At 69.3% G+C, this 56,951-nt stretch carries 51 protein-coding genes and 1 riboswitch (2 of these 52 only partly in view); of the genes, 24 read left to right on the top strand and 27 right to left on the bottom strand.

The genetic code is table 11. From position 1 onward, the window contains the following. A protein-coding gene (locus C9I47_RS14275; RefSeq protein WP_223250156.1) for a sensor histidine kinase crosses the window boundary here: on the top strand, positions 1-873 show its 3' portion. It extends 462 nt beyond the left edge of the window; only the last 873 of its 1,335 coding nucleotides appear in the window; its start codon lies off the left edge, out of view; the stop codon is at positions 871-873. A gap of 264 nt (positions 874-1,137) precedes the next feature. Here C9I47_RS14275 and C9I47_RS14270 read toward each other — a convergent pair whose 3' ends face one another. From C9I47_RS14270 to metF, 4 genes are all read right to left on the bottom strand, one after another. Then, positions 1,138-2,058, bottom strand: a complete 921-nt coding sequence (locus tag C9I47_RS14270; RefSeq protein ID WP_111267345.1) for a branched-chain amino acid transaminase — start codon at positions 2,056-2,058, stop codon at positions 1,138-1,140. Positions 2,059-2,296: 238 nt separating this feature from the next. After that, entirely contained in the window at positions 2,297-3,505 is a 1,209-nt protein-coding gene (locus C9I47_RS14265) for a zinc-dependent metalloprotease (RefSeq protein WP_111268162.1), read from the bottom strand. 166 nt (positions 3,506-3,671) lie between these two features. Beyond that, the gene (locus C9I47_RS14260; protein WP_111267344.1) at positions 3,672-4,445 is read right to left on the bottom strand and encodes a hypothetical protein; all 774 of its coding nucleotides are present in this window, start codon (positions 4,443-4,445) and stop codon (positions 3,672-3,674) included. A 75-nt stretch (positions 4,446-4,520) separates the two neighbouring features. Next, complete coding sequence (gene metF / locus C9I47_RS14255) at positions 4,521-5,378, bottom strand: methylenetetrahydrofolate reductase [NAD(P)H] (protein WP_223250154.1); 858 nt, start codon at positions 5,376-5,378, stop codon at positions 4,521-4,523. 120 nt (positions 5,379-5,498) lie between these two features. Between metF and C9I47_RS14250 the strand changes: the two genes are divergently transcribed. Next, positions 5,499-6,056 carry a DUF3228 family protein gene (locus C9I47_RS14250; protein WP_111267343.1) on the top strand — a complete coding sequence of 186 codons (558 nt, stop codon included), beginning with the start codon at positions 5,499-5,501 and terminating at the stop codon, positions 6,054-6,056. Between the two features lie 29 nt (positions 6,057-6,085). Then, positions 6,086-6,742, top strand: a complete 657-nt coding sequence (locus C9I47_RS14245) for a hypothetical protein (protein ID WP_145985535.1) — start codon at positions 6,086-6,088, stop codon at positions 6,740-6,742. Positions 6,743-6,748: 6 nt separating this feature from the next. On the opposite strand, the gene C9I47_RS14240 is transcribed toward C9I47_RS14245, so the two are convergent. The 7 genes from C9I47_RS14240 to ahcY all read right to left on the bottom strand — a co-directional run bounded on the left by C9I47_RS14240 (position 6,749) and on the right by ahcY (position 13,305). Beyond that, entirely contained in the window at positions 6,749-7,183 is a 435-nt protein-coding gene (locus C9I47_RS14240) for a GNAT family N-acetyltransferase (protein WP_211371834.1), read from the bottom strand. Positions 7,184-7,345: 162 nt separating this feature from the next. After that, positions 7,346-9,424, bottom strand: coding sequence for a TonB-dependent copper receptor (locus tag C9I47_RS14235; protein WP_111267340.1), 2,079 nt, complete (start codon positions 9,422-9,424; stop codon positions 7,346-7,348). Positions 9,425-9,484: 60 nt separating this feature from the next. Next, positions 9,485-9,892, bottom strand: coding sequence for a DUF2946 family protein (locus C9I47_RS14230; protein ID WP_111267339.1), 408 nt, complete (start codon positions 9,890-9,892; stop codon positions 9,485-9,487). Between the two features lie 205 nt (positions 9,893-10,097). Next, the gene (locus C9I47_RS14225; protein ID WP_111267338.1) at positions 10,098-10,523 is read right to left on the bottom strand and encodes a hypothetical protein; all 426 of its coding nucleotides are present in this window, start codon (positions 10,521-10,523) and stop codon (positions 10,098-10,100) included. A 124-nt stretch (positions 10,524-10,647) separates the two neighbouring features. Then, complete coding sequence (locus tag C9I47_RS17650) at positions 10,648-11,067, bottom strand: hypothetical protein (RefSeq protein WP_145985534.1); 420 nt, start codon at positions 11,065-11,067, stop codon at positions 10,648-10,650. Between the two features lie 91 nt (positions 11,068-11,158). After that, positions 11,159-11,479 (bottom strand): hypothetical protein, encoded by a 321-nt coding sequence (locus C9I47_RS18010; RefSeq protein WP_111267337.1) that lies wholly within the window; start codon positions 11,477-11,479, stop codon positions 11,159-11,161. 380 nt (positions 11,480-11,859) lie between these two features. Further along, positions 11,860-13,305 carry an adenosylhomocysteinase gene (ahcY, locus tag C9I47_RS14215; RefSeq protein ID WP_111267336.1) on the bottom strand — a complete coding sequence of 482 codons (1,446 nt, stop codon included), beginning with the start codon at positions 13,303-13,305 and terminating at the stop codon, positions 11,860-11,862. A 60-nt stretch (positions 13,306-13,365) separates the two neighbouring features. Next, a riboswitch (S-adenosyl-L-homocysteine riboswitch) is annotated at positions 13,366-13,467 on the bottom strand. Positions 13,468-13,604: 137 nt separating this feature from the next. On the opposite strand from ahcY, the gene C9I47_RS14210 reads away from it, so the two are divergent. Continuing rightward, on the top strand, positions 13,605-15,596 hold the full coding sequence (locus C9I47_RS14210; RefSeq protein WP_190238519.1) for a LysM peptidoglycan-binding domain-containing protein: 1,992 nt from the start codon (positions 13,605-13,607) through the stop codon (positions 15,594-15,596). Between the two features lie 104 nt (positions 15,597-15,700). Beyond that, on the top strand, positions 15,701-16,267 hold the full coding sequence (locus C9I47_RS14205) for a hypothetical protein (protein ID WP_111267334.1): 567 nt from the start codon (positions 15,701-15,703) through the stop codon (positions 16,265-16,267). A gap of 193 nt (positions 16,268-16,460) precedes the next feature. On the opposite strand, the gene metK is transcribed toward C9I47_RS14205, so the two are convergent. Continuing rightward, positions 16,461-17,687, bottom strand: coding sequence for a methionine adenosyltransferase (gene metK, locus C9I47_RS14200; RefSeq protein WP_111267333.1), 1,227 nt, complete (start codon positions 17,685-17,687; stop codon positions 16,461-16,463). 261 nt (positions 17,688-17,948) lie between these two features. Between metK and C9I47_RS14195 the strand changes: the two genes are divergently transcribed. Together C9I47_RS14195 and C9I47_RS14190 are read left to right on the top strand one after the other, a co-directional pair. Further along, positions 17,949-19,712: a GNAT family N-acyltransferase gene (locus C9I47_RS14195; RefSeq protein ID WP_190238518.1), complete on the top strand. Its 1,764-nt coding sequence runs from the start codon at positions 17,949-17,951 to the stop codon at positions 19,710-19,712. Continuing rightward, positions 19,709-20,560: a UDP-2,3-diacylglucosamine diphosphatase gene (locus C9I47_RS14190; RefSeq protein ID WP_111267332.1), complete on the top strand. Its 852-nt coding sequence runs from the start codon at positions 19,709-19,711 to the stop codon at positions 20,558-20,560. Before C9I47_RS14195 ends, C9I47_RS14190 begins: the two co-directional genes overlap by 4 nt. A gap of 12 nt (positions 20,561-20,572) precedes the next feature. Here C9I47_RS14190 and C9I47_RS14185 read toward each other — a convergent pair whose 3' ends face one another. Then, positions 20,573-21,244, bottom strand: coding sequence for a hypothetical protein (locus C9I47_RS14185; protein ID WP_145985533.1), 672 nt, complete (start codon positions 21,242-21,244; stop codon positions 20,573-20,575). Between the two features lie 198 nt (positions 21,245-21,442). Here C9I47_RS14185 and C9I47_RS14180 point away from each other — a divergent pair, with 198 nt between their 5' ends. Continuing rightward, positions 21,443-22,504: a metal-dependent hydrolase gene (locus tag C9I47_RS14180; RefSeq protein ID WP_111267330.1), complete on the top strand. Its 1,062-nt coding sequence runs from the start codon at positions 21,443-21,445 to the stop codon at positions 22,502-22,504. Positions 22,505-22,598: 94 nt separating this feature from the next. Here C9I47_RS14180 and C9I47_RS14175 read toward each other — a convergent pair whose 3' ends face one another. The 9 genes from C9I47_RS14175 to C9I47_RS14135 all read right to left on the bottom strand — a co-directional run bounded on the left by C9I47_RS14175 (position 22,599) and on the right by C9I47_RS14135 (position 33,009). Further along, entirely contained in the window at positions 22,599-22,913 is a 315-nt protein-coding gene (locus C9I47_RS14175; protein ID WP_145985532.1) for a hypothetical protein, read from the bottom strand. Between the two features lie 213 nt (positions 22,914-23,126). Beyond that, positions 23,127-24,155, bottom strand: a complete 1,029-nt coding sequence (dusB, locus tag C9I47_RS14170; protein WP_111267328.1) for a tRNA dihydrouridine synthase DusB — start codon at positions 24,153-24,155, stop codon at positions 23,127-23,129. 570 nt (positions 24,156-24,725) lie between these two features. Further along, complete coding sequence (locus C9I47_RS14165) at positions 24,726-25,790, bottom strand: PepSY-associated TM helix domain-containing protein (protein WP_190238517.1); 1,065 nt, start codon at positions 25,788-25,790, stop codon at positions 24,726-24,728. A gap of 46 nt (positions 25,791-25,836) precedes the next feature. Continuing rightward, on the bottom strand, positions 25,837-27,975 hold the full coding sequence (locus tag C9I47_RS14160; RefSeq protein WP_145985531.1) for a TonB-dependent receptor: 2,139 nt from the start codon (positions 27,973-27,975) through the stop codon (positions 25,837-25,839). Between the two features lie 363 nt (positions 27,976-28,338). Beyond that, entirely contained in the window at positions 28,339-28,677 is a 339-nt protein-coding gene (locus tag C9I47_RS14155) for a YegP family protein (RefSeq protein WP_111267325.1), read from the bottom strand. A 114-nt stretch (positions 28,678-28,791) separates the two neighbouring features. Then, positions 28,792-29,772, bottom strand: coding sequence for a ribokinase (locus C9I47_RS14150; protein WP_111268159.1), 981 nt, complete (start codon positions 29,770-29,772; stop codon positions 28,792-28,794). 10 nt (positions 29,773-29,782) lie between these two features. Next, positions 29,783-31,078 carry a NupC/NupG family nucleoside CNT transporter gene (locus C9I47_RS14145; protein ID WP_223250153.1) on the bottom strand — a complete coding sequence of 432 codons (1,296 nt, stop codon included), beginning with the start codon at positions 31,076-31,078 and terminating at the stop codon, positions 29,783-29,785. Between the two features lie 133 nt (positions 31,079-31,211). Continuing rightward, positions 31,212-32,348 carry a GGDEF domain-containing protein gene (locus C9I47_RS14140; RefSeq protein ID WP_145985530.1) on the bottom strand — a complete coding sequence of 379 codons (1,137 nt, stop codon included), beginning with the start codon at positions 32,346-32,348 and terminating at the stop codon, positions 31,212-31,214. A gap of 58 nt (positions 32,349-32,406) precedes the next feature. Beyond that, the gene (locus C9I47_RS14135) at positions 32,407-33,009 is read right to left on the bottom strand and encodes a TMEM165/GDT1 family protein (RefSeq protein WP_223250152.1); all 603 of its coding nucleotides are present in this window, start codon (positions 33,007-33,009) and stop codon (positions 32,407-32,409) included. 340 nt (positions 33,010-33,349) lie between these two features. Between C9I47_RS14135 and C9I47_RS14130 the strand changes: the two genes are divergently transcribed. From C9I47_RS14130 to C9I47_RS14115, 4 genes are all read left to right on the top strand, one after another. Continuing rightward, entirely contained in the window at positions 33,350-34,321 is a 972-nt protein-coding gene (locus C9I47_RS14130) for an aldo/keto reductase (RefSeq protein ID WP_111267321.1), read from the top strand. A 792-nt stretch (positions 34,322-35,113) separates the two neighbouring features. After that, positions 35,114-35,341, top strand: coding sequence for a hemin uptake protein HemP (locus C9I47_RS18300; RefSeq protein WP_111267320.1), 228 nt, complete (start codon positions 35,114-35,116; stop codon positions 35,339-35,341). A 222-nt stretch (positions 35,342-35,563) separates the two neighbouring features. Continuing rightward, positions 35,564-37,849: a TonB-dependent hemoglobin/transferrin/lactoferrin family receptor gene (locus C9I47_RS14120; RefSeq protein ID WP_111267319.1), complete on the top strand. Its 2,286-nt coding sequence runs from the start codon at positions 35,564-35,566 to the stop codon at positions 37,847-37,849. 67 nt (positions 37,850-37,916) lie between these two features. Further along, positions 37,917-38,921, top strand: coding sequence for a DUF6607 family protein (locus C9I47_RS14115; RefSeq protein ID WP_223250151.1), 1,005 nt, complete (start codon positions 37,917-37,919; stop codon positions 38,919-38,921). A gap of 109 nt (positions 38,922-39,030) precedes the next feature. On the opposite strand, the gene C9I47_RS14110 is transcribed toward C9I47_RS14115, so the two are convergent. The 3 genes from C9I47_RS14110 to C9I47_RS14100 are packed head-to-tail and all read right to left on the bottom strand — an operon-like array spanning position 39,031 to position 41,929. Continuing rightward, positions 39,031-40,284, bottom strand: coding sequence for a PDZ domain-containing protein (locus C9I47_RS14110; protein WP_111267318.1), 1,254 nt, complete (start codon positions 40,282-40,284; stop codon positions 39,031-39,033). Between the two features lie 48 nt (positions 40,285-40,332). Then, positions 40,333-41,331 carry a hypothetical protein gene (locus C9I47_RS14105; RefSeq protein ID WP_145985529.1) on the bottom strand — a complete coding sequence of 333 codons (999 nt, stop codon included), beginning with the start codon at positions 41,329-41,331 and terminating at the stop codon, positions 40,333-40,335. Beyond that, positions 41,324-41,929: an RNA polymerase sigma factor gene (locus C9I47_RS14100; protein ID WP_111267316.1), complete on the bottom strand. Its 606-nt coding sequence runs from the start codon at positions 41,927-41,929 to the stop codon at positions 41,324-41,326. Before C9I47_RS14100 ends, C9I47_RS14105 begins: the two co-directional genes overlap by 8 nt. A 173-nt stretch (positions 41,930-42,102) precedes the next feature. On the opposite strand from C9I47_RS14100, the gene C9I47_RS14095 reads away from it, so the two are divergent. The 8 genes from C9I47_RS14095 to C9I47_RS14065 all read left to right on the top strand — a co-directional run bounded on the left by C9I47_RS14095 (position 42,103) and on the right by C9I47_RS14065 (position 48,169). Then, complete coding sequence (locus C9I47_RS14095; RefSeq protein WP_111267315.1) at positions 42,103-43,056, top strand: SPFH domain-containing protein; 954 nt, start codon at positions 42,103-42,105, stop codon at positions 43,054-43,056. A 22-nt stretch (positions 43,057-43,078) separates the two neighbouring features. After that, positions 43,079-43,507, top strand: a complete 429-nt coding sequence (locus tag C9I47_RS14090) for an NfeD family protein (protein ID WP_111267314.1) — start codon at positions 43,079-43,081, stop codon at positions 43,505-43,507. Positions 43,508-43,591: 84 nt separating this feature from the next. Beyond that, the gene (locus C9I47_RS14085) at positions 43,592-44,143 is read left to right on the top strand and encodes a hypothetical protein (RefSeq protein ID WP_141481874.1); all 552 of its coding nucleotides are present in this window, start codon (positions 43,592-43,594) and stop codon (positions 44,141-44,143) included. A gap of 51 nt (positions 44,144-44,194) precedes the next feature. Then, the gene (gene gcvT, locus C9I47_RS14080; protein WP_111267312.1) at positions 44,195-45,316 is read left to right on the top strand and encodes a glycine cleavage system aminomethyltransferase GcvT; all 1,122 of its coding nucleotides are present in this window, start codon (positions 44,195-44,197) and stop codon (positions 45,314-45,316) included. Positions 45,317-45,461: 145 nt separating this feature from the next. Then, positions 45,462-46,079, top strand: a complete 618-nt coding sequence (locus tag C9I47_RS14075; RefSeq protein WP_111268157.1) for a 2-hydroxychromene-2-carboxylate isomerase — start codon at positions 45,462-45,464, stop codon at positions 46,077-46,079. Positions 46,080-46,199: 120 nt separating this feature from the next. Next, positions 46,200-46,595, top strand: coding sequence for a glycine cleavage system protein GcvH (gcvH, locus tag C9I47_RS14070; protein ID WP_111267311.1), 396 nt, complete (start codon positions 46,200-46,202; stop codon positions 46,593-46,595). Positions 46,596-46,713: 118 nt separating this feature from the next. Next, positions 46,714-47,226 (top strand): hypothetical protein, encoded by a 513-nt coding sequence (locus tag C9I47_RS17645; RefSeq protein WP_145985528.1) that lies wholly within the window; start codon positions 46,714-46,716, stop codon positions 47,224-47,226. A 343-nt stretch (positions 47,227-47,569) separates the two neighbouring features. Then, positions 47,570-48,169 (top strand): histone, encoded by a 600-nt coding sequence (locus C9I47_RS14065; RefSeq protein WP_111267310.1) that lies wholly within the window; start codon positions 47,570-47,572, stop codon positions 48,167-48,169. Between the two features lie 171 nt (positions 48,170-48,340). Here C9I47_RS14065 and C9I47_RS14060 read toward each other — a convergent pair whose 3' ends face one another. Then, complete coding sequence (locus C9I47_RS14060; RefSeq protein ID WP_111267309.1) at positions 48,341-49,642, bottom strand: serine hydrolase domain-containing protein; 1,302 nt, start codon at positions 49,640-49,642, stop codon at positions 48,341-48,343. Between the two features lie 90 nt (positions 49,643-49,732). Between C9I47_RS14060 and C9I47_RS14055 the strand changes: the two genes are divergently transcribed. After that, positions 49,733-50,323, top strand: a complete 591-nt coding sequence (locus tag C9I47_RS14055; RefSeq protein WP_190238665.1) for a LemA family protein — start codon at positions 49,733-49,735, stop codon at positions 50,321-50,323. A gap of 142 nt (positions 50,324-50,465) precedes the next feature. Further along, positions 50,466-52,352, top strand: a complete 1,887-nt coding sequence (locus C9I47_RS14050; protein ID WP_111267307.1) for a M48 family metallopeptidase — start codon at positions 50,466-50,468, stop codon at positions 52,350-52,352. A 119-nt stretch (positions 52,353-52,471) separates the two neighbouring features. Here the strand turns inward: C9I47_RS14050 and C9I47_RS14045 are convergent, their stop codons facing one another. Beyond that, the gene (locus tag C9I47_RS14045) at positions 52,472-54,115 is read right to left on the bottom strand and encodes a GMC family oxidoreductase (protein WP_111267306.1); all 1,644 of its coding nucleotides are present in this window, start codon (positions 54,113-54,115) and stop codon (positions 52,472-52,474) included. Positions 54,116-54,408: 293 nt separating this feature from the next. Between C9I47_RS14045 and C9I47_RS14040 the strand changes: the two genes are divergently transcribed. Both C9I47_RS14040 and C9I47_RS14035 read left to right on the top strand, forming a co-directional pair. Continuing rightward, positions 54,409-55,698: an NTP/NDP exchange transporter gene (locus C9I47_RS14040; protein ID WP_407067527.1), complete on the top strand. Its 1,290-nt coding sequence runs from the start codon at positions 54,409-54,411 to the stop codon at positions 55,696-55,698. Between the two features lie 75 nt (positions 55,699-55,773). After that, on the top strand, positions 55,774-56,951 hold the 5' portion of the coding sequence (locus C9I47_RS14035; RefSeq protein WP_111267304.1) for an NAD-dependent epimerase/dehydratase family protein. It continues 37 nt past the right edge of the window; the window shows 1,178 of its 1,215 coding nt (coding positions 1-1,178); the start codon lies at positions 55,774-55,776; the stop codon falls past the right edge of the window.

Genomic DNA, 56,951 nt, shown 5'->3' with positions numbered 1-56,951 from the left:
CAGTTCAACCGGGCGATCTACGGCTCGGTGCTGGTGTTCACCCTGTTGTCGCTGCTGGTCGGCTGGTGGTCGGCGTCGCGGGTGATGAGCCCGGTGTCGGAGCTGGCGACGCGGCTGAAGGAGTCCGGCAGCAGCTCGCAGCCCGACCAGCTCGCCAGCCACTTCCCGGACGATGAGGTCGGCCAGCTCGCCGAGGCGCTGGACGACTATTCCGCGCGCCTGACCGAAGTGGTCCAGCGCGACCGCGAGTTCAACGCCGACGTCAGCCACGAGTTGCGCACGCCGCTGGCAGTGATCAAGGGCGCGGTCGAACTGCTGCTGTCGGCGCCGGACGTCGACGACAAGACCCGCAACCGGCTGTTGCGGATCCAGCGCGCCGAGGCGCAGTGCACCGACCTGATCAGCGCCCTGCTGCTGCTGTCGCGCAACGAGCGCGGCCATGGCGCCACCGACGTCGGGAAGCTTGCCGAGCAGATGCTCGACGCCCATCGCGCGCAGATCGCCGGCAAGCCGCTGGAGCTGCGGATCGAGGGCCATTCGGAACTGGTGATCGATGCGCCGGAGGCGGCGGTCTCGGTCGCGCTGGGCAACCTGATCGGCAATGCGGTCAAGTACACCAAGCGCGGCGCAGTGATCGTGCGCCTGCTGCCGGACTCGGTCGAGGTGATCGATTCCGGCCCCGGCCTCAGCGCCGAGGACGCGGCCAAGCTGTTCGAGCGCGGCTATCGCGGCACCCACGCCGGCCATTCGCAGGGCGGCGGCATCGGCCTGTCGATCGTGCGGCGGTTGTGCGACCTGTACGAGTGGAGCGTGCGGGTCAGCCCGGGCGAGACCGAGGGCGTGGTCGCGACGCTGAGCTTCCGCGCCAGCTAGCTCCCATGGGAGCGGCGGCAGGAACGGCACAAGCCGCGCTCGGCTGTCATGGGACGGGCCGGTCGCGGCTCACGCCGTTCCTGGCGGAGGCGAGGTCCCGACGAGTACGGCCCCGACAGTTTCACGGTCTGCTCCGCCAGCACAGACCAAGGGCCGCGAGGCCGACAGCCGCGTTCCTGTAGGAGCGGCGTAAGCCGCGATGAGGCTTTCATGGGAAGCCCCGGTCGCGGCTCGTGCCAGTCCTGCCAAGAGGGTGTCCGGGGCCTACAGCGCCTCCAGCCAGCCGTGGCGGTCCGGGGTGCGGCCGTCGAACAGTCCGAAGAACAGCTCCTGCAGGCGGCGGGTCACCGGACCGGGCTTGCCGGCACCCACCTGGCGGCCGTCGACCGAGCGGATCGGGGTGATCTCGGCGGCGGTGCCGCACATGAACAGCTCGTCGCACAGGTACAGGTATTCGCGCGGCAGGTCGCGCTCGATCACCTCGATGCCGTTGTCGCGGGCCAGGGTGATCAGGCTGTTGCGGGTGATGCCGTTGAGCAGGGCGGCGCTGACCGGGGTGGTGTGCAGGGCGCCGTCGAAGACCAGGAACAGGTTCTCGCCGGCGCCTTCGCTGAGCAGGCCGGTCGAGGCCAGGGCGATGCCCTCGCCGAAGCCCAGGCGGCGCGCCTCGCGGGCGATCAACTGGCCGGACAGGTAGTTGCCGCCGGCCTTGGCGCCGGCCGGGATGGTATTGGGCGCGAACCGTTGCCAGCTCGACACGCAGGCGTCGATGCCGGTGTCCAGCGCCTCCTCGCCCAGGTACGGGCCCATGAACCAGGTCGCCACCGCCATGTCGATCGGGGTGTCGGCCGACAGGCCGAAGCCGCCCAGGCCGCGCCAGGCGAACGGACGCAGGTAGGCGCGGGTCAGCTCGTTGCGCCGGATCACCTCGCGGCAGGCCGCATTGAGGGTGTCCAGGTCGTACGGCAACGCCATGTCGTAGATCCGGGCCGATGCGTACAGGCGCTTGTTGTGGTCGGTCAGGCGGAAGATCGCCGGGCCGTTGGGGGTCTCGTAGCAGCGGATGCCCTCGAACACCGAGGAGCCGTAATGCAGGCCGTGGGCCATGATGTGGGTGGTCGCGTCCTGCCAGCGCTTGATGTCGCCGTTGTGCCAGATCCAGTCGGGGTACTGCATTGCGGGCATCCGAGAAGGGGAAAAGTCCCCCATTCTGCCGTGCCGCGCGCGTGCCCCCAAGTCCGTGGCGGGATCGGTGAAGGCGGATGGCCGGGTGACCCGATCGAGGTGGCCGCGATCGCCGGCCCGGAGCCGGATGCCGATGCCGACACCGGCCGCACGGGGCTGCCCGCACGGCCGGTGTCGGGGAGCGGAACCTCCGGCCAGGCCGAAGCTTCCTTTTGCCAGTACTCGGGCGAACGCGTGCTTAGCGGAAGCCGCCGACGCTGACCCTGGTTTCCTCCAGCACCCGCTGGTTGTGGCTGGTGCTGGTGGTGCCCATCGGCGCGCCGTTGTAGTTCACCGCCGGGTTCGACCAGTAGTTCAGGCGCGGGCAGCCCTTGCCGCGGCAGTTGTAGGCCATGATCGTGCGCCACTTGCGGTTCGGATCCTGGTAGCCGTGGCCATAGGCGTACGGGGTGCTGCTGCGGTCGTTGGCCGGGTCGTGGCGGGCCGACTGCAGATGGCCGATCTCGTGCCCGAAGCTGTAGTAGCCGGTCGCGCAGTCCCAGTACACCGAGGCGAACGCGGTGCTGGCGTTCGAGCCGATGCCCGAGGCGAGGCCGCAGGAGCCGCTGTTGTCCAGCACGATCATGCCGACGTCGGCATTGCTGGCATCGCGCAGGGCATGGATATCGTCCATGTAACCGTCGCCGGTGCCGCGGAAGCGGGCCAGATCGGTGCTGAAGCTGCCGCTCTCGCTGTAGCTGGTGGTCGAGTAGCTGGCCAGCTCCAGGCTGATGTCGACGTTGCTGTTGGCATAGCCCTGGTTGGTCTCGGCCACCGCCAGTTCGATCAGCGCTTCCATGTCGCCGCCGTAGCTGCTGACCGCCTCGTCGGTCGCCACGACCATGACCCGGATCGTCTGGCTGCCGGCCAGCGCGCTGGCGGTCTCGGTGGTGCCGGCGGTGGTGGTGCGCTGGCGGTCGGCGCGCGACAACAGCTGCTCATAGGGCTCGACCTCGTGATCGGCCGGCATCCGCGATTCGTCGACCTCGATCACCGCGGTGGAACCGTCCGGCAGCGGACGGATCCGGTACAGCTGGCCGTCGATGCGGATGTTGCCGGTGATGCGGTCGTCGCGGTTGACCAGGACCGCCTCGTTGAGCGGGCCGCCGCGGGCGCCGGCGACGTGGCCGACCCAGACCTGGCTGCCGCGGTCGGTGAAGCGGGTGTGGTCGCGCTGGAGTTCGAACGGACGGTTGCCCAGCATCACCTCGATGGCGTCGCCATCGCTGGCACTGGCGTCGACGTCGACGATCCTGACGCCGCGGGTGCTCGGGTTGGAAAGCAGGGTTTCCAGTGCGCGTTCGTTGCGCGGATCGGCCTTGCCGGCATGGTCGGCGAACAGCGGTTTTCCGGCCACCGCGCCACCGGCGGCGAGCAGGCCGGCGACACCGACGGCGAAGGGAAGCATCAACTTCTGCATGTGAGTAAGCCCCTATAAAAAACACCCAAAAAGGAAATGGCCGGCAAAGACGGCCGGTAACGACCGCTCCCCCTCGCGGCCGGGGCTCACTATTCGATGTTTTGCTCAATCTGGCACGTTGCTTTGCAGCATCGGTCATCAACAGAAGTGACGATCAGTCGCGGATCCACCAGCAGCCGAAGTGGCGGGTCAGGCCGAACACCGTGCTCGAAGGCGTGCTGCCGTTGGACAGGGTCTGCTCGACCCGCAGCGCCACCGGGCGTCGCGGCGGCGCGGCGGCGACGGCGCTGGCGGGCGGTGGCTCGGCGGCGGCGCTGGGGGATGGCGTCGGCGATCGGGCATCCGTCCGGGCGGGTGGGGTCGGCTCGGGGGTGGGTGGCAGCGGCCGTCCCCAGTCGCTCCAGTCGCCGGAAGCCGGCAGTGCCGCGGGTGCGGCGGCGTCGCCCGTCTCCGTGGCGGGCAGCGATGTGGGCGTCGGTTCGGGGGTGATCGGTTCCGGCATCACCGGCACGATCCCGACCAGCGGCCGGTGGACCAGACGGTCGAGCCGCTCGGCCACCGCGTAGCCGCTGCTGGAGGACATGCCGGTCCAGTGGTAGAGCCCGGCCAGGCGGTTGGCGTCCTGGTTGTCGAAGGCCAGGCCCATCTCGAACACCAGCTCGTCGACGCTGCGCATGCAGCGGGGCCGGTAGGAGGCCGGTCGTCCGAGACCGGCAGCGGCGGTGTGCGGACGCCTGGAGACGCTGCCCAGGTCCTCGCAGCGGCGGTCGGTGAACACGCTGGTGCCGTCGGCCGCGGTGCAGCGTCGGATCTGCGCGTGGGCGGGCTCCGGAGTCAGCAGTGGCGCGCCGCCAAGCAGCAGCGCGGCCAGTATCCGCAACACCGCCGAGGGCGGATGGCGCAGGACGGGCGGGCGGAGCGAGGGCATCCGCGCAGCCTAACCCCGGCGGGAAGGCGCGGACAGTGCACCGGTCGGATCGCTGCCGGCCCGCTGGGCCGCGGTTCAGGCCAGTCGATCGATCACGCTCTGGGTCGGCTTGGCGAGGTTGAGGGTGTAGAAGTGCAGCGACGGCGCGCCGCCGTCGATCAGGCGCTGGCACAGCTGCGCGACCACGTCCGCGCCGAATGCGCGCACGCTGGCGGCGTCGTCGCCGTAGGCCAGCATCCGCTGCGCGATCCAGCGCGGAATCTCGGCGCCGCACATGTCGGAGAAGCGGCGGATCTGGCTGAAGTTGGAGATCGGCATGATGCCCGGCACGATCGGGATGTCGATGCCCGCCGCGCGGGCGTCGTCGACGAAGCGGAAGTAGGCGTCGGCGTTGTAGAAGTACTGGGTGATCGCGCCGTCGGCGCCGGCCTCGACCTTGCGCTTGAAGTGGCCCAGGTCGGCATGGGCGTCGCGTGCCTGCGGGTGCATCTCGGGATAGGCGGCGACCTCGATATGGAAATGGTCGCCGGTCTCGGCGCGGATGAACTCGACCAGCTCGTTGGCGTAGCGCAGGTCGCCGGGACTGACCATGCCCGAGGGCAGGTCGCCGCGCAGGGTGACCAGGCGGCGCGCGCCCATCGCCTTGTACAGCTTCAGCAGGCCGCGGATCTCCTGGCGCGAGCCGCCCATGCAGGTGATGTGCGGCGCGGCGCTGTAGCCATGCTCACCGGCCAGGCGCTGGATCGCTTCCGGGGTATGGCTGAGGGTGGAGCCGCCGGCGCCGAAGGTCACGCTGACGTATTCGGGCGCATGCGCCTTGAGCCTGGCCGCGGTGCGGTCGAGCTGGCTGCGCTGCTCGTCGGTCTTGGGCGGATAGAACTCGAAGCTGATCGGCGTCATCGCGGTGTCTTGGGCCTGGTCGGCGGGCATCATATCGCTTTATCGCGATGAAAGGAATTATGACGCGTGCAAGGGGCCGGGCCGGTCCGGGCGGAGGGTGTCGCCGCGATCGCGGACAATGGGGCCCGCTTCCAACACCGACCGGCCCGCCGCATGTCCATCGTTCTCACCCCCTTCGCCACCGCCCGGCTGTTTCCGAAGGAGCGCCGGCGCAACACCATCCGCGACTGCACGCCGGAGCAGTTCGAACGGCATCTCAACGCCCACGCGCCGCTGAAGGTGCTCGACGGCTATGCGCCGTTCTGCAAGCTGCACGTGCACCGCAACTGGACTTCGACCCGTTGCCTGACCGTGCCGATCAGCGACGACAACCGCCACCTGCTGCGCAGCGCCTACGAGGCGCGCACCCGGGACGAGCTGCCGGTGCTGGTGCGCTGGTTCGAAGGCATCGAGGCGCCGGTCGCGGACTACCTGGTGGTGATCCTCTACAGCGCAGCGCAACTGCAGAAGGAGGGCGCGCCGATCGACGGCGAGTGGGGCGTGGTCGGCTGCCTGTACACCGCCGAGCCGGAAGAGATCCCGATGGCGCCGATCACGATGATGCGCAACGCGCTGGGGGTGGAGGAAGGCGGCTCGGGGGTGCCGCTGGACCGCGACGCCTACCGCCGCGCGGTCGAGTTCTGGGACAACAATGCGAACTGGCGGCCGTAGCCGCGGCCGGTCAGGCGGAGGAGAACGGCATGTTTTCACGACTCATCGGCTGGTTGTTCAGTCGCGAGCGCGGGCACTACGACGGCGATGACGGCGGGGCGGGTGTCGAAGTCGGAGACGCCGATCCCGCGCTGTCGGCCGACCCCGCGTTCCGGCCGGCCAGGGGCTGGATACGGGTCGGAAACGGCGGCATCGGCGATATCGAAGCCGCGATCGTCGACTACGGCGGCCTCACCCGGGCTGCCCGCCCCGGCATCTTCAGCGTCGAACTGCATCCCCAGGGCGATGGCGCCGTGGCGGTGCTGTTTCCGGACGGCTTCCCGGCCTACGACCTGGCCAACATGACCGGCTGGCTCGGCGCGCCTCCGCAGCAGCCGGAGGTCCACGATGCGGTCTGCTGGCTGGAGTCTCCCGGCGATGGCGTCCGCTATCGCCTGGAGCCGGAACTGGACAACGATCGCGGCGACACTCTGGTCGGCGCCAGCGCCGACGGGCGCTCGGTCCGGGTCTATCTTCCCGAGACCGGCGTCGGCGAGATATCGCAGCGCCGCGAATACGTGCAGGAGCCCGAACTGGAGCTCTCGCCGCGGCCGGTGACGATCGGACTCGTGCTCGACACCGATACCGGCTTCGGCAATCCGGACTTCCTGGTCGACAGTCCGCTGGACCAGGACTGGGGCGAGTGACCGCGCTCAGCCCTCGCCCGTGCCGGCCCCCTTCACTAGCGCCATCCCAAGGCTGTCCGGCGCGGTCAGTGCGAAGCCGAACTGCCGGTAGAGCCGGAACGCCTGGCCGTCGGCGAGCAGGCTGACGTAGGCCGATTCGGGCACCTCGCGCTCGATGTATCCGGCGATCTCGCGCATCACCGCCTTGCCCAGGCCGCGGCCCTGGTGCTCGGGCAGCACCGCGATATCGACGACCTGGTAGAAGCAGCCGCCGTCGCCGATCACCCGGCCCATCGCCACGGTCCGGCCATCGCACAGCACCTGCACCGCGAACAGCGAGTTGGGGAGGCCGGCCTCGGCGGCGGCATGGGTCTTCGGGCCGATCCCGGTCGCCTGTCGCAGGTGCCGGTAGGTGTCGATCGCGGGGGTCTCGTGGACGACGGTGTACGGTGTTGCGGTCACGGGTTTCGGGCTCCGGAGCGCCCGCATCGGCAGATGCGGGCAAGGACGAGGGATGTCCGGATGGTTGTCGCCATCGCCGCCGGCGTCAATGCCGTGCCGCCCATGTCGCCCACCTGCCGGTGCGATCGGGTACGGCGACACGGGGCGGCGGGCACGCCGCGGTCAATACTCGAAGTCGAGCTTGAGCCAGGCGGTGCGCCCGGGCTCGTTGATGCGGACCGGGTCGGCCGGAAAGCCGAAGTCGGCACTGCCGGCGAGGTTGAGGTGCTCGCTGTAGGCACGGTCGAACAGGTTGTCGACACCGGCGGTGAGGCGCAGGCGCTCGCCGAAGCGGTAGCCACCGTTGACCGCCAGGGTGGCGAAGCCGGCGCTGGGGCCGAGGTCGCGTCCGACCACGTTGCCCTGGTTCCCGGCGACGCGATCCTGTCCGGCCACCGCGCGCAGCAGCAGTCCGAGGTTCCAGCGCCGGTTGTCGTAGCCGGCGCTCAGGCGCGCGTCCAGCGGCGGCATCTGCGGCAGCGCCTGTCCGCTGCTGCGGTTCTCGCCCCAGGCATGGGCGAGGGTGGCGCCGAGCTTCCAGTGCGGGTCCGCCCGGAACTCGATGCCGGCCTCGGCGCCGCGTATCCGCGCATCGACGTTGGACACCGAGGACGTCGTGCCCATCATGCCGCCGCTGCGATAGGTGAACAGGATGTAGTCGTCGATGCGGCCGGCGTAGGCGGATACCCAGGCGTCGATGCGTTGGCTGTGGAACCTGGCGCCGATATCGACCTGGGTGGTGCGCTCGGGCTCGATCCCGGCGAAGGCGTTGGCCGCGCCCGTCGGGCCCATGTCGGCGGAGAACAGCTCCCAGTAGTCGGGCATGCGCCGGGTATGGCCGATGCCGGCGTACCAGCTCAACGGCGTCGTCGTCGCCGCCTGCTCGAAGCGCAGGAAGCCCGACGGCAAGGTTTCCCTGCGGATGCGATCGGCGGTGGGGTTGGGCATCCCCATCATCCCGGTGGTGGCGCGCTTGTCGGTCGTCCCGGCGCGGTCGACGCGCGCGCCGGCGATCCACTTGCCGCCCCCGCGGCCCTCGCGGGACAGCTCGCCGAACACGCCGAGATTGGAGGTCGTGGCGTCGGTCGTCCACGGCAATGCGCGATAGGCGCCGCGGCCCATCGCGCTGCGTTCGCGGTGGCGGCTGTCCTGCGCGTCCATGCCGGCGTCCAGCGACCACTGCGACCATCGCCAGTCGAACGCGACCCGGCCGCCGTAGGTGCGGCGGTCGACGTTCGACGCCATGGGCATCGGCATCGGTCCGGCCGGGTTGGGGTCGCGCAGGCTGTAGTTGTCCATCACGTGATCGGCCCGGTTGTGGAATACCGTCGCCTCCATCGACTTCAACACGCCTTCCAGTCCGCCCCGCTCAAAGCGCAGCGCATGGCTCTCGCGCCTGAACCGCGATCCGTCCATGCCGCGGCCGGCATAGCGGGCCTCGCCGTCGCCGCGGCCGGCGGACAGCTCCAGCCGGGTGTGCGCGTCGGGCGTCCATCCCAGCGCGACATCCAGGTTCCACTTCTTCCACGAGGACGGCACCGTGTTGCCGTCGCCATCCTCGTAGTCGTCGGATTCGGAGCGGTTGCCGTTGATCCGCGCATAGCCCGTCGGGTTGCCTGCCTCCAGATCGACGACCTGGTCGTTGCGCCCGAACGCGCCGCCAAGCAGGCGGCCGCTGGCGCGCACGCCGGGCGCGCCGAAGCGCTCGACGCTGCGCTCGAAACGCACCGTGCCGGCCGAGGCGCCGGGCCCCCACAGCACCGTTTGCGGCCCCTTGACCACGATCAGGCGGTCGTAGGTTTCCGGCGAGACGTAGGACAGCGGGTTGTCCATGCGGGCCGGGCAGGCGCCGGGCATGCTGCCGTCGTTGGTCAGCAGGTTCAGGCGCGATCCGAACATGCCGCGCAGGACCGGGTCTCCATTGCTGCCGCCGTTGCGCAGCGCGGTGAAGCCGGGAATGGTCTTGAGGTAATCGGCACCGTCGCTGGCGGGCACAGGTTGGCGCGGAATCTTCGGATCGGTGCTCCAGGTCAACGGCGAGTCGGGCGCCTCGGCGGTGACGACGATCGCGTCCAGCGTCGACGGGGAATCGGCGTCGCCGTCAGGCGTGGCGGCGACAGCGGAAGGGGACAGGCACAGCGCGGCCGAAACGGCCACGGACAGGCGCGACGAACGCATCGCCGCGCGGAGGGAGATCGACATGTGGGCTCCAAGGCACAAGCGCGCGGCACCGAGACCGCGCAGGAAAAGATGGCTTGTGGATCAGAGCGTCAGTGGCGGTGCCTGGGCGCCGAGGCCGCGCATGTTGCGCAGCGCTCGCGGCAACGACCGGTAGTGTCGTCGCAACAGAGGCGGCGGCGGGCAGTACGCCAGCAGGCAGAACAGCAACAGGAGCAGGGGCAGCGGCGTGCCCAGCGTGCAGTAGCCGCAGGCGTCGCCGATCCCGCCGTCGTGGTTACCGCTGTCGTGATCCCCGGCGTTGCGGTCGTCCTGTCCGGTGCGCGCGTCAGCGACCATGGACGAGATGTCGACCCACCGAAGACCGCCGCTGGTGCACATCTCGACCAGTGTCGGCATCCCGGATGCTGCGTTGCCGGCGACCGCCAGGACCCGGCTGACCGTCGGCATCAGCGACATCAGCAGCACCGCCGCCAGGGCGAGCCAGCTCACGCGTCTGAAGAGGGCCGGAGATCGGATCACCGCGCAATTCTAGCCATGTCGCGCCATGCGTCCGGCGGCCCAGAAGGGGCTTGAGCGCACAAGCGACCGATTGTCGCAGTCAGGGTACCGATGCCGAACTCGGTGCAGGCATTGGATGGACGGCGAGTCCGTGCCCGATCGCGGGCGTGGCGTCTGATGCGCGGAGCGGGTCGCCTCAGGTGTCGGGCAGGGAAGGCGTCCGGGTGGTGCGGTTGGCGATGAGAACGACCCGGCAACCGTCAGGCCATTCGACGTGATAGCGGACTTCTGTCGTTGGATCGCGGTGGTCATATCGGTGGCAGGTTGCGCCATCGCTGAAGTCCCGGAACCAGCACAGATAGTCCACCAGATAGAAGCCGAGTCTGGAGCGGGCGTCGATGCCGAGAAAGCCTTCCACGAAGGCGCAGAACTCGCGGCTCCAGTTCTCTACGGGAACGCGCTGGTGCTTGTCCGTCATCCGGTCGCCGTCGCAGGCGACCGCGTCCGCAAAGGTGACGCTCAGGCCGACCAGTTCGGTGTCGGTGGTCAGTGTGCGTGCGACCGCGTCGAGATATCCGCCAAGGAAGTCGCTGTGGCGTGGGATGGAGAACGCTTCGGTCATGTTCGATGGTGCTGATGCGGCCGGGCTGTGGCTAGAGGTTGATGGCTGGCGGGTGTTCGCTGGGTTCCAGAGGACGGTAAAAGAAGCGTCGGCTTGAACGAATTGTTGGAACTGCAGTCGATGACTACTTCTTACGTCTGATTTCTTCAATGATGACACCTGCTAAAGCTCCGCCAGCGCCAAACACGACGAACAACGGAACTCCAATGGCGCCGCCAAGTGCAGCGATGCCAGCGCCTTGACCAGATAGCGTTAGTGCAGCGGCAGCGGCGCTCATAGCCATCTTGGCAGGAAGGCTTCTCTCTTCCCAGCCGACGCGCTTCATCTCTCGCCACACAACGTTGAGGATTGGCGCAAGTACCTTCTTGTCGATGGATGCGGCGATTGCGCGCTTGGATTTCTCAAACGCAGAAAAATTGCTTGCTCTTATATCCAGCATCTTCTGTGCCCAGAATCGAAGGGCATCAAGATCCTCAGGCTTCGTTGCTGTGACGATAGCCCTTCCGATGTCTTTGACATGGCTACGCTTTTCGGTCATGAGCATGCCCCTGATGCCTAATGCAGTTCTAACGCCTCAGTTGAGCCGCGCCGCGAAGCGGCTTCGGCTTAAATGAATTGTTTGCGCGCATCAGTAGTCATCTCCAGAACAAAGCGCCGCTCGAAGTACTACGCGCGGAGGCGCTTGGGGTCACCACAATCTCTACCTCCTTGTCGGCACTGAACAATGGTAGGCCTGCCATGGCTGGCAAGTTGTATATCAGGATTTCGCCCTTTTGGCCGGAGAGGGGAAGGACGTGCTTGGGCTGCCCCATGACGGCAATGGTCTGCTCATATGACTGACCTAGATGGAGAGTCTCACAGAGTTCTCTATCCAGGTTGCCTGCCGAATACCGACTGCAGCCGGTGAGCATGGCGGCGATGGCTGTAATTGCGGCAACTAACTGAAAGTTGGTCATACGCCTTAATGCCAAGCAAACCCCAGAAATGGGGTGATATCGAATATTCAGTCAGGTGGTTGACCGTCGTCAACTGCTCTCGTTACGTTGCAGCGCCATGTCTTGCGCTGGATATAGATGACGCATTTGCTGATGAAGCGGGCGGAAATTGCCGCGAATGTGGGGCGATATCTGGATGGGCCCCGGAGATGATTTGATATCGCTTGTCAGGGAAAGCCAATGGCTTTCCCGGCCCCGATACGACCTCAGGCGCCCGGCCGGCACGGTTTCATTTGGAATCGCGGCGATGGGTTGCGGGGACGGCAGGTTCATCGGTCCCCAAAAACAAAACGGGCGCCCCGAGGCGCCCGTTTCGCGTACAGCCCTGTCGGCGAGGCCGATCAGTAGCGGTAGTGCTCCGGCTTGAACGGGCCGTCGACCGGCACGCCGAGGTACTCGGCCTGGTCCTTGCTGAGCCGGGTCAGCTTGACGCCGATCTTCTCCAGGTGCAGACGGGCGACCTCTTCGTCGAGCTTCTTCGGCAGCAGGTAGACCTTGTTGTCGTAGAAGTCCTTGTTCGCCCACAGGTCGATCTGGGCCAGGGTCTGGTTGGCGAAGGAGTTGCTCATCACGAAGCTGGGGTGGCCGGTGGCGCAACCCAGGTTCACCAGCCGGCCCTCGGCCAGCAGGAAGATGCTGTTGCCACCGTCGAAGGTGAACTTGTCGACCTGCGGCTTGATGTTGGTCTTGACCGCGCCGGAAGCGTACAGCGCATCGACCTGGATCTCGTTGTCGAAGTGGCCGATGTTGCAGACGATCGCCTGGTCCTTCATCGCCCGCATGTGCTCCAGGCGGATGATGTCCTTGTTGCCGGTGGTGGTGACATAGATGTCGCCGGTGCCGAGGGTGTCCTCGACGGTCTTGACCTCGAAGCCCTCCATCGCCGCCTGCAGCGCGCAGATCGGGTCGATCTCGGTGACGACCACGCGGGCGCCGTAGGCGCGCAGCGAGTGCGCGCAGCCCTTGCCGACGTCGCCGTAGCCGCAGACCACCGCGACCTTGCCGGCCAGCATCACGTCCATCGCGCGCTTGAGGCCGTCGGCCAGCGACTCGCGGCAGCCGTACAGGTTGTCGAACTTGCTCTTGGTGACCGAGTCGTTGACGTTGATCGCCGGCACCAGCAGCTTGCCGTCCTGGGCCAGCTGGTAGAGGCGGTGGACGCCGGTGGTGGTCTCCTCGGAGACGCCCTTCCAGCCCTCGACCACGGTGGTCCAGAAGCCCGGGCGCTCCTTGGCGACGCGCTTGAGCAGGTCCTTGATCACCTTCTCTTCGTGGCTGCCGGCGGGCGCGTTCACCCAGCTCTCGTCGCCCTGTTCCAGCTCGTAGCCCTTGTGGATCAGCAGGGTCACGTCGCCGCCGTCGTCGACGACCAACTGCGGGCCGAGGAAGCCACCCTTGCCGTCGGGGAAGCTCAGCGCCGACAGGGTGCAGTCCCAGTACTCCTCCAGGGTCTCGCCCTTCCACGCGAACACCGGGGTGCCGCTGGCGGCGATCGCGGCGGCGGCGTGATCCTGGGTGCTGAAGATGTTGCACGAGGCCCAGCGCACGTCGCCGCCGATGTCCTTCAGCGTTTCGATCAGCACCGCGGTCTGGATTGTCATGTGCAGCGAGCCGGTCACGCGCACGCCCTTGAGCGGCGCCTCGGCGGCGTACTTGCGGCGGATCGACATCAGGCCCGGCATCTCGTGCTCGGCGATGTCGATTTCCTTGCGGCCCCAGTCGGCCAGCGAGATGTCGGCGATCTTGTAGTCGCCATCCTGGGAGAAGGTCTTGGGTACAGCGTTCATGATGGACTCCGGTTCTGTGCGCCCCCGGCGGTCGCGTGGACCTTCGCGGGACGCGGGTTCTCAGACCGGGCGCCGTTGTTGCATGGGCTGCCTCGCCGAGCCTGGCCGTGCCCGCATCGCGCGGCAATGCGCTTGGGGACGGTCGCAGCGCCCCTCGGCGGGAGCGGAGGCAGATTCTAACGCCTTTCCCGCCGCATCATGGCAACCGGAGGTTGCTACAATTCAGCAATTGTGGACGCGGCCGCACCCGTTCAGGCGCGGCGGTGTCGACCGGACGAAATGGAATGAAGGGGAACCTCATGGAACGAAACAGCGATACCGGCAGCCTCGCAAACCAGGCCCAGACCCATGTCATCGGCGAGGGCGATGCGCTGGCCGACCTCGCCGAACGCTACGGCGTGACCATCCAGATGCTCGATGCCGCCAACCCGGAGCAGCAGCTTTCGGTGCGCCGGCTGGTGGAAGGGCAGGAGCTGCAGATCCCGGCGTCGCCGATGAGCGTGACCGCTGCAATCGGCGAGCAGGAACTGAAGCAGGGCTCGGGCAGCAGTGTGTCGGTCGAGGCCAAGAACGGCGGCACCGCGGCATCGCTGGAGTGGAAGCCGGGCGATGGCAGCGTCAAGGGCGCGGTGCAGAATTCGGTGTCCGACCCGTTGTTGGGCACGCTGGGCGCCGGCGGCAGCCTGGAGACCAACGTCAAGCGCGTCGAGGGCGAGCCGCCCGCCGCCGGTCCGGTCAGAGGGGTCAGCAGCGACAACGGCACGACCACCGTGAGCGTCGAACACGAACTCACCGCGCTGTCGGTCAAGCGCGAAGTGGAGAGCGGTGCGGTTGCGGTGGAAGTGGCGGGCAGCGTCGGACAGACGCTCAAGTACGAGGTGACCCTGCCCGGTGCGGACGCCGACCCCGCCGCCGCCGCCCGGATCAATCCGTTCGATCCGACGACGCTTCCGAACGGGGCCTCGGTCACGCTTAACCAGGCGGACTTCGCCCAGCACTCCATGGAGGCGTCGTTCCGGCATATCGCCGCAATCAGCCAGGTGAAGGAGAGCGAGGGCGCCAGCTATTCGATCACCCGCGAAGGCGATACGGTGAACGTGGTGATGGGCCCGAGCGAGGCGGTGGAGGCGTTCAACGCGATCGGCCTGAAGACCGACATCGCGACCGCGATGCTGGGGCGCAAGGACGCGCTGGAGTCGGCCACCCTGCAGACCGCGCGCTTCGACCTGGCCTCGCCCGACGGCCAGGCGGCGTTCGCGCACTTCGTCGGCACCGGCGAGGTCGCCTCGCAGACACCGGGCGTCAGCGAGGTCGCCACGATCGAGCGTACCGATTTCAACTCGCAGACCCGCCTGCAGCTGGGACTGGGACCGGAGCAGGCGCGCGTGCAGGCCGATCTGGCCGGACCGGAAAACAGCGGTCAGTTCGTCACCACTACCTATGCCGATGGCTCCTTCGCCCGCACCAGCGCACTGCAGTACAGCGACAACGTACCGCTGCAGGTGGTGCAGCGCTTCGATGCCGACGGCAACGAGCTCGGCGGGATGCGCGCCTACCGCTTCACGATCGATACCGACCGCCCCGAGTACGGCATGTTCGACCGGTTCATGGGGCACAACGAGCAGGCCGAAGAGCGCAACATGGCCGGCAACCTGAACGTCGCGATCACCGGCGAGCAGAGTGGCGAAGGGCCGGTCAAGCCCGGCGACAAGGTCGTCATCGAGTTCAACGAGGCGCAGATGCAGGCCTTCATGGGCCAGGTGCGCGCGGCCTCGCCGGACGACCGCCGCTGGATGGAACAGCGCGAGGCGGACGGGCAGGCGGTCGGCAGCATGGAGTTCGCGATATCGATGGCCCGGCATGTCGGCAGCGGCTCGTACGCGTTCACGGAGAACCTCCACCGCTACGCTCAGGGCGCCGATGGCGATATCGCCAACGATCGCGTCGACCGGATCGATGCGACGGTGAGTAAGGCCTCGGGCGAGGTGCTGTCGGGCACGCAGTGGCAGCGCGCCGGACAGCAGCCGCCGGAACTGGGCACGTTGCCGCGCGACGCCGGCAGCGACCGGATGTTCGATCACCTGTACCAGGGATTGCAGCGTGGCGATGCGGCGGCCGACATGGCGATCCGCGACGTCGGCGCTTCCGATCATGCGCGGGCGATGTTCACCCAGGCCGGCATGCAGGTGGAGGCGCAACTGCGGGCGGCGACCGAGCAGCAGCACAACGAACAGCAGGAACGGCAACGCAACGAACAGCAAGGCCAGCAACAGGAGGCCCTGCAGCGCTAGGGTCGGCGGGAGCCGTGCGTCGATGGTCGTGGCGACGGGTACAGCGTCGCCGCGGCTCGCGCGTCGTGCTCCGGCCCGGCCCGCCGCGGGACGGAGAATGATGTGTGAATGATGCGAATCTGAAGGAAACCGTGGTCCGCGCCGCCGAGCTGCTGGACCTGTTCAAGCGCCAGAGCGAAGAAGCCGGTCGCGCCAACCGCGACAATGCCGCGCGCCTGCAACGCACGGTCGAGGAGGCGCCGCAGCAGATCCGCAAGGCCGCCGACGAGGCACTCGCCCGTGTCCCGGGCGAGGTCGCGCAGGCGGTGCGTGGCGGGGTCGGCGGCTCCCTGGCCGAACTCGAGCGGGCGGCCGCGGCGAGCGGCAAGCGCATCGATGCGGCGGGGCAGGGGATCGCCCGGCTGGCGAATCAGGCGGCGACGGTGGAGAAGCGTCTGCTGACGATCACGGTCGCGGTGGGGCTGGTGCTGTTGCTGGCGGCCGCGGTCGCCGCCGGCGGGCTGTGGTATCTGCAGCGCGAGATCTCGCGCAACCAGGTCGAGCTGGAGCTGCTGCGCGCCTACAACCGAGCCGATGTCGTCCTCTGCCAGGACGGCCGCCTGTGCGCGCGACTGGAGCAGGATGGCACGGGCGGAGACGGCGAGTACCGCGTCGTCGCGCCCCGCCGCTGACGGGAGGTTGCGAAGCCGCTGGCGCGGCACGCTCCGCCTGCCGGTTTCGTATGCGTGTCGCCGCCGTGCGTCGTTGCCGGAGACGGGGACGACCCGGCCCGATGCCGGGTTCGCGGGTTTGCGGATCCGCGGCCCGGAATGACGACGGGCCGCGCGAGGGCGGCCCGTCGGTATGCCTGGAACAGGCGCCGGATTACAGCTTGGCGGCCTTGCGCAGCTCCTCGGCCTTGTCGGTCTTCTCCCAGGAGAAGGCGGTCGCGGTGTGCTTGTTGCCGTCGATGTCGAGGTAGCTGACTTCCTTGGGCTTGCGGCCGAAGTGGCCGTAGGCGGCGGTCTGCTGGTAGATCGGGTGGATCAGGTCGAGCATCTTGACGATGCCGTACGGGCGCAGGTCGAAGTGCTTGCGGATCAGCTTCTCGATCTTGTCGTCGCTGATGCGGCCGGTACCGAAGGTGGTGACCGAGATCGAGGTCGGCTCGGCCACGCCGATCGCGTAGCTGACCTGCACTTCGCACTTGTCGGCCAGGCCGGCGGCGACCACGTTCTTGGCGACGTAGCGCGCGGCATAGGCGGCCGAGCGGTCGACCTTGGACGGGTCCTTGCCGGAGAACGCGCCGCCGCCGTGGCGGGCCATGCCGCCGTAGGTGTCGACGATGATCTTGCGGCCGGTCAGGCCGCAGTCGCCGACCGGGCCGCCGATCACGAAGATGCCGGTCGGGTTGATGTGGATCTTGTTCTTGGGCAGCGACTCGAACCACTTCTTCGGCAGCACCGGCTTGAGGATGTGCTCGCGCACCGCCTCGACCAGGTCCTTCTGCTTGATGCCCGGGTCGTGCTGGGTCGACAGCACCACCGCGTCGAGGCCGACGATCTCGTTGTTGTTGTCGTAGCGCAGGGTGACCTGGCTCTTGGCGTCCGGGCGCAGCCACGGCAGCTTGCCGTTCTTGCGCACCTTGGACTGCTGCTCGACCAGGCGATGGCTGTAGTAGATCGGCGCGGGCATGAATTCCGGCGCCTCGTTGCAGGCGTAGCCGAACATCAGACCCTGGTCGCCGGCGCCCTGTTCCTCGGGCTTCTTGGCCTTCCTGCGGGTGCCGTCGACGCCGGCGGCGATGTCGGGCGACTGCTTGCCGAGCATGTTGATGATCGCGCAGGTGTGGCCATCGAAGCCGACGTTGGAGTTGTCGTAGCCGATCTTGTTGATGACCTTGCGGGTCAGCTCCTCGATGTCCACCCACGCGGTGGTGGTGACCTCGCCGGCGACGATCGCCGCACCGGTCTTCACCAGCGTCTCGCAGGCGACGCGGGCGCGCTTGTCCTGCGCCAGGATCGCGTCGAGGACGGCGTCGGAGATCTGGTCGGCGATCTTGTCCGGATGGCCCTCGGACACGGATTCGGAGGTGAACAGGTAGCTGGACATCGAGGCAATATCCTTTGATTCGAATGAAAGGATGGCCGCGCATCATACAGAACTGCGGGCCATGCTGCATTGTGCACTTTCGAGGTGTTGCCCGGGGTTAAGCGGCGTGACCGCGGTCGATCCGGCGCCATGCCGGGGAGCGGGGCCGGCCCGGGCGGGAGCGTGTCACCGCTCTGTCTTGCCGCCGACATGCGACTGTCGCCGCCGGGCGTCAATCTTCGCGCCGACAGTCATCGGCTGCCGCCGCCAACGCGCCAACGCATGGGCAAGATCGAACAGCGCCTGCAACAACGCTTCCCGCACTGGTTCAACGGGCGTCGCGCCCGTCTCTCCCGCCCGCTGCTGCGCACCCTCGGTCGCTGGTCGCGGTTGCACGAGGTCGACCGGTTCCTGGAGGCCAACGCCCACCTGCGCGGGTTCGGCTTCGTGTCGGCGGCGCTGGACTACCTGGGGACCCGCTACGGCGTCGATCCGGCCGAGCGTGCGCGGATCCCGGCCCGCGGCCGGCTGCTGGTGGTCGCCAATCATCCCTCCGGCGCGCTCGACGCGCTGGCGTTGCTGGACCTGGTCGGCAGCGTGCGCAAGGACGTGCGGATCGTCGCCAACGACCTGCTGTCGGTGATCGACGGCCTCGGCGAACTGCTGCTGCCGGTGCGCATCCTCGGCGGCCGCCCGAGCGTGGAGAGCCTGCACGCGATCGAGGCCGCGCTGGAGGCCGAACAGTGCGTGATCGTGTTCCCGGCCGGCGAGGTCGCCCGGCTGGGCCTGCGCGGGGTCACCGACGGACGCTGGCGCCGCGGCTTCCTGCGCTTCGCCCGCGCCACCGAGGCGCCGGTGCTGCCGATCCGGGTCGAGGCGCGCAACTCGGCGTTCTTCTACGGCGCCTCGGCGCTGTTCAAGCCGGTCGGGACGGCCCTGCTCGCGCGCGAGATGTTCGCCCGCCGCGCGCGCCGGGTGGTGCTGCGGGTGGGGCGCCTGCTGGACCTGCCGGACGACGCCGAACCCAGCGTGCTGCTGCGCCAGGTGCGCCGCGAGCTGCATGCGATCGGTACCCGTCGCGAATCCTACGACCCGCTGCCGGCGGATGCCGCGATACCCTTGATCCGGCCGATCGCGGCGGCCCAGGTCGCCGCCGGCATCGCCGGGATGCGGCTGCTGGGAATGACCACCGACGACAAGGAAATCCGGGTCGGCCGGTTGCCGACCGGAGCGCCGCTGCTGCGCGAGATCGGCCGCCTGCGCGAGATGACCTTCCGCGCGGTCGGCGAGGGCACCGGGCGCCGGCTCGATGTCGACGAGTACGACGGCTGGTACGAGCACATCGTGCTGTGGGACGCGGCGGCGGAGAAGATCGCCGGCGCCTACCGGATCGCCCGCGGCTCGGCGGTCCTGCCCGAGCGCGGCACCGCCGGCCTGTATACCGCGTCGCTGTTCCAGTACGCCGGGGAGACCCTGCCGCGCCTGCACGAGGGGATGGAGCTGGGGCGCAGCTTCGTGGTGCCCGAATACTGGGGCAGTCGCAGCATCGACTACCTGTGGCAGGGCATCGGTGCATACCTCGCCTGCCACCCGCGGGTGCGCTACCTGTTCGGGCCGGTCTCGATCAGCGCCGCGCTGCCGGTCGAGGCGCGCGAGCAGATCGTCGCCTACTACGCCCGCTACTACGGCGGCGAGGCCGGGCAGGCGGTGTCCAACCGTCCGTTCGCCTACCGCGCCGCACCGCCGGACTTCGATCCGACCCTGGACGCGGCGACCGCGTTCCGGGTGCTGCGCGACAACCTCGACGCGCTCGGGGCCGCGCTGCCGATGCTCTACAAGCAGTACACCGACCTGTGCGAGCCGGGCGGGGCCCGCTTTCTCGCTTTCGGCGTCGACCCGGACTTCAGCGACTCGGTCGACGGCCTGATCGAGGTCGACCTGCAGATGCTGCGCCCGAAGAAGCGGGCGCGATACCTGGGCTGCGCCATCGGCGAGGCGCGAGCCGGGGCAAGCGATCATCCGCGAGAGAGGGGGGGCTGCGCATGAGCACTCCGGCAACTGCTTCGACGACCACCACCGTGACGCAGTTGCCGCAGAGGCGACGCGCCGTCTTCATCTCCGACGTCCACCTGGGCTCCAAGCACTGCCACGCGAACCAGCTGGCGGACTTCCTGCAGGCGCTGCGCTGCGATCGCCTGTACCTGGTCGGCGACATCGTCGACCTGTGGTGGATGGCGCAGCGGCGCGCGCGCTGGGGCAATGCGCACAATCGGGTGATCGAGGCGCTGCACGCGCTGCGTCGCGACGGCACCGAGCTGATCTACGTGCCCGGCAACCACGACCGCCCGATCCGGCGTTTCTGCGGACTGGCGCTGCCGCGCATGCAGGTGCGCCGGCGCACCATCCACACCACCGCCGACGGCCGCCGCCTGCTGGTCACCCACGGCGACGACTACGACGCGCAGACCCACTTCGGCAGCCTGCAGGAGAAGCTCGGCGACTGGCTGTACTACCGCATCCTCAGCGGCAACCAGTTGTTCAACCACCTGCGCCGCGCGTTGGGGATGCGCTACTGGTCGTTGTCGGAGTTCCTCAAGCGCCAGAGCGGTGCGGCCGAACGCTACATCGCCCGCTTCGTCCAGGCCGGCCTCGACGACGCCTCGCGCCGCGGCCTGGACGGCATCGTCTGCGGCCATATCCACCGTGCCGCACTGTTCGAACGCGACGGCCGCGTCTACGCCAACGACGGCGACTGGGTCGAGAGCCTGAGCGCGCTGGCCGAGGACCCGGACGGCAGCCTGCGCCTGCTGTCGCACAACGGCGAAACCCTGGCGTTGTTGCCGGCACGCACGCCGCATTCCTCGTTGCCGCAGACGCTGCCCGACGCCGCCTGAGCGGCGCGGGCTTCAGGCGTCGTCGCGGTACAGCGCTCCGAGCTCGCGCAGCAGCAGCGCGTACTCCGCCTCCAGTCCGGCGCTGTCGCATACGGTCTGCGACAGTTCGGCGAGGATCAGCTCGCGCAGGCGCCGGTGCATCCGCGCCAGCTGCGTTGCGACGCCGTCCACGTCGGTGCCGAGCCGGGCCGCGGCGACCAGACGGTGGGCGAGTGCGTCCGCGACCGGCTCGCCGCCGTTGCCGTAGACCGGGACCAGCAGGCCGATCAGGGTTTCATGGAGCCTCTCGCGCCCCTCGGCGCGGTACTCGCGCTCCAGCGCACGCCCGGCATTGCGCAGCACGGCCAGCGCCCACGCGTGGTCGAACGCAGCGGTCGGGGAGGCGCGGGTGCTCGGGGCGGCGCCGCGATCGTCCAGGAACCGCGCCAGCGCGTCCCGCAGGAACGGGCGGAAGCGATCGGGTGCGCAGGCCGCGACGCCGGCCGCGCCCGGAGCGAGCAGCCAGGCGAAGAAGTCCCGGGCCAGATCCCCGGCCTCGTCGTCGCCGCAACCCAGCCCGCGCAGATGGCCCAGCACCGTGCAGCGGTAGTCCTGGCAGATCGCGACCAGGGCGGTGCGCGCCTGGCGGGGATGGCCGCCGCCGTTGACGACCAGGCTCCAGCGGCTGCTTGCGAATCCGGACACACGGGTCTCCACGGTCGGGCGCCGCCGGCCGCCGCGTGCGCGGTGATCGGAGAGCATGCGGTGAAGGCCCCCTGTACCTGATGCAGAACGCATCGAGGGGCCGGTTGGCGGCCATCGACGCGGCCGCAACGGCACACGGGTATCGGCAGGCATCGCGGCGAGGCCGCGCGGACGGCCGACAACCGGTAGCATCCCCGCATGGATTCACTCACCCAGATCGTTCTCGGCGGCGCGCTGGCGGCCGCGATCGCGCCGGCGGGCCACCGCCGCGCGGCACTGCTGGCCGGGGCCGCGCTCGGCACCCTGCCCGACCTTGACGTGTTGCCGATCAACCTGCTGACCGACGACCCGGTGCAGCGGATGACCTGGCACCGGGGCATCAGCCATTCCCTGCTGGTGCTGCCGTTCGTCGCCTGGATGATCTGGGAAGGGTGCCGGCGCCGCGGTGGCCGGGTCGCCGCCGCGCCGCGGCGCTGGTTCTGGGCGATCCAGCTGGCCTTGTGCACGCATCCGCTGCTGGACGCGTTCACCGTTTACGGCACCCAACTGCTGTGGCCGCTGCCGGTGCGGCCGGCGATGTGGTCGAGCGTGTTCATCATCGACCCGCTCTATACGGTGTGGCTGCTGCTGGCCTGCGCGATCGCCTGGTTCGCGCGCGAACGCCGCCTCGGCGGACGGGCGCTGGTGCTCGGTCTGGCGCTGAGCACGTCGTACCTGGCCGCCTCGCTGGGGGCGAAGGCGATGGTCGAGCGCGAGGCCGGACGGGCGCTGGCCGATGCCGGCCTGGCCGGGGCGCCGCGCTTCTCGGTGCCGATGCCGTTCAACATCCTGCTGTGGCGGGTGGTCGCGATCACGCCCGATGGCTTCGTCGAAGGCGAGCGCTCGCTGGTCGCCGATCGCGGTCCGATGCAGTTCCGCCGCTATCGGTCGGACATGCGTGCGTGGATGCAGGTGGCCGACTACCCGAGCGTGCGCCGGCTGGACTGGTTCAACCGCGGCTTCATGAAGGCCGAGCAGCGCGACGGGGAACTGGTGCTGTCGGACCTGCGCATGGGCGCCGAGCCCGATTACAGCTTCCGCTTCGCGGTGGCCGAGCGCGACGGTGCGCAGTGGCGGGAAATTCCGCCGCGGCAGTTGGAGTGGCCGTGGCAGGCCAGCCGCCGCCTGGCGGGACTCTGGCAACGGATATGGCATTCGCCGGAGCCTACGGCCGAGCCGGTGGCGGCCGGCGTGTCGGCGACCGCGACGCCGGGCGGCTGAGCGCGCGACGGGTGGCGAATGCGAGCCGGGCACGGCGTGCCGTGCCCGGGGGCTGTTGACGGACGCCGGCTCCCCCCTCCCGGCGTGGTGGCGGTTACAGCGCGGCGGAGGGGACGTCGCGGTGGATCTGGATGACCACCTCGCGCCCTTGCGCGTCGCGCAGGGCGACTTCCTCGCCGTTGAGCAGACGATGGAAGTTCTCCTCGCCGACGGCGCGGGTGAACGCCTTGACGCTGCGGTCGTAGGTGTAGCGATACTCGGCATAGGCGGTGCGGTTGCCGAGCACCATCTGCACCTTGCGTTCGCTCAGGCCGGTGATGCCTGACAGTTCGGTGATGGGGTCGTTGCCTGCCCAGGCGGGTAGTGCGGCTGCCGTGGCGAGCACGAGTGTTGCGATCTGCACTTTCATGGGGGGCCTCCTGACCGGACCAGGTCCGACCGGGACGCGGCAACGGGATGTTGCCGGTAGGGGCGTCCCGGCGACTTCATTGAACACCCCGCCGCGTCCGCGCACATCGGCCATACGCCCCCCTGACTTCAGTCACGCGGATCGCGAAGCAGTTTTCGAATCGTGTCGGCTTTGGCCGACGGGCGGTTGCAACCCGACCGCCGCGGCGGCGATTCAGGCCGCGACGGGCAGGCGCGGCGGCACCCCGGCGACCAGCGCGTCGAAGTAGTCGCGGGTCAGGCTCAGCTGCGCCTCGGCGCTCTCGGCGCGGTTGACCACCGCGCGGAATCCGGCCCGCTGCTCGTCGGTGTGTTCGGGCCGGTCCTTCGCGTACCAGCCCAGGTGCTTGCGGGCGATGCGCACGCCGGAGGTCTCGCCGTAGAACGCGTGCAGGGCGCGCAGGTGGTCGAGCAGGATGTCGCGCACCTCGGCCAGCGACGGCGGCGCGAGCCGTTCGCCGGTCGCGAGGTAGTGGGCGATCTCGCGGAAGATCCACGGCCGGCCCTGGGCCGCACGGCCGACCAGCACCGCGTCGCAACCGGTGTGGCGCAGCACCTGCGCGGCCTTGTGCGGCGAATCGATGTCGCCGTTGGCGAACACCGGAATCGACAGCGCCGCCTTGACCTCGGCGATGGTGTCGTACTCGGCGACGCCGGTGTACTGCTGGTCGCGGGTGCGCCCGTGCACCGCCAGCGCGGCGATGCCGCAGTCCTGCGCGATGCGCGCGATCGCCAGCGCGTTCTTCTGGTCGGCGGCCCAGCCGGTGCGGATCTTCAGCGTGACCGGCACCTCGACCGCGGCGACCACCGCGGCGAGGATGCGCGCGACCAGCGTCTCGTCGCGCATCAGCGCCGAGCCGGCCCAGGCATTGCAGACCTTCTTCGCCGGGCAGCCCATGTTGATGTCGATGATCTGGGCGCCATGATCGACGTTGTGGCGCGCGGCCTCGGCCATCACCTCCGGCACGGTGCCGGCGATCTGCACGCTGATCGGGTCCGGCTCGCCGTCGTGGTCCATCCGGTGGCGCGATTTGGCGGTGTTCCAGAAGCGCGGATCGGAGGTGGTCATCTCCGACACGCACAGCCCGGCGCCCAGGCGCTTGCACAGCACCCGGAACGGCTTGTCGGTGACGCCGGCCATCGGCGCGAGGATGACCCGCGGGGCGATGACGTGGCGGCCGATCTGGAAGCTTCCGGTCGACATGGCGGGCATTCTACCCGCGATGCCGGCCCGCCCTGGTGCGGCATCGCGGCTCACGCCGCTCCTGCGGCAGGGTGCTGGATCACCGTAGGCGCGGCGTAAGCCGCGATCCCCGGGCTGCGCCCGGGAATCGCCAAAGTTTGCTTCGCAAACCTTGGGCCCCGCCGTTGCGCTTCCACACCCCCATTCGCGCCTGCGGCGCGAATCGCCCCCTCACTCAGGGGGGACGATATCCGGCTGCGCTCGGATATCTCCCAAAGTTTGCTTCGCAAACCTTGGGCCCCACCGTTGCGTCTCCACACCCCCATTCGCGCCTGCGGCGCGAATCGCCCCCTGACTCAGGGGGGGACGATATCCGGCTGCGCTCGGATATCTCCCAAAGTTTGCTTCGCAAACCTTGGGCCCCACCGTTGCGTCTCCACACCCCCATTCGTGCCTACGGCACGAATCGCCCCCTGACTCAGGGGGCTGGGCGATGCCTCCATACCATAGGCGCGGCGTAAGCCGCGATGGGGGCGTCCCGTGAAAGCCCTCGCGGCTTGCGCCGCTCCTACGAGCGCCGGGCGCGCGCCCTCAGCCGCGCTTGCGCGCGCGCCAGAGCAGGAAGCCGGTGACCAGCAGGAAGGCCGGCATCAGACCGGCCAGCGCGGTCAGCCAGCGCATCGCGGTGCCGCCGACCGCGCCGATGTGCAGCGGGTAGATGGCCTGGTGGATACGGGTGCCGGCGGGGTCGGCACTGGCGTCGACGACCTGCAGGACCGCGCCGTCGCCGGCGAGGTGAATGGTGCTGCGTCCGACCGGGTGCCACTCGCCGGCGGCACGGGCACGGAATGCGACCGGGCCGCCTTCCCTGGGCACCGATACCCGGTTGACCCGCGCGCCCGGCAGCGCGGTGAGCGCCTGCGACAGCACCGCTTGCCACTGCGGAGGCGAGGTGGCCGGGTCGGTCGTGGGCGCGGTGTGGGTGGCGCCGCCGAACAGCGCGGTCAGCGCCGTCCGGAAGCCGTTGGAGTAGATCATCCCGACTCCGGTCAGGGTGACCAGCAGCACCAGCGGCAGGATGATCGCGCCGCTGCTGCGGTGCCAGCTCAGCCAGCGCCGGGTCGGTGGGCCGGCGTGGAAGCGCAGGTGCGCGCGCCACTGGCTGCGCCTGGGCCACCACAGGTACAGGCCGCTGAGCAGCAGCCCGAGCGCGACCCAGCCGACGATGCCGAGCACCTCCTTGCCGACCTTGCCGGCGAGCAGTTCGACGTGCAGCTCGTGCAGCCACAGCAACCAGTCGTCTCGATGGCTGCGGGTCAGCAGCAGGCTGCCGTCGGTCGGCGAGAAGTAGCCGCGACGACCGTCGGCGAAGTAGCCCTGCCAGACCGGCAACGCCTCGCGCGGCAGGTCCAGCGAACGCAGGCCCCGCGGCCCCCATTGGTCGACGATCCGTTCCAGCACCGGTGCCCGCGCGACCGCTTCGTGGCGGGTCAGGTGCGGGTACTGCAGGCGCAGCAGTTCGACATGGAACACCAGTACCGTCCCGGCCAGCGCGACCACGGCGAACACACCGCCCAGCACCAGCCCGAACCACAGGTGCAGCCAGGCCAGCGCCGCCCGCAGGCGGCGTGGACGGGAGGTGCGGGGGCGGTTCATCCGCCGATCATCGCAGTGCCGGGACGCCAGCGCCGAGCGTGCGCGCTCAGAACCGGTGCGACCAGCCCACCGTGAGCACCCGGCCGCGACCGGCGACGTAGCCGTCATCGCGCGGCGGGCGGACCTGCGAGTAGTAGGTCATGTACTGCTCGCCGAGCAGGTTCTCGATGCCGATGTTGAGCGTGCCGGTCGGCAGGCCGACGCGGCCGATCAGATCGACCGTGGTGTAGCCCTCGAAGTCCTCGCCGGAACCGTCGAAGTCGCGATCGAAGGCATGGCTGGCCTGCAGACGGGTATCGAAGCGCGGCAGCCAGCGCTGGGTCCAGAAGGCGGTGACCCGGTCCGGGCTGATGTTGACGCCCGGGATGTCGCTGTCGACACGGTCGTCGCCGTCGCTGTCGTAGCGGCCCTCGGTGCGGGCATAGGCGAGGCCGATGCGGCCGGCCTCGGAGAAGCGGAACGCGACATTGCCCTCGATGCCACGGATCTCGGTGCGCTCGCGGGCGACGTTGTAGGCGCCGGTCGCAGGGTCGAAGTCCAGCCGCGAGCCGAGGTCGGAATCGGACCAGTACCCGGCCAGGTGCGCGACCCAGCGGCCGTCGTCGTAGTCCAGGCCGATCTCGCGATTGTCGGAAACCACCGGCTGCAGGTCGACCAGATTGTCGACGCGCTGGCCGGGCAGGTCGATCGCGCGCAGCACCCGGCCGATGTCGGCGACGGTGTAGCCTTCGGAGTAGGACGCGTACAGCTTCAACGCACCGGTGGCCTCCCACACCACACCGAAGTTGGGCAGGGTCTCGCTGGTCTTCGGCGAGCCGCCCACGACGCGCTGGCTGCCATAGCGCGGCAGGGTGGTGAAGTCGTCGACCTCGAGCCGACCGCGCTCATGGCGCAGGCCGCCGCTCAGCAGGACGGAGCCGATCCGGTACTCGGCCTGCAGCAGAGGCGAGATCGCGGAGTATTCGGTTTCAGGCACCCAGTACCAGCGGCTGCCGTCCTCGCCATGGAGTCGCTGCGAGGTCGTGTCGCGCGAAGCGTCCAGGCCCAGGGTCAGGCGCAGCGGCAGGTCGCCGATGTTGTCGCGCGACCAGGTGAGCTTGCTGCCGATCTTCTTCGACACGTTCTCCGACTGGGTGGTCAGGTCGTCGCTGCCCGGTCCCAGGAAGTTGCGCCACAGCGACGAGCCGTAGCGTCCGGCGAAGTCGGCCCAGTAGAACTGGGCCTGGAAATGGCCGCCGGCGAGGTAGCGGTCGGTGTAGTCCAGGGAGGCCTGGGTCATCAGGTTGCGCGGCGCCCGCATCGGCGGGTGGCCCCGGGTCGAGGTCGCCGGAATGCCGGCGGCGACGTCGCCGGGCACGGTCAGGTAGTCGCCATCGCCCTCGATCTCGAAACGGTTGATGCTCAGTTGCAGGCGTCGCTCCGGGTCGATGCTCCAGCCGCCCTTGGCGAACAGGTTCAGGCTCTGGGAGTCCATCAGGTCGCCCTGCACCGCGTCGACCGCCAGCGCGTCGCCGTCGCCGTCGTAGTACAGGCCCTCGCGGGCATGGGAAGCGCCGCCGACGAAGTCGAACGCACCCTTGCGGGTGCCGAACAGGTAGGACGCGCGGTAGCCGGTGCTGTCGCTCTCGTGCGGCAGCGCGCTGCTGGCGGCGACGGCGACATCGTGGAAGCTCGCGCCGTCCTCGCGCGGCGCGCGCTTGGTGATGATGTTGATGATGCCGCCGGAGGCGCCCAGGCCCTGCAGTGCGTTGGCGCCGTGGATGACCTCGATGCGCTCGATCATCGCCGCGTCGATGGTGTGGCCGTCGCGGCCGCCGGCACGCAGCGGCGTGGACTGCGGCACGCCGTCGACCAGGTACAGCGGCTTGCGCCCGCGCAGCGACTCGCCGGCATTGGTCATCTTCTGCCGTGCCGGGGTGAACGACGGCACCAGGCTGGCCAGCACCTGGGTGATGTCCTGGGTGATCGCCAACTGCTGCTGCAGTTGTTCGCGATCGATGATGGTGATGGTGTTCGGCAGCGCCGCTTCAGAGTCCGGGATGCGGCTGGTGCTGGCGGACACGGTAATCCGGTCCAACTCGGTCGCGCTTCCGGCGCTTTCGTAATCGCCGCCGTCCTGGGCGAACGCATGGGAAACCGGGAGGGCGGCCAACAGGGCGCAGGCCAGGACGGAGGGGCGGTGCATCGGCACATCCAATACGCGAATGGGGTGCGTATGGTAGTGCGAACGATTCTCAATTTAAACGGCGACCGGGGCCTGCCTGCATGGGATCGGGCCGTCGCAATGAAGGCGCCCGGGGTTCGCCTGGCATGCTTCGGGGACTCCCGGGCGCGGCCCGGGGATCGCGGCTCACGCCGCTCCTACGGCATGAACGCATGGACCCAACCCCCTGAGTCAGGGGGCGATTCGCGCCATCGGCGCGAATGGGGGTGTGGCAACGCAACGGCGGGGCCCAGGGTTTGCGCAGCAAACTTTGGGGACTCCCGGGTGCAGCCCGGGAATCGCAGGCTTACGACGCTCCTACGAAAACCGGACAGCCCTCGGTGCTCAAGAGAGCGTCTTGTCGACCACCCGCGCGCTGGGCGCGTTGACCATCACCGCATCGATGCCGTTGTTGCGCGCGGTCGGGCTGCTGTAGGGCTGGCTGTGCCCGATCACCTCGCCGTTGCCGGCCCTGAGGTTGAAGTAGGGTCGGCCGTCGCTGGTGGTCAGGCGCTCGAAGAACTCGTCGTGCTCGCTGTAGCGCTTGACCAAGTCGATGCCGTTCCGGCACGCCGCCTTGGCGGTGTAACCCTCGCTGCTGAGGATCACCTGTCCATTGCCCGCGAGCAGGTTGAACTGGAACTCGCCAGTGCTGCGGGTCGTGATCTCGAATCGACCGGCCATGCCTGCGCTCCAAATTTGTGATGCAAGTCTCAAATTTGAGATTTGCACCCGGAGGCTAGGGCAGGACTTGTTATCGCGGCGTCATGGCCGCGATAAGCCGGTGTCGACGGCTGTTCAGGATGCGCCGGTATCGAAGCGTGCGGCGACATCCGCGGCCCGCGGCATCGCCAGCGCCGCGCCGCGGCGTTCGGTCGACAGCGCTGCGTAGCGGACCGCATGCGCGATGTGTTCGGCGAACGGCTTCTCGCCGGCCCGGGCCAGCGACGCGGCCAGGGCGCCGTTGAAGGCGTCGCCGGCGCCGATGGTGTCGATCGCCTCGACCCGGGGTGCCGGCTGGCGATAGCAGGCCGCGCCGTCTCCGCGCAGGTGTCCGGAGGCGTGCGAGACGAAGCAGCCGGCCGCGCCGAGGGTGATCACGACGGTGCCGTGCGGCAGCAGGCGCCGGCACAGCGCGTGCAGGTCGTCGTCGGCGAGGCCGGCGAGGGTGTCGGGATCGGCATCGTGGCCAAGCCGTTGCAACTGGGTGCAGAACTCGGTCTCGTTGGGCGTGGTCAGGTCGGTCAACGCCCACAGCCCGGGCGTCACCTCGGCGTCGGCCGGGGCCGGGTTGAGCAGGGTGGCGACACCGTGCTCGCGGGCCAGCGCGAACGCGGTGGCGATGGCCTCGGCCGGCGTTTCCAGCTGCGCCAGCACCACGCCGGTCCCCGCATCGGCCAGGTCCGCCCCGAGCTCGCGCACATGGTCGGCCGACAGCGCCGCATTGGCGCCGGGACCGATCACGATCGAGTTGCGGCCGTCGCGGTCGACGTAGATGCCGGCGGTACCGGTAGGCGCATCGCTGGCCAGGACGTGCAGGGCGATGCCGTCGTCCGCGGCCAGGGCGCGCGCCAGCTGCCCGCCGGCGTCGTCGCCCAGCGCACAGGCAAAGCGCACCGCGGCACCGGAGCGGGCCGCGGCGACGGCCTGGTTGAAGCCCTTGCCGCCCGGTCCGCTGCCGTATTCGCCGGCGAGGGTCTCGCCCGGCCGCGGCAGGCGGGCCACCGACCACACGTGGTCGACATTGAAGGAACCGACCACGATCACGCGCTTCGCCATCATGCTCACCTCAGGCGAAATGGGTCAGCACGCCGGCGATGGTCGCGGTCATCAGGGTGGCGATCGAGCCACCCAGCACCGCGCGCAGACCGAACCGGGCCAGGTCGTGGCGACGTTCCGGGGCGATCCCGCCGATGCCGCCGATCTGGATCGCGATCGAGCTGAAGTTGGCGAAGCCGCACAGCGCGTAGGTCGCGATCAGCCGGCCCTGATCGGTCAGGGTCACGCCCTCGACGTTGCCGCGCACGATCTCGCCCAGTTGCACGTAGGCGACGAATTCATTGAGCACGACCTTGGTGCCGATCAGGCCGCCGATGGTCGGGGCGTCCTGCCACGGCACGCCGATCGCCCAGGCCAGCGGCGACAGCACATAGCCGAGCAGGGTCGCCAGGTCGGTCGGGCGGCCCAGCCAGTCCTGCAGACCGGTGACCTCGCCCAGCCACTGCAGCGGGGCGTTGAGCAGGGCGATCAGGGCGATGAAGGCCAGCAGCATCGCGCCGACGTTCAGCGCCAGCTTGAGGCCGTCGGAAGCGCCGGCGGCGGCGGCGTCGATCACGTTGGTGGTGGTCTTCTCGACGCCTATCTGCACCGTGCCCAGGGTCAGCGGGGTCGCGGTCTCGGGCACCAGCATCTTGGAGATCACCAGGGTCGCCGGCGCGGCCATGATGCTGGCGGTGATCAGGTGCTTGGCATAGAACGCCTGCAGGGTGGCGTCGCCGCCGCCCAGCAGCATCACGTAGGCGCCGAGCACGCCGCCGGCGATCGTCGCCATGCCGCCGACCATCAGGGTCAGCAGCTCGGATTCGGTCATCTTCGAGATGTAGGGCTTGACCACCAGCGGCGACTCGGTCTGGCCGATGAAGGCGTTGGCGCAGACCGACAGGGTTTCCGCGCCGGAGACCGGCATCATCTTGGTGATCACCCAGGCCATGCCCTGCACGATCTTCTGCATGACCCCCAGGTGGTAGAGCACGCTCATGAAGCTGGCGAAGAAGATGATCGTCGGCAGCACCTGGAACGCGAACACGAAGCCGAACTTATCCGGATCGGTGAAGTCGCCGAAGATGAAGCGGGCGCCCTCGGTGGTGAACCCCAGCAGTCTGACGAAGCCGCTGGACAGCGCGTCGAACACGCTCGCGCCCCACGGCGTCAGCAATACGAACCCGGCGATCAGTAGCTGCAATCCCAGGCCCAGTCCGATCAGCCGCCAGTTGATCGCCTTGCGGTTGGTCGAGAATATCCAGGCAATGGCGAGCAACACGGCCAGGCCGAACAGGCCGAACCCGATCCGGGTCAATATTTCCACTCGATTCTCCCCTGCGGCCACCCATGGCCTGTCCAAACGAGGATGCAGACTAGCAGGTTGCAGGGGCTCGAAGAACGCGCCCGGCGGGCGGTCGCAGGGGCGGTGGGCGAGGCCGGGGCCGGGCCCGGAGCTCTCACTCCTCGCGCAGCACGACCCGGTTGCGGCCGCTGCGCTTGGCCACCTGCAGGCGGCGGTCGGCGCGGCGCAGCAGGGCCGACAGGCTGCGGCCGTCGTTGGGGTAGCAGGCCAGGCCGGCGCTGAAGTACATGCGTATCGGCTCGCTGCTGCGGTCGGGCTCGAAGCTGTGATCGGCGACGATCCGGCGCAGCGCGTCGACCCGTTCCCAGGCGGTGCCGATCGGCTTGCGCAGGATCAGCACGAACTCGTCGCCACGGACCCGCGCCAGCCATTCGCCGGAATCGACCAGCCCGTTGAGCAGCCCGACCAGGTCCTGCAGCGCGCGGTCGGCGCCGCCGTGGCCCATCTCGTCGTTGAGCCGGCGGAAGTGGTCGAGGTTGATCAGCGCCACGGTCAGGCTGCTGCTGTCGATGTCGGCGGCCTCGAACAGTCGCGGCATCCGGTGGATCAGCCAGGTGCGGTTGGGCAGGCCGGTCAGGCCGTCGGTGCCGGACATCTGCACCAGCTGCTGCATCCGGTAGACCACCATCGTGGTGATCAGGGTGGCGATCGCCAGCAGGATCAGCCGCTGCCACTGGCTGGCGCTGGTGACCGTGCCGTAGTCGGTGGAAATCAGCTCCTCCGGCGACTGGGCGATCGAGAACACCGCCAGGATCAGCAGCCCGTACTGGGCCAGCGCCATGGCGCCGGCAAGCAGGGTGACCCGGCCGTCGCTGCGCAGCGCGGTCAGCAGGATCGCCAGCAGGTAGCCGCACCAGACGATCAGGCTGTTGAGTGCCGCCGGCAGGTGGTAGGAGGCCAGCAGCACCAGCACCAGGGTGGTCAGGCTGACATCGAATACCGTGGTCACGAACGGCAGCCAGCGGAAATGGCGGCGCCGGCGCGCCAGCGCCAGCCAGACCTGGGAGATGACGTTGACGATGACCGCGCCGGCGAGGCCGATCAGGTTCTCGTCGATGCTGCCGCCGCCCAGCATGTTGGTCAGCGGCAGCAACAGCAGGATGCCGGCGATCACCGCGCGCAGTCGCGCCACCGCCAGCTCGCCGCTGGCGCCGATCTCGAGCATGATCTCGTCCGGCCGCGACAGCAGCGACGAGACGATGGCCTTCAACCCATTGTCCGTTGCGAGCACGCCTGCTCCCCGCTGACCCGTTCCAGGCCGACCGGCGCAGGATAGCGCGGCGGCGCGTTCAGGGTGTCGGCGCCGACAGCGCGCTCCACAACGCCCATGCCGCCAGCGCCATGAACACCGTCGCCGCGGTCAGCCGGGCCGCCCTCAGCGGCAGACGCGCGGCGAAGCGGCTGCCCAGCACGACCACCGGCACGTTGGCCGCCAGCATGCCCAGGGTGGTGCCCAGCACCACCTCCCACAGCGGCGAGTAGCGGGCGGCGAGCAGCACGGTGGCGAGCTGGGTCTTGTCGCCGATCTCGGCGATGAAGAAGGCGATCGTGGTGGCGATGAAGGCGCCGCGCGCGGGCAGGGCCTCGCCGTCGTCGAGCTTGTCCGGCTTGAGCGTCCACAGCGCGACCGCGAAGAAGCTGGCGGCGACGATCCACTGCAGGACGTCCGGACGCAACCAGGACGCGGCAAGGGTGCCGATCCAGCCGGCCAGGGCATGGTTGAGCAGGGTCGCGACCAGGATGCCGGCGACGATCGGCCACGGCCGCCGGAAGCGCGCGGCCAGCATCAACGCCAGCAACTGGGTCTTGTCGCCGATCTCGGCGAGCGCGACCGTGCCGGTCGACAGCAGGGTGGTGGAACCTGGGGATGAAAGAAAGGGCATTGCGTCCATTTCGACTCCGGGGCCGGGCATTCGCAAGGCGCGAAGGCCGACGCCACGCGGCCCGGCCCGGGTACGCGCAACGCCTGCCTTCGGTCTTGCCCGGTCGTCGCGGCGCAGGGCCACGGGACTGCATGCGCCATGGCCTGCCGGCCAAGTGTGTTGACGCGATGCCCCGGCGACCTCGCGGTGCCGGTGGGCTACTCCCCGGAGGAAGAGCGCGGGGATTGTAACCGAGTCCGCCGGGAGCGTCGGCCCGATACACTGGGGCATAGCCGGACCCGTTCAGTGTCGGCGCGCACCGCCGGTGGCGTCGTCCTCGTCCGCCACCCTGCCGCCATGGGAGCTCTCAATGCAGTACCGCCGCCTCGGATCCTCGGGCCTTCAGCTGTCCGCGCTGTCGTTCGGCGCCTGGGTCACCTTCGGCGCACAGATCGGGCGCTCGCAGGCACGCAACCTGGTCGCCTGCGCCTGGGACCATGGGGTCAACTTCTTCGACAACGCCGAGAACTACGCGCACGGCGAGGCCGAACGGGTGATGGGCGACGTGATCGCCGACCTGCGCCTGCCGCGCGATGGCTATTGCGTGTCGAGCAAGGCCTTCTTCGGCAGCGTCTCCGACCCGGCGCCGACCCAGCGCGGGTTGTCGCGCAAGCATCTGAACGACGCCTGCAACGCCGCGCTGAAGCGTCTGCGGGTCGACTACCTCGACCTGTTCTTCTGCCATCGTCCCGATCCGGACACGCCGATCCTGGAAACCGTGCAGGCAATGGACGCGCTGGTCCGCCAGGGCAAGGTGATGTACTGGGGCACCTCGGAATGGTCGGCCGCGCAGATCCGCGAGGCGCACAAGCACGCACGCGCGAATCACCTGCAGGCGCCGGCGATGGAGCAGCCGCAGTACAACCTGCTGCACCGCGAGCGGGTCGAGCTCGAATACGCGCCGCTGTACGCCGAGTACGGGATGGGGACCACGGTGTGGTCGCCGCTGGCGTCGGGCCTGCTGACCGGCAAGTACAACCAGGGCGTACCCGAGGACACCCGGCTCGGCCACGACACGATGGGTTGGCTGCGCGAGCACCTGCTGGGCGACAGCGGCGAGGCGCGTCTGCAACGGGTGCGCCGCTTCACCCGCGTCGCCACCGAACTCGACGAGGCGCCGGCCGCGCTGGCGATCGCCTGGTGCCTGCGCAACCCGCACGTCTCCAGCGTGATCCTCGGCGCCTCGCACGTCGAGCAGCTGCAACAGAACCTGCAGGCGCTGGAGGTGCTGGAGCGGATCGGCGAGGCCGGCTGGCAGCGGGTCAAGGCGGCGGTGGCGTAACGCCGGGGGCCTCTCGCCCCGGGACCTGTTCGCGTAGGAGCGGCGTGAGCCGCGATTCCCGGGCTGCGCCCGGAAATCCCCAAAGTTTGCTGCGCAAACCTTGGGCCCCGCCGTTGCGCTTCCACACCCCCATTCGTGCCTGCGGCACGAATCGCCCCCTGACTCAGGGGGGAACGATATCCGGCTGCGCCCGGATATCTCCCAAGGTTTGCTACGCAAACCATGGGCCCCGCCGTTGCGCTTCCACACCCCCATTCGCGCCGATGGCACGAATCGCCCCCTGACTCAGGGGGGAACGATATCCGGCTGCGCCCGGATATCTCCCAAGGTTTGCTACGCAAACCACGGGCCCCGCCGTTGCGCTGCCACACCCCCATTCGCGCCGATGGCACGAATCGCCCCCTGACTCAGGGGGGAACGATATCCGGCTGCGCCCGGATATCTCCCAAGGTTTGCTACGCAAACCCTGGGCCCCGCCGTTGCGCTTCCACACCCCCATTCGCGCCGATGGCACGAATCGCCCCCTGACTCAGGGGGCTGGGTCCATGCATTCATGCCGTAGGAGCGGCGTGAGCCGCGATGGAGCTTTCATGGGAAGGCCCGGCGGCAGCTTACGCAGCTCCTACAGGAGTGATGGGCCTTCTTGTCGGAGCGGCGTGAGCCGCGATGAGGCTTTCCTGGGAGGGTTCTCGCGGCTTGCGCCGCTCCTGCGGGGCAGGGGAGGGGCACAGGTCCTTGACTCGCTAATGAGAATTATTATCATTCGTGTCTCACCCCGAACGAGCCACGACCATGTCCCTGCGCCAGTCGATCGCCGTCCCGTCCGCCGCTGTAGCTCCGTTCCCGACCCGTCCCGTCGAGCGTGCACTCGAGCGCTCGCTGCCGCCCGTGCCTCCGCGCGGCGCCCTGCTCGACAGCGATGCTCTGTTGCGCGGTACCCGTGAAGTGCTGATCCGTCACGGCGACGAGGTCTACCGTCTGCGCCACACCCGCAACGACAAGCTGATCCTGACCAAGTAGCGCCCGCCCGCGCCCCTGTTCGTCACCGGCGGGTTCTCTCTCCCCCGACGCCGGTGGCCGGTCGCCATGGACGGCGACATCCGCTTTCGCCGATGCGATCGCGGCCCCTTCCTCCGCATGCGAAGGCCCTGTCGCCGTCGCATGCGTTTCCATTCCGCCAGGTCGCCAGCCCGCTGTTGATGCAGCTGCCAGCCCGCCTCGGTCCCATCACGAGTCGCCAGCATGCCGCAGCCGTACCGAAATTCCGTCCCCAGATCCCTCGTTTCCCGCCTCGCACCGCCAAGCGTGCTGGCGTTGGCGGTCCTGGCCGCACTGCCGGCCTTCGCCGGGGCGCCCGCCGGCGGCGACGACACGCTCGTCACCGCAGCCGCGTCCTCGGCGGCCGAGATGGATCGTGTCGTCGTCACCGCGACCCGTACCGAACGCGCGATCGCCGACGTGCCGGCGACGGTGTCGGCGATCTCGCGCGAGGAGATGGACGCGACCATCACCCGCGACCTCAAGGACCTGTTCCGCTACGAGCCCGGGGTCACCGTCACCTCCGATCCGGTCCGCTTCGGCATCGGCGACATCCGCATCCGCGGCCTGGGCGGCAATCGGGTGCGCCTGGTCACCGACGGCATTTCGGTGTCGGACGCGTTCTCGATCGGCAGCTACTCCAATGCCAATCGCAACTTCGTCGACCTCGACACCCTGAAGGCGGTCGAGGTCGTGCGCGGCCCCTCCAGTGCGCTGTACGGCTCGGATGCGCTCGGCGGCGTGGTCGCCTTCATCACCAAGGACCCGGAGGACTACCTGGATGCCGGCAAGGACAGCCATCTGGGCATCAAGCTCGGTTACGACGGCGACTGGCAGGGCCTGTTCGGTGGCGTCACCAGCGCGTTCGCGGGCGAACGCTGGAGCGGCCTGGTCGCGGTCGGTCACCACCAGGGTCGGGAAACCGACAACAAGGGCGAGGACCGCAGCGACGGCAGCGCCCGCACCGCGCCGAACCCGCAGGAGCGCGACGGCCGCAGTCTGCTGGCCAAGCTGCTGTACGCGACCGGCACCGACAGCCGCCTGCGCCTGACCGTGGAGGGCAACGAGGACAGCACCGGGACCGACGTGCGTTCCGCGCTCGGCTTCCAGCCCTTCACCGGCGCGACCACCACCGCGATGGACGGCGACGATCATCAGACCCGTGCGCGGATATCGCTGGCATGGGAGGCGGATGCGCTCGATCGCGCGTTCGCCGACAGCCTGCACGTGCAGGTCTATCGTCAGGACAGCGAAACCATCCAGGACACCCGCGAGGCGCGCGTCACCGCCAGCGCCGGCGCGCACGTGCGTGAGCGTTCGTTCAACTTCGATCAGCGCGAGTACGGACTGCAGGCGAACCTGCGCAAGGACTTCGCCACCGGTCGCGTCGATCACACCTTGACCTACGGCCTGGAGCTGTCGCGCGACCGCGTGCGCCAGAAGCGCGATGGCCGGGTGTTGTACGCGGACGGATCGAGTTCGCCGGCAATGCCGCCGGATGTGTTCCCGGTGCGCGATTTCCCCAACAGCGAGACCACCACCGCGGCGTTGTACGTGCAGGACGAGATGCGCTTCGCCGATGGCCGGGTCAGCCTGGTGCCGGGCCTTCGCATCGACCACTACCGGCTGCAGCCGGAGGTGGATTCGATCTTCGCCGAGGACAACCCGGGCGTCGCGGTCAGCGATCTGAACGAGACCAGCGTGTCGCCGAAGCTGGGCGTGGTGTGGCGCTTCGCCGAGGACTGGTCGCTGTTCGCCGGCTACGCGCACGGGTTCCGCGCGCCGCCGTACAACGACGTCAATCTCGGCTTCACCAACCTGCAGTTCGGCTACACCGCGATCCCGAACCCCGACCTGAAGCCGGAGACCAGCGACGGCGTCGAGACCGGTCTGCGCTTCATGGGCGATAAGGGTTACGCCAGCCTGTCGGCCTACTACAACCGCTACGACGACTTCATCGAATCGCTGGGCTTCATCGGCTTCAACCAACAGGGACTGATGGTGTTCCAGTCGCGCAACGTCGCCGACGCCGAGATCTATGGCGTCGAGTTCAGCGGCGGGATGGAGTTCGGCGGCTTCAGTCCGGCCCTGGAGGGCTGGTCGCTGCGCGGCGCGGCCTCCTGGTCGCAGGGCGAGGATCGCGCCGATGGCACCTCGTTGGCCGGCATCGACCCGCTGCGCGCGACCCTCGGCCTGGCCTACGACCAGGAAAACTGGGGCGTCGAACTGGCCGGCCGCTTCGCCGCGCGCAAGCGCGATCTTCCGCAGGACACCCAGTTCGCGACGCCGGGCCATGGCGTGCTCGACCTGCTCGCGCACTGGAACTTCGCGCCGGGGACGACCGTCAACGCCGGCGTGTTCAATCTGGCCGATCGCACGTACTGGGCCAGCGGCGACCTGCCGGTCGGTGTGCTGGCCAGCAGCGACACGCTCGACCGCTATACCGCGCCCGGCCGCAACGTCGGCGTCAGCCTGTCGGTGAACTGGTGATGCACGCCGATCGCAGCCGACGCTTCCCGCACTTCAAGCACGCTCCAGCCAGCCAGGGGAATCCATCATGAATCCGCATATCCGATCCTCCGCGACGACCGCCGTGGCCTTCGCCGGCCTTGCGCTCGCCTGTGTGCTGTCTGCCGGCGCCGCCCGTGCCGGCGACCGCTCCGCCGATGACCTCGCCCGCGATCGCGCCGCGATCCTGGCGATGCGGGGCGAATACATCGTCGACTTCGCCTTCGACGAGACCGTGCGTCTGCAGCCCGGCTACGAGCGCAAGCCGGCGATGCGCAGCGGCGCCGACGAGACCGTGATCGTGGTCGAGGACAGCCCCGGTCGCATCGTCCTGCAGCACATCCTGGTCGACGCCAAGAGCCAGCACGTGACCAAGCACTGGCGCCAGGACTGGGTCTACCAGGCGTCCAACCGGTTCGAGTTCAGCGCCGACCAGACCTGGACCGTGCACCCGGTCGCGCCGACGCTCAACCAGGGCGCGTGGACGCAGTGCGTCTACGAGGTCAGCGACGCGCCGCGCTACTGCGGCACCGGCCGCTGGGAACACAAGGACGGCGTCTCGACCTGGACCAGCGATCCGAGCTGGCGGCCGTTGCCGCGCCGCGAGTACACCAAGCGCGAGGACTACAACGCGCTGTCGGTGGTCAACCGCCACACCGTAACCGCGAACGGCTGGACCCATGAGCAGTTCAATACCAAGGTGCTGCGCAAGCCCGACGGCAGCCAGGTCGAACTGGTCCGCGAGTTCGGCTTCAACGACTACCAGAGGGCCGAGGACATCGACTTCGGCGCCGCCTACAGGTACTGGGACGCGACCCGGGACTTCTGGGCGAAGGTGCGCGCGCGCTGGGACGCCTATCTGACCCGTGCGCCGGGCGCGCACCTGAAGACCGAGATCGACGGCATGGCGATGATCATTCCGCTGTTCGAGCAGGCCGGCACGCTGGAGGAGGGCGGTACGGTCGGCGATGACCAAATCGATGCGGTGTTCGCCAAGTGGGTCGAGCCGGCGACGTCACCGGCGACGTCACCGGGGGCGTCGCCAGCGCGCTGACCGCGTGCCAGCCCCTGCGTCCTGCCCCCGCATGCCGCAGACAGAAGAACCCCGGCGCCTGCGACGCGCCGGGGCCGGGGATGAACGGGCACCACTGGAGGTGCCTCGATCAGACGAAGGCGAGGCCGGCGGACGGTGCCGATGGCGGTGACGGCGGCGCCGGTGCGGCAGGTGCCGACGGCGCAGGCGGCGCGGGCGGGCGCGGCACGGCGGGCGGCCTGGGCGGACGCGGCGCGGCGGGCGGCGCCGGTGGTGCCGGTGGCGGTGGCAGGTTCAACACCCGCGGCTCGGGCACGGTGACCTGGGCGGTCGCGGCGCGGCGATCGCGCAGGTACTCGACCGCGACCCGTTCGCCGGAGGCCTTGCCGCGCAATGCCGCCATCGCTTCGCGCGGTGTGGTCACGGCGTTGCCGTCGACCTTGCGGATCACGTCGCCGGCCTGCAGCCCGGCCAGTTCGGGACCGGTGCTCAGCACCAGCACGCCGGTGTCGGTGCCGAAGTAGCGGCCCAGGTCCTTGTCCACCGACGCCAGGTTCAGGCCGTTCCAGCGGAACGCCTCCAGCAGCGCGGGGGCGGCGCAGTGCCCATCCTTGCAGGCCTCGCGGCCGAGCCGGATCACCTGGGTCCGGACCTGGGGCGCGATCGCCATGTCCTCGACCCGGTCGATGTCGAAGTCGAGGGCCTCGTCGTCGAGTTCGATCACGGCCCCGTCGTGGCCGCGCAGCACGCGGTGGCCGATGCCCGGCCGCAGGTGCTCGATGCCGTCGGCCTCGATCGTCACCAGGCCGTCCCCGTCCCGCAGCATCCGCACCCCGCCCCGCGCCAGCCGGGTGCCGTCGTCCAGGCTCCGGAACACCATCACCCGTTCGTTCACCTGTGGCGTGACTTTCGCTTCGGCACGCTTGCCGTCGCGCATGTAGCCGATCGTCACCGCGGTGTCGGTGGACAGGTCCGACAACAACTCGCGTGCGCTGGCAAGGCGGTCCTCGCCGTCGGTGCCGGCGATCGCGGCGCCATCGACACTGATCAACCGGTCGCCGCCGCGCAGCCCCGCGCTGGAGGCGGCGCTGCCGGGGGTGACCGCGGCGATGCGGGTGCCGCGGTCCGGGTCCGCGGCCAGCACCACGCCCAGCACCGGGCGACGGGCGATACGTTGTTCGATCATCCGCGACGCCGCATGCGGGCGGCCCAATTCGCGGGAAAGCTCGGCCACCCGGCGCGCGGCACGGTCGAGTTCGGCACGCGCGGCGTCGAGTTCGCGAGCCTTGGCGGCGTCGCCATCGGCCGCCAGAACCGGACCCAGGCCGACCACCAGGGCCGCGGCGCAGGCCAGCGCGAGTACTCGGGGGGAAATGGCTTTCATGGCGTCCTCTTCATCGTTGGAATGCTGTTGCAGGGGGAGGGGAGGGGGTCAGTCGACCTGGACCAGGGCGGCGTCCCAGGATTCGCCGCGCGCCGACAGCCAGCGCTGGGTGGTTTCGACCCCGGCCAGTTCGTGCAGGGCATCGACACGGGAGCGCCAGAGCCGCAGCCGGCTGTCGCGATCCAGTCCGGGTTGCGAGAGGGCGCCGTCGATCCGGCCGATGCGCTCATCGAGCGAGGCGGTCAGCACAGTCGCCGCCGCGCTGCCGACGTTGTCGTCGCGGGCGATCGCGATCAGCGCTTCCAGGCGCGCGGATTCCGCCTCCAGGCGCGCGACATCGTCGTCGGCGTCCATGTCGGTGGCGCTGGGTGCGGCCGTTGTTGCGGTCGCGGTTGCAGCGTCGGAGAGCGGGCGTCGGTCGGCGACCGCGACCCGGGTGCCGTCGGGTTGCGGGGCCGGAGCGATCGTCGGGGCGCGATCGGGGGCCGTCGGCATCGGCGTCGATGCCGTCGAGGTCGGGGCGGCGGCATCGGTGTCGCCGGGGCGCCTGTCGGCGGTCCGTGCGTCGTCGGTGGCGGACGGGTCGGTGGCGGCAACCGCCGGTGTCGTCGCGGCGGCCGTCGCGGCCTGCGCGTGCCGCGGACCGGTCACCGGTTCGTCCGCCATCGCGGATGCCGACGTCGGATCGGCAGCCACGCTGCCGGTGTGCGGTGGTGGCGTCCGCACCGGGTCGGGTGCCGAGGGGCCGGTTCGCAGCAGCGGCATCGCCACGACCGCGGCGAGCACCGCGGCCGCGGCGAGCCCGGCCACGCGGCGACGGTGCTGGCGCGCTCTGGTGTGGGGACCTGGGCCGGGTGCCGATCGTGGCGCCGGGGGCGCGGTGTCCGCGCCGGCGACCGGCAGGCAGGCGGCCAGTCGCGCCCAGCCGTCCGAATCCGGCGTATCGAGCGGCAGCGACGACAGCGCCTGGCTCCAGTCGGGCGGGGGGCGGCGGCCGTTGTCGCGGTCGCGCGGCAGGCCGTGGTGCGGGAATCCCATGTCAGGCATGGCGGGTCTCCTGAAGCGTCTCGCGCCCGGCCTCCGCTGACGGACCGGTTTCGAGCAGTTGCCGCAGGCGCCGGCTGCCGCGCGCGACCTGCGATTTGGAGAAGCTGGCGGTGCGCTGCATCAGTGCGGCGATCTCCTCGTGGGTGTAGCCCTCGGCGTGGTACAGCCACAGCACGCTGCGGGTCAGCGCCGGCAGCGCGGCCAGCGCCCGTTGCAGCTGCGCGGCATCGGCCGCCGCCGCCGGCAGCGGGCCGTCGTCCTGAAGCCAGTCGTCGTCCTCCAGGGCGACGTCATGGGCGAAGCGACGCTGCTGGCGCAACCGCATCAGCGCCTGGTTGACCGCGACCTGGCGCAACCAGCCCCAGAACGGGCTGCCGTTGTCGCCGCGGAACTCGGCGATCCGACCCAGCACCTTCAGCATGGTGTCCTGCAGGACCTCGGCCGCCTCTTCGCGGTCGCCGCAGATCCGCAGGGCGAGGGTGAACACCGGCCGCTCGAACCGGCGGTACAGCTGCTCGAACGCGGCGCGCTCGCCGGCACGCGCACGGGCGAGCAGGCTGTCGGGTACGTCGATCGCGAAGGACGAGGTGGTCGGCATTCGTAGGTCAAGGATGCACCCGGCGGACAAACCGTCGCAGCCGTCCGTCGCCTGCGTCCGTCGCGTGGACGGCGGACGCCCCGCCGCCGGCGCGACGCGGCCCCGGGGGCGGGGTGGAGCCGCCTTCACCGGCGCGCCCTATACTCGATATCCGCCGATACGGGAGGGGAACCATGGAACTTGGCTCGCTGGTTTCGCTGGTGCTGTTGTTCGCCGGCGTGGTGATTATGTTCAAGACCGTGCGGATGGTGCCGCAGGGCTTCGAATGGACGGTCGAACGTTTCGGCAAGTACACCCACACGATGACCCCCGGCCTGCACTTCCTGATTCCGGTGGTCTATGGCGTCGGCCGCAAGATCAACATGATGGAGCAGGTCCTCGACGTTCCCTCGCAGGACGTGATCACCAAGGACAACGCGGTGGTCAAGGTCGACGGCGTGGTGTTCTTCCAGGTGCTCGACGCCGCCAAGGCCGCCTACGAGGTCGCCAACCTGGAGGTCGCGATGATCGCCCTGGTGCAGACCAACATCCGCACCGTGATCGGCTCGATGGACCTGGACGAGTCGCTGAGCCAGCGCGAGGCGATCAACGCCCAACTGCTGAGCGTGGTCGACCAGGCCACCAACCCGTGGGGGGTCAAGGTCACCCGCATCGAGATCCGCGACATCCAGCCGCCCAAGGACCTGGTCGATGCGATGGCCCGGCAGATGAAGGCCGAGCGCGAGAAGCGCGCGAACATCCTCGAGGCCGAGGGTTTCCGGCAGGCGGCGATCCTCAAGGCCGAAGGCGAGAAGCAGTCGACGATCCTCGACGCCGAGGGCGACCGCGAGGCCGCGTTCCGCGAGGCGGAGGCCCGCGAGCGCCTGGCCGAGGCCGAGGCCAAGGCGACCCAGATGGTGTCCGACGCGATCGCGCGCGGCAACGTGCAGGCGATCAACTATTTCGTGGCGCAGAAGTACGTCGAGGCGTTCAAGGCGCTGGCCGAGGCGCCCAACCAGAAGTTCATCCTGATGCCGATGGAGTCCGCCGGCGTGATCGGCTCGCTGGGCGGTATCGCCGAACTGGCCAGGACCGCGCTGGCCGACCAGGAGCCGGCGGTGCGCACACCGCCGCGGATCGGAGGCTGAGCCGGTGGAATGGAACTGGACGATGACCACCTGGGCCGCGGCGGCGTTGCTGCTGTTCGCGGCCGAGGCGCTGGCGCCGGGCGCGTTCATGCTGTGGCTGGGCTTCGCCGCGGCGGCGGTGTTCGTGCTGGTGTGGTTGTTCGAGCCGACGGTGCTGGTGCAGGCGGCGGCGTTCGTGGTGCTGAGCTTCGTATCGATCCAGATCTACCGGACCTGGTTCCGCGGGCACGAGCGCCAGAGCGACCGTCCGGCGCTGAACCGCCGCGCCGAGGCCCTGGTCGGACGGGTGGTGCCGTTGGAGCGCGCCATCGTCGACGGTCGCGGCCGGGTGCAGATCGCCGATGCCTACTGGGACGTCAGCGGTCCGGAACTGGAAGCGGGTACCGCGGTGCGCGTGGTCGCGGTCGACGGCATGACCCTGCAGGTCGAGAAGGTGGCCAGGAACGGCTGAGGCGGAGAGGGGCCGACGCGGCCGTCGGGCGGAACCGCTAGGCGATCCTTTGGGCAATCCTTCGGAACCAGGGAGACGGTATCGATGCAGACAATTACACGATGGCTCGCGGCGGGAATGGTGGCCTGGCTGGTGGCGGCCGGCGCGACGGGACAGGAACGCTCCGGCGACGCCGCGATGGACAGCGTCGCCACCGAAAGCCTGGTCGGCCGAGAAGTGCCGCCGTATCCAGCGGGGCTCGACGAACTGGGCGGCACCTGTTTTTCCGCGCCCGGCTCCGGTCCCGACAGCCGTGTCTGCGCCTATTCGATCTCGATACACGGAAAGGACATGGCGCACGTGACCCACGCGCTGGTGCTCAGGCAGGTCGGTCGCGACGGCAACCACGCGGTATGGCGCGTGCTCGAGGCGGTCGAGCGGCCGGCGATCGAGGGCGCCGCCTTCGTCCACCTGGGTTGCGAGCCGCTGGACGACGGCCGCGCGGTGGTCCTCGCGCTCGCCCGGACCGAGGCCGCCGGGGAGTGGTACGAGCCGGTCCACCAGGCCTGGGCATTCGACTTCGAGGCCGAGCGCCTGGATGAGGTCGATGCCACCGGAGTTCGCTGCCCCAACGAGGGCTACGGCTACGAGGGCTGACATCTGGGATAATCGCCGGCTCCCCCCACTTCCCCGAAGCGATCCACGGCGATGACCCAGAAGACCGTTCTCAACGACACCCACCGTTCCCTCGGCGCCAAGATGGTCGACTTCGGCGGCTGGGACATGCCGATCCACTACGGTTCGCAGATCGAGGAACACCATCAGGTCCGCGGCGACGCCGGCATGTTCGACGTCAGCCACATGACCGTGGTCGACCTGCGCGGCGAACGCGTGCGCGAGTTCCTGCGCCACCTGCTGGCCAACTCGGTCGACAAGCTCAAGAAGCCGGGCAAGGCGCTGTACACCTGCATGCTCAATGCCGACGGCGGCGTCATCGACGACCTGATCGTCTACTACCTGTCCGACGTGTTCTTCCGTCTGGTGGTCAACGCCGCGACCCGCGAGAAGGACCTGGCATGGATCAATGCGCAGGCCGCGGCCTTCGCCGTCGAGGTCGTCGAGCGCGACGACTACGCGATGATCGCCGTTCAGGGCCCGAACGCGCGCGAGAAGGCGATCGGACTGCTGCGCGAGGAGGACCGCGAGCGCGTCGGCAAGCTGACCCGCTTCTCCGCCGGCAGCGCCGAACTGGCCGACGGCGGCGTCGAGTTGTTCGTCGCGCGCACCGGCTACACCGGCGAGGACGGTTTCGAGATAGTGGTGCCGCAGGACAACGCGGTGGCGTTGTGGAACGCGCTGCTGGAAGCGGGGGTCAAGCCGGCCGGTCTGGGGGCCCGCGACACCCTGCGACTGGAAGCGGGCATGAATCTCTATGGCCAGGACATGGACGAGGCGGTGTCGCCGTACGAGGCCGCGCTGGCCTGGACCGTGGCGCTCGACGAGGGCCGCGCCTTCATCGGCCGCGACGTGCTGGAGCGGCAGAAGGCCGAAGGCGCGCCGCGGCAGATGATCGGCCTGGTGATGGACGAGAAGGGCGTGCTGCGCCACGGGCAGAAGGTGCTGACCGCGCACGGCGACGGCGAGATCCTGTCGGGCACCTTCTCGCCGACGCTCGGCAAGGCGATCGCGTTCGCGCGCGTCCCCGCGGGCGACATCGCGCTGGGCGCCGACGGTGGCGTGCGCGTCGACATCCGCGGCCGCGAAGTGCCGGTGCGGGTGGTGAAGTTCCCGTTCGTGCGCGAGGGCGAGAGCCTGGTGCCGGCGGTTTAGCGCCAACGCGACTTCGCACGCGTTTCTTCGTCCCGGGCAGGATGCGCAGCGGGGCCGGGGCCGCCAGCGGGGCAGGGATGCCCGAGCTGGAACCGGCGCCTCACAGGTGGCCGGCCCGACCTCCCATACGAACCCGGAGCACGAGATGGCGTCGATCGACTACTACTTCACCGTGATTTCGCCGTATGCCTACCTCGGGCATGCGGCGCTGCTGCAATCGGCGCGCGAGACCGGCGCGCGGCTGCATTACCGTCCGGTGCGCATCTTCGAACTGTTCGAAGCCAATGGCGGCCTGCCGCTGGGACAGCGCGCCCCCGCGCGCCAGCGCTATCGCCTGGTCGAACTGCAGCGCTGGCGCGAGGCGAGGGCGGTGCCGTTGAACCTGCAGCCGCGTCACTTCCCGGCCGATCCGTCCCTGGCCGATCGCTGCGCGATCGTCCTCGCCGAGAGCGGACGCGACCCGGGCGACTACGTGTCGGCGGCGTTCCGTACGGTCTGGGCCGACGACCGCGACATCGCCGACCGCGACCAGGTCGCGGCACTGCTGACCACGAACGGTTTCGATGCCGGGGCGGTGATCGAGGCGGCCGAAGGCGAGGCGGTACAGGCCACCTACGCCGCCAACACCGCCGCGGCGATCGCCGCCGACCTGCCGGGGCTGCCGGGCTACGTGCTCAACGGCGAGCCGTTCTGGGGGCAGGATCGCGTCGAAGCGCTGCGCGCGGCGTTGGACAGCGGGCGCGCACCCTTCGCGCGCTGCTAGTCCCGCCGGGCGACATGCCGGCGCCGCGTACCCTGTCGCGGTCACAGGCGGGCCGTTACACTAGGCGCCCAGCTTCACAGCATCCCCCCAGCCGCCCCAGCCGAGATACAGAGGCCAGCCATGAGTGAAATCCCCGGCGATCTGAAGTTCATGAAGTCCCACGAGTGGGCCCGCGTCGAAGGTGACGGAAAGGTCACTGTCGGCATTTCCGATCACGCCCAGGGCCTGCTGGGCGACCTGGTCTATGTCGAGCTGCCGAACGTCGGCGATCGCGTCGAGGCCGGCAATCCCTGCGCGGTGGTCGAGTCGGTCAAGGCGGCTTCGGACGTCTATGCGCCGGTGACCGGCACGGTCGTCGAGGTCAATGCGGCCCTGGGCGACAAGCCCGAGACCATCAACGAGGACGCCTACGGCGAGGGCTGGCTGTACACCCTCGAGATCGAGGAGCCGGAGCAGCTCAACGAACTGCTCGGTCCGGACGACTACGCCGAGCTGCTCGAGAACGACGACCACTGACCGAGTCGTCCGCCGCGGGCACGGCAGCCGCCGGAGCCCGGGCCGGGAACAACGCGCCGGACATCGAAAGATGTCCGGCTTTTTTTTTGCGCGGTTTCCAGCGAGGCGGTGGTCATGGATGGCGGCGAACATCCGCAGTCGCAGTGCGATCGGATCGTCGTCGCGGACATCGCGCGGTTGCGCGTTCGCGATGCGACGCGCGGCGACGCGGGTTGCCGACGAGGACGATGGACGCGTCGCTGACGCCGCCGATCGCGTCGCGCACTTTCGCGCATTTCGGGTTGTGCGATGCCGAAAACGAGGCGCCGATCCGGATCGCGGTGAAAGTTTTTTCACACGATCGGGGTGGCCAAATTTTCACCAGTGCCGTTCCGGCGGGATAGATGTCGCGATCGATGCGCGTCGATCGCGCATTGCATTTTTTGCCTTGAAACATGCTGTTTTTCGCAACGCCTTGCGCGCGGTGCAACGATTGTCGCGCACGCGACGCGCGCGCAGTGCGTTCGTGCCGGCATGCGCACCGCGGCATGCGGTCGCGTCGATACCGGAAAAACTGGTGTCGGAGTTGTTGACACCTGCAAAAACCGTGATTACGTTTCGCCCAGCAGACGGTTCCTGCGAACACGAGTGAGAAAAACGATCGCGACAACGCGCCGTGCACAACCCAACTCCGCCAGCTCGATCATCAGGGTGGATGTCGGGTTTGTGTCCCCTGAAGGATTGCAAAGATTCGCGCTCGACTCGGCCCGCCACACCGCGGAGATTCTTCCGGCACCGTCAAATCCCATCCTTTTCCAGGCTGCCCGATCCCGGTCGCGCGGGACGGCCGCATGCCTGTCGCGAATCCGTCCGGCACGCGTGGCGCGCCGGCGGTTTGTCGCCGGCGCTGTCGCCGCGACGCTGGTTCGTACTGGGCAATACCCCCGATCGACTGACGATCGGTCAATGTTCGACCACTGACGAGGAGCCATACCATGGCCACTAAGAAAGCTGCGAAGAAGAAACCTGCCGCGAAGAAGGCCGCCAAGAAGGTCGCCAAGAAGTCGGCAGCGCGCAAGACCGTGAAGAAGGCCGCCAAGAAGGCTGCCAAGAAGACCGTGCGCAAGGCCGCCGCCAAGAAGACGGTGCGCAAGGCCGCGAAGAAGACGGTGAAGAAGGCCGCGGCGAAGAAGACCGCCAAGAAGGCTGCCAAGAAGACCGCGAAGAAGGCCGCCAAGAAGACCGTGCGCAAGGCCGCCGCCAAGAAGACCGCGAAGAAGGCGGCCAAGAAGACGGTGAAGAAGGCCGCCAAGAAGACCGTGCGCAAGGCCGCCGCCAAGAAGACCGCGAAGAAGGCGGCCAAGAAGACGGTGAAGAAGGCCGCCAAGAAGACGGCCCGCAAGGCCGCCACCAAGAAGACCGCGAAGAAGGCGGCCAAGAAGACGGTGAAGAAGGCCGCCAAGAAGACGGTCAAGAAGGCCGCCAAGAAGGCCACCAAGAAGAGCGCCAAGAAGCCGGCACGCAAGACCGCCAAGCGCGCCGCCAAGAAGGCGGCACCGGCCGCCATGCCGGCCACCCCGGCGCCGATGATCTAAGCAGTCCCGATACCGCAGTACGCTGTCATCCGACTCTCTCCCCGCAGCCCAGGCGGGGAGAGAGTTTTTTCATTGGAACGTGCGCAAGGCGTTTGCGGTCACGCGACGACCTTTACGCCATGCCGAGAGGCGCCGCCGCGCGAATCGGGATGGCGCGATCGCGCCAGGGGCTCAGTGCGTTGCCGCCGCGTGAGCGTCGCCCTTGCCCGAGTACGCGGTCTCGTCGATGTCGATGTCGAGCCAGCGGTGCGGTGGCAGCCCCAGCGCGCTGTCGATGATGGTCGGCATCAGTCCCGAGGGCAGGCCGCTTTCCGAGTTCCACATCACCACCACGCCCAGATCGCGCTGCGGCAACAGCGCGATCATGCCGCGGTATCCCTGCACCGCGCCGCCGTGGTAGATCATCCGCTGCCCGGCATAGTCGTACACGCGCCAGCCCAGCGCATAGCCCGCAGACGACAGGCGTTCCCGGCGCCATGAGCTGCGCATCTCGCCGGGGGTGTCGACCAACGGCTCGTGCAGGGTCGCCAGCAGCGGCGCCGAGATCACGTCCGGCCGGTGTCCGGTCTGGGCGATCAGCCACTGCGCCATGTCGCTGGCGCTGGCGTTGACGCCGGCGGCGGGCGGGAGCTGGTAGTAGGTCGGCTTCGGCGAAACCGAAACCCAGCCGCCACGGGTACGCACGTGCGGGCGCGCCCAGCTCGGACTGCCCTCGATGCCTTCCAGGCCGAGGCTGGCGTCGTTCATGCCCAGCGGCTTGAACAGGCGTCGCTGTACCTCCTGGCTGTAGAACTTGCCGGTCGCGGCGAACACGACATCGCCGATCAGGCTGAAGGCGACGTTCTGGTATGCGTAGCAGGTGCCGGGCTCGCACTTGAGCGGGGCATCGGAGAGCCGTCGCGCCAGGGTCCGGTAGTCGACGTAGCGTTCCAGGTCGCGGTCGTAGGTGTTGTACGGCAGGCCGAGACGATGGCTGAGCAGATCGGCCACGGTCACCTGCCCGGTCGCGTTGGCGTCCTTGAGCTGGAAGTCGGGCAGGTACTGGTTGACCTTGCTGTCCCAGCGCAGGGTGCCGTCGTTGATCAGCAGCCCGGCCATCGTCGAGGCGAAACCCTTCGACAGCGATGCCAGCCTGAACACGGTGTGGCCGTCGACCGGCGCCGCGTTCTGCATGTCGGTGACGCCGTAGCCGCGCGCGCTGAGCACCCTGCCGTCGTGGACGATCGCCACCGCAAGGGCGGGCACGCGGTTGTCGGCGGCCAGGTGCTGGGCCATCGCCTCGAAGCGGGCGACATCGAAGCCGGGTGGAAGCGGCGTGGCAGTGGTCGTCGAGACGGTGTTGCCGGCGGCGGGCTGGCCCGGATCCAGGGGCGGGGGTGTCTGGGCGGTGGAGCCGAGGGCGAGGGGCAGCAGGACGGCCAGTGCCGCCAAACGCCCGGGAGTGCGGGACCGGATGGTCGCCTTGTCTTTCATCGTGCGCAGCGCCTGCGTATGCTGGGTCGCATTCGATTCTAGCGCCGACCCCATGCGGGGGTTCAAGCACCAAGGGGAGACACGATCATGCTGGGTTTATTGATAGTGCTGGGCCTGGTGGTCCTGTTCGCGCTGTGGGCGGTGGGCATCTACAACGGGCTGGTGATGGCCCGCAACGCCTACAAGAACGCGTTCGCCCAGATCGATGTCCAGTTGCAGCGCCGCTTCGACCTGATTCCGAACCTGGTGGAGACCGCCAAGGCCTACCTGGCCCATGAGCGAGGAACCCTGGAAGCGGTGACCGCGGCCCGCAACGCCGCGCAATCGGGCCTGGCCGCGGCCAAGGCGGCACCGGGCGATCCGGCCGCGATGGCCGAGCTGGCGCGTACCCAGGGCGCGCTCGACGGCGCGCTCAGCCGGCTGCTGGTCACCGTGGAAGCCTATCCCGAGCTCAAGGCCAGCCAGAACATGATGCAGCTGACCGAGGAGCTGACCAGCACCGAGAACAAGGTCGCGTTCGCGCGTCAGGCCTACAACGACAGCGTGATGGCCTACAACAACAAGCGCGAGGTGTTCCCGTCGAGCGTGGTCGCGGGGATGTTCAATTTCGCTCCGGCCGCGTTGCTCGACATCCCGGCGGACCGCGCGGAGGTGCGCGAGGCGCCGAAGGTGCAGTTCTGATCGCAGGACCGAGCGCACGAAGCGCGCGGCCGGGGGGCGGAACGGCCGCGCCCCGGGCCGAAGCCCCCGCTCCCGGTTCTCGGCCCGGCGGCCTTCACCCATGAATTTCTTCGAGTGAACTTCTTCGAGTGAATTTCTTCGAGTGAATTTCTTTGAACACCAGGCGGCGGCGCGCCGCCATTCGTTCCGCCTGATCGTGCTGTTCGGCCTGGCCGTGCTCGGCATCGTGCTCGCCGTCGACCTGGCGGTCGCCGTGGTCGCCGGCCCCGATCCGGGGCCGATCCTGCTCGCGTCGGTGGCGACCCTGGCGGTGATCGGCCTCGGTTCGCTGTTCCGGATCGCCAGCCTCGGCGGCGGTGGCGAGCCGGTCGCGCAGCAATTGGGTGGCGTGCCGGTGCCGGAAGATACCCAGGATCTGAACCTGCGGCGCCTGCGCAACGTGGTCGAGGAGATCGCGATCGCGTCCGGCGTGCCGGTGCCGAAGATCTACGTGCTCGAGCACGAAGCGGCGATCAACGCGTTCGCGGCCGGCTACACCACTTCCGACGCGGTGATCGCGGTGACCCGAGGCGCCCTGGAGCGGCTCAATCGCGACGAACTCCAGGGCGTGATCGCGCATGAGTTCAGCCACATCCTCAACGGCGACATGCGTCTGAACATCCGCCTGATCGGCGTGCTGTTCGGGATCATGATGATCTCGTTGATCGGTCGCAAGGTGCTCACCCACGGACACTATGCCGGGCGCCGCGGTGCCGTGGCGGTGATCGCGGCGGCGCTGGTGGCGATGGCGATCGGTGGCATCGGCCTGTTCTTCGGCAGGATGATCAAGGCCGGGGTCAGTCGCAGCCGCGAGCGTCTGGCCGACGCCTCGGCCGTCCAGTTCACCCGCCAGACCACGGGCCTGGCCGGCGCGCTGAAGAAGATCGGCGGCCTGCACGACGGTTCGCGGCTGGCCGCGCGCGGCGAGGCGGAGGAGGTCAGCCACATGCTGTTCGGCGACGGCGTCGGCCTGAGCGGCTGGTTCGCGACCCACCCGTCGCTGGTCGAGCGGATCCAGGCGCTGGAACCGGACTTTCGTCCGGAACAGCTGGAAGCCTTGTCGCAGCGTTGGGTGGTGGCGCCGCCCAACGGGCTGGAGGAGGACGTGCAGATGGGCCTGGCGCCGGCGGGACCGCCGCCGCTGCCGGGGGCCGGCGGCGAGCAGCGGATCGCGCCGCGGGAGGTGGTCGATCAGGTCGCTCATCCGGGTGCCGACGACTATCTGCGTGCCGATGCGATCGTCGCGGCGATGCCGGAGGCCTTGCGCGAGATCGCGCGCCAGCGCGACAGGGTGGTCCCGCTGCTGCTGGGCCTGTTGATGGACACCCGCCCGGAGATCGCCGGAAAGCAGGTCGAGGAGATCTCGACGCGGCTCGGCCGGGTGATCGCCGAGCAGGCCCGTCACCTTCGCCAGACCGTGCTGCACGACCTGCATCCGATGCTGAGACTGCCGTTGGCGGCGATGGCGTTCCCGGTACTGCGGCTGCGCCCGCGGCCCGAGCTGGATGGGTTCCTGGATGCGGCCAATGCGATGGTCTACGCCGACGGCCAGGTCAGCCTGTTCGAGTACTGCCTGGCGCGCCTGCTCGCGGTGCAGGTGCGCGAGTCGCTGGACCCATCGCGCTATCTGCGGATGGGGCGGCGCAAGGCGACCGGCGTGCGCTATGAGTTCGCGACCCTGCTCGCGGTGGTCGCGCAGGCCGGCCACGCCGACGGGGCGGCCGCGAAACGCGCCTACCTCGCCGGGCTGAACCGGGTGCTGCCGCGCGATCACCTGCCGTATGCGCCGCCGGCTTCCGGCGTGGTCGCGCTGGACGAGGTATGGGAGCCGCTCGATGCCCTGGACCCGTTGGCCAAGCAGGTGCTGATCGAGGCGATCACCGACGCGATCGGCCACGATGGCCGGGTCAGCGTCGCCGAGGCGGAGCTGCTGCGGACCATCTGCGGCGTGTTGCACTGTCCGCTGCCGCCGATGCTCGGCCAGCATTGAAACCAGGGGCGCCGCACTTCCCATAGGGACAGGGCCTTCCCGTGAAGGCCTTGTCGCGGCTCACGCCGCTGCTAGGCCAGGGAACGAATCGCGCGGCAGGGGTGCGGGGACATCCCGGCCTACACCGCTCCCACGGCGTCGACGCGCGGATCACGGACTTCGTTGCGTTTGCGTCCGGCGATCAGGTCGGCGGCGCGCTCGGCGATCATGATCGTCGGCGCGTTGGTGTTGCCGCCGGGCAGGCGCGGCATCACCGAAGCATCGATCACCCGCAGGCCGTCGACGCCGCGCACGCGCAAATCCGGGTCGACCACCGCGTCGGCGTCGCGGCCCATCCGGCAGGTGCCGATCGGGTGATAGATGCTCTCGGCCTTGGCGCGGACGAAGGCCGCAAGGCCGGCGTCGTCGAGGTCGTCGCGGTCCGGGAAGATCGGGGCGCCGCGGTAGCGGTCGAACGCGGGCTGGGCGAGCACGTCGCGCGACAGCCGCGCGCATTCGACCATCATCCGCATGTCGAAGCCGTCGGCGTCGCCGAGATAGTTCGCCTCGATTCGCACCTTGTCGGCGGCACGGTCGCTGACCAGGCTCAGGCGTCCGCGACTGCGCGGGCGCAGGAAGCAGGCGTGCACGGTGAAACCGTCGCCGGGCAGGCGGTTGCGGCCGTGATCGTCGAGCAGGGCGGGGACGAAGTGAAGCTGGACATCGGCGCGCGCATCCGGCGCCAGCGGCGAACGGACGAAGGCGCCGGCCTCGGCGACATTGCTGCTGCCGACGCCGCTGTGGCCACGCAGGTAGTAGTCGAAGGCGATGCGCAGGTCGCTGACGCGATCGTAGGTGATCGGCTGCGTGCACTGCCGCAGGGTGCAGATGTCGAGGTGGTCCTGCAGATTCTCGCCGACCTGCGCTGCGTCGACGAGCACCTCGATGCCATGCCGGCGCAGCTGCGCGGCCGGACCGATGCCCGACAGCATCAGCGTCTGTGGCGAGTTCAGCGCGCCGCCGCACAGCAGCACCTCGCCCGAGCAGGGCTGGTGGAAGGCGCGGCCGCCGACGTTGTAGGTCACTCCGTTGGCGCGCGGCGTGCCGCCGCGGCCGGGCTCGAAGGTGATCCGGGACACCATCGCGCCGGTCACGATCTCCAGGTTGTCGCGCGGCCTCGCCGGATCCAGATAGGCGACCGCGCTGGAGCAGCGGGCGCCCTGCTTCTGGGTGACCTGGTAGAGGCCGAAGCCTTCCTGGGTCGGGCCGCTGAAGTCGTCGTTGCGCGGGTAGCCGGCCTGCGTTCCGGCTTCGATGAAGGCATGCGAGAGCGGATTGCTGTGGCGCAGCTCGGACACGTGCAGCGGGCCGGCGTCGCCGTGCAGGGCGTCGCCGCCGCGCTGGTTGTGTTCGGCGCGGCGGAAGTAGGGCAGCACGTTGTCCCAGTGCCAGCCGTCGGCGCCGAGCGCCGCCCACTCGTCGTAGTCGCCGGGGACGCCGCGGGTGTAGCACATCGCATTGATCGAGCTGGAACCGCCCAGTACCTTGCCGCGTGGCCACCACAGCGTGCGACCGTCGAGCTGCGGTTCCGGCGCGGTGTAGTAATCCCAGTTCAGGCGCTTGATCCCGACCAGCTTGGCGATGCCGGCCGGCATGTGGATGAAGGGATGGCGGTCGCGCGGTCCGGCTTCCAGCAGCAGCACGCGCACGTCCGGGTCCTCCGACAACCGGTTGGCGAGTACGCAGCCGGCCGAACCGGCACCGATGATGATGTAGTCGTACACAGGCGGACCCACGGAATGACCCTTCGACCGTAAGCAGGCCGATTAGAGCAAATGCTCGTGGCGGGGCGTATTGGAATGCCGACGACGGTACGCATTCCGGGGCGGCGGCGTCGATACCGGACACGCGAGGCTGATAGCATCGGCCCGCCGCCCGTGCGGTCCGCCCCATCCATGTCAGCAGGCACCCGATGACCGAAGCCGTCCCGTCAGGGCATCGCACACGCAATGACGCGGCGAAGGGCTGGCGCCGTTTCCGCGCGGAGCTGGCGGAGTCGCCGCCGCTGTGGTGGGCGATGCTGTATTTCTTCAGCCTGCTGTGCGGCTACTACGTGCTGCGGCCGATGCGCGATGCGATGGGGGCTTCCGGCGACGCGATGGCGGTGTTCCCGCCCGCCCTGCTGGCCTGGGCGGCCGGCCATGGCATCGACCTGCAGGACTACACCCTGCAGACCCTGTTCACCGGCACCTTCGTGGTCATGGTGCTGCTGCAGCCGATCTACGGCGCCCTGGTGGCGCACTTCCCGCGGCGGGTGTTCCTGCCGGTGGTCTATCTGTTCTTCATCGCCTGCCTGCTGGGCTTCTACTGGATCTTCCATCACACGGTGCCCGGTCGTGGCGGCCTGTTCTTCATCTGGGTCGCGGTGTTCAACATGTTCGCGGTCACCGTGTTCTGGAGCTTCATGGCCGATGTGTTCGACAACGACCATGCCAAGCGCTTCTACGGCTACATCGGCGCCGGCGGCACCCTCGGCGCGCTGGCGGGACCCGCGCTGACCACCGCCCTGGTCGGCCGGTTGGGCGTGGCCAACCTGCTGCTGGTGTCGGCCGGCTTCCTGGCCCTGTGCCTGCTGTGCATCCTGAGGCTGCGACCGTGGGCGATCCGGCGCGAGCGTATGCATCACGACGCCAGTGGCGAGCGGGCGATGGGCGGATCGATCATCGCCGGCCTGCGCCTGGTCTGGTCGCGTCCACTGTTGCGGGCGCTGGCGCTGCTGCTGTTCTTCGGTGTCGGTGTCGGCACCCTGCTGTACAACGAGCAGGCGGCGATCGTGAAGGCGTTCTATCCGGATCCGCGCGATGCGACCCGCTACTATTCGCTGATCGACGGCTCGGTGAACGCGCTGACCCTGCTGATCCAGCTGCTGCTGACACGCTGGCTGTTGCGGCGCTACGGGGTGGCCCCGGCGCTGCTGATTCCGGCCTTTGCGATCCTCGCCGGCTACGCCCTGCTGGCGATGTCGCCGCTGCCGCTGCTGGTGGCGGTGACCCAGGTCGCGACCCGCGCCGGCGAGTTCTCGCTGGGCAAGCCCGGTCGCGAGACCCTCTATACCCGGGTCGACCGCGAGTCGCGCTACAAGGCCAAGGCGGTGATCGATACCGTGGTCTATCGGGGCGCCGACCTGACCTTCGTCTGGGTGCACAAGGCGCTGGCCGTGTTCGGCAGCCGGGTGGTGTTCGTGGCCGGCATCGGCGTGGCCGCCGGCCTGGCGATGGCGGCGTGGCGGGTGGTCCGCGCGCAGCGCGGCCTGCCCGAGGACGGGCTGGCCGACGCCGGAGGCAGCGGCAACCGCGAAGCCGGATGACCAATGGCCGATGGCCGCGCCCGCCCATGCGGTCACAGTCTGGGACGGAAACGGTACATGGCAGGGAGATGGGCGATGTCGATCGGAAGACGTGAAGTGTTGCTGGGAGGGTTGGGCGCCGCGATAGCGATGGCCCTGCCGGGTTGCGGCGCGATGATGCGCGGAGCGGCCGCCGAGGCCGAGGCGGCGCCGCGCGAAGACGCCGGTGGCGGCCTGCGCATCCTGGTGATGGGCGGTACCGGCTTTCTCGGTCCGCATTTCGTCGAGGCGGCACGGGCCCGCGGTCACCGGCTGACCCTGTTCAATCGCGGCAAGACCAACCCCGAACGCTTCAGCGGGGCGGAGTACGCCGACGTCGAGCAGCTCCACGGCGACCGCAAGAGCGATCTGTCGGCGCTCGACGCCGGCCAGCGCTGGGACGTGGTGCTCGACACCTCGGCCTATGTCCCGGCCGATGTGACCCGTTCCACGCGGCTGCTTGCGCCGCGGATCGGCCAGTATCTGGTGGTGTCGACGGTGTCGGTGTATGCGCGCAACGACCTGCCCGGCATGGACGAGGACGGCGCCCTGATCGAGCTGCCGGACCCGACCGTCACCGAGGTCAACGGCGAGACCTACGGCGGGCTCAAGGCCCTGTGCGAGCGCGCGGCCGAGGCTGAGATGCCGGAGCGGACCACGATCGTGCGTCCGGGCCTGATCGTCGGTCCGGGCGATACCACCGACCGTTTCACCTACTGGCCGGCGCGGGCCGACCGCGGCGGCGAGATTCTCGCCCCCGGCCGCCCCGACGGGCCGACCCAGTTCATCGACGTGCGCGACCTGGCCGCATTCCTCCTGCACCTTCTGGAGCAGCGCACGGTCGGCACCTTCAACGCCGACGCTCCGGCCGGTGCGCTGACGATGGGCCGGTTGCTGGAGACCTGCCAGCAGGTCGCGCGGCGGATGAACGTGATGAACTGCATCACCACGCCGTGTCCGCAGCCGCCCGGGGCCAGCTCGACGCTGACTTGGGTGCCGGCCGACTTCCTCGAACGGCACGAGGTCCAGCCCTGGCGCGACATGCCGGCCTGGATCCCGGCCGAAGGCGAGTACGCCGGGTTCGGGCATACCTCCAGCGCACGCGCGCAGGCGGCCGGGCTTGGCTATCGCCCGCTCGAGGACACCGTGCGCGACACCCTCGCCTGGTGGCGCGAGCAGCCCGCCGAGCGGCGCGCCAAGCCGCGTGCCGGACTCGATGCCGCGCGGGAGCGGGA

Origin of the sequence: Marilutibacter maris, from assembly GCF_003233695.1 — a bacterium.
GTDB lineage: Bacteria > Pseudomonadota > Gammaproteobacteria > Xanthomonadales > Xanthomonadaceae > Marilutibacter > Marilutibacter maris.
Note: the sequence above shows the minus strand (reverse complement) of the source record. Positions and strands in the feature narration are given on the sequence as shown.

Excerpts from the sequence above, each read along its gene's own strand:
- C9I47_RS14270 (WP_111267345.1), bottom strand. The coding sequence starts at position 2,058 with ATGCCCGCAATGCAGTACCCCGACTGGATCTGGCACAACGGCGACATC.
- C9I47_RS14265 (WP_111268162.1), bottom strand. The coding sequence starts at position 3,505 with ATGCTTCCCTTCGCCGTCGGTGTCGCCGGCCTGCTCGCCGCCGGTGGC.
- C9I47_RS14260 (WP_111267344.1), bottom strand. The coding sequence starts at position 4,445 with ATGCCCTCGCTCCGCCCGCCCGTCCTGCGCCATCCGCCCTCGGCGGTG.
- metF (WP_223250154.1), bottom strand. The coding sequence starts at position 5,378 with ATGATGCCCGCCGACCAGGCCCAAGACACCGCGATGACGCCGATCAGC.
- C9I47_RS14250 (WP_111267343.1), top strand. The coding sequence starts at position 5,499 with ATGTCCATCGTTCTCACCCCCTTCGCCACCGCCCGGCTGTTTCCGAAG.
- C9I47_RS14245 (WP_145985535.1), top strand. The coding sequence starts at position 6,086 with ATGTTTTCACGACTCATCGGCTGGTTGTTCAGTCGCGAGCGCGGGCAC.
- C9I47_RS14235 (WP_111267340.1), bottom strand. The coding sequence starts at position 9,424 with ATGTCGATCTCCCTCCGCGCGGCGATGCGTTCGTCGCGCCTGTCCGTG.
- C9I47_RS14225 (WP_111267338.1), bottom strand. The coding sequence starts at position 10,523 with ATGACCGAAGCGTTCTCCATCCCACGCCACAGCGACTTCCTTGGCGGA.
- C9I47_RS17650 (WP_145985534.1), bottom strand. The coding sequence starts at position 11,067 with ATGCTCATGACCGAAAAGCGTAGCCATGTCAAAGACATCGGAAGGGCT.
- C9I47_RS18010 (WP_111267337.1), bottom strand. The coding sequence starts at position 11,479 with ATGACCAACTTTCAGTTAGTTGCCGCAATTACAGCCATCGCCGCCATG.
- ahcY (WP_111267336.1), bottom strand. The coding sequence starts at position 13,305 with ATGAACGCTGTACCCAAGACCTTCTCCCAGGATGGCGACTACAAGATC.
- C9I47_RS14210 (WP_190238519.1), top strand. The coding sequence starts at position 13,605 with ATGGAACGAAACAGCGATACCGGCAGCCTCGCAAACCAGGCCCAGACC.
- metK (WP_111267333.1), bottom strand. The coding sequence starts at position 17,687 with ATGTCCAGCTACCTGTTCACCTCCGAATCCGTGTCCGAGGGCCATCCG.
- C9I47_RS14195 (WP_190238518.1), top strand. The coding sequence starts at position 17,949 with ATGGGCAAGATCGAACAGCGCCTGCAACAACGCTTCCCGCACTGGTTC.
- C9I47_RS14190 (WP_111267332.1), top strand. The coding sequence starts at position 19,709 with ATGAGCACTCCGGCAACTGCTTCGACGACCACCACCGTGACGCAGTTG.
- C9I47_RS14180 (WP_111267330.1), top strand. The coding sequence starts at position 21,443 with ATGGATTCACTCACCCAGATCGTTCTCGGCGGCGCGCTGGCGGCCGCG.
- C9I47_RS14175 (WP_145985532.1), bottom strand. The coding sequence starts at position 22,913 with ATGAAAGTGCAGATCGCAACACTCGTGCTCGCCACGGCAGCCGCACTA.
- dusB (WP_111267328.1), bottom strand. The coding sequence starts at position 24,155 with ATGTCGACCGGAAGCTTCCAGATCGGCCGCCACGTCATCGCCCCGCGG.
- C9I47_RS14165 (WP_190238517.1), bottom strand. The coding sequence starts at position 25,790 with ATGAACCGCCCCCGCACCTCCCGTCCACGCCGCCTGCGGGCGGCGCTG.
- C9I47_RS14160 (WP_145985531.1), bottom strand. The coding sequence starts at position 27,975 with ATGCACCGCCCCTCCGTCCTGGCCTGCGCCCTGTTGGCCGCCCTCCCG.
- C9I47_RS14155 (WP_111267325.1), bottom strand. The coding sequence starts at position 28,677 with ATGGCCGGTCGATTCGAGATCACGACCCGCAGCACTGGCGAGTTCCAG.
- C9I47_RS14150 (WP_111268159.1), bottom strand. The coding sequence starts at position 29,772 with ATGGCGAAGCGCGTGATCGTGGTCGGTTCCTTCAATGTCGACCACGTG.
- C9I47_RS14135 (WP_223250152.1), bottom strand. The coding sequence starts at position 33,009 with ATGGACGCAATGCCCTTTCTTTCATCCCCAGGTTCCACCACCCTGCTG.
- C9I47_RS14130 (WP_111267321.1), top strand. The coding sequence starts at position 33,350 with ATGCAGTACCGCCGCCTCGGATCCTCGGGCCTTCAGCTGTCCGCGCTG.
- C9I47_RS18300 (WP_111267320.1), top strand. The coding sequence starts at position 35,114 with ATGTCCCTGCGCCAGTCGATCGCCGTCCCGTCCGCCGCTGTAGCTCCG.
- C9I47_RS14120 (WP_111267319.1), top strand. The coding sequence starts at position 35,564 with ATGCCGCAGCCGTACCGAAATTCCGTCCCCAGATCCCTCGTTTCCCGC.
- C9I47_RS14115 (WP_223250151.1), top strand. The coding sequence starts at position 37,917 with ATGAATCCGCATATCCGATCCTCCGCGACGACCGCCGTGGCCTTCGCC.
- C9I47_RS14110 (WP_111267318.1), bottom strand. The coding sequence starts at position 40,284 with ATGAAAGCCATTTCCCCCCGAGTACTCGCGCTGGCCTGCGCCGCGGCC.
- C9I47_RS14105 (WP_145985529.1), bottom strand. The coding sequence starts at position 41,331 with ATGCCTGACATGGGATTCCCGCACCACGGCCTGCCGCGCGACCGCGAC.
- C9I47_RS14100 (WP_111267316.1), bottom strand. The coding sequence starts at position 41,929 with ATGCCGACCACCTCGTCCTTCGCGATCGACGTACCCGACAGCCTGCTC.
- C9I47_RS14095 (WP_111267315.1), top strand. The coding sequence starts at position 42,103 with ATGGAACTTGGCTCGCTGGTTTCGCTGGTGCTGTTGTTCGCCGGCGTG.
- C9I47_RS14090 (WP_111267314.1), top strand. The coding sequence starts at position 43,079 with ATGACCACCTGGGCCGCGGCGGCGTTGCTGCTGTTCGCGGCCGAGGCG.
- C9I47_RS14085 (WP_141481874.1), top strand. The coding sequence starts at position 43,592 with ATGCAGACAATTACACGATGGCTCGCGGCGGGAATGGTGGCCTGGCTG.
- gcvT (WP_111267312.1), top strand. The coding sequence starts at position 44,195 with ATGACCCAGAAGACCGTTCTCAACGACACCCACCGTTCCCTCGGCGCC.
- C9I47_RS14075 (WP_111268157.1), top strand. The coding sequence starts at position 45,462 with ATGGCGTCGATCGACTACTACTTCACCGTGATTTCGCCGTATGCCTAC.
- gcvH (WP_111267311.1), top strand. The coding sequence starts at position 46,200 with ATGAGTGAAATCCCCGGCGATCTGAAGTTCATGAAGTCCCACGAGTGG.
- C9I47_RS17645 (WP_145985528.1), top strand. The coding sequence starts at position 46,714 with ATGGCGGCGAACATCCGCAGTCGCAGTGCGATCGGATCGTCGTCGCGG.
- C9I47_RS14065 (WP_111267310.1), top strand. The coding sequence starts at position 47,570 with ATGGCCACTAAGAAAGCTGCGAAGAAGAAACCTGCCGCGAAGAAGGCC.
- C9I47_RS14060 (WP_111267309.1), bottom strand. The coding sequence starts at position 49,642 with ATGAAAGACAAGGCGACCATCCGGTCCCGCACTCCCGGGCGTTTGGCG.
- C9I47_RS14040 (WP_407067527.1), top strand. The coding sequence starts at position 54,409 with ATGCTGTATTTCTTCAGCCTGCTGTGCGGCTACTACGTGCTGCGGCCG.